The organism is Cupriavidus sp. P-10 (assembly GCF_003402535.2).
In the GTDB taxonomy this organism is placed as follows: domain Bacteria; phylum Pseudomonadota; class Gammaproteobacteria; order Burkholderiales; family Burkholderiaceae; genus Cupriavidus.
In genome coordinates, this window is the sequence record NZ_AP025170.1 from 3,508,323 (window position 1) to 3,563,749 (window position 55,427).

The window sequence follows — 55,427 nt, forward strand, 5'->3', positions numbered from 1 at the left end:
AAATCGCCGTGGCAGGACGCGCACTTCCCGTCCCAGACCTTCTGCCCTTGCGCCACGGTGCCGCTGCCCTTGGGCAGGCCCTTGAAGTCCGGGCGGACGTCGATGTCCCAGGCGGCCACTTCGGCCGGGGTAGCGGTGCGGCCAATTGCCGCACGGGCCTCGGCCGTGCCGGCGGCCCAGGACGGCGCCGCGCAGGCCGCGGCCAGCGCCAGCGTTGACACCAGCAAGGCGGTGCGGCGCTCAGCCCACATGGACATTGGACACCTCGCCGCCTGCCGCCACCTGCCAGCTCTGGATGGCGTTGTTGTGATAGATCGAGCGCGTGCCGCGCACCGCGCGCAACTGCGCCATCTTCGGCTGCACGTAGCCGGTCTCGTCGATGGCGCGGCTCTGCAGGATGACGGGACTGCCATCCCAGACCCAGTCCAGGTTGAAGCGCGTCAGGCACTTCGACAGCACCGGCGATTCCAGCCGCGCGGTGCGCCAGTTACGGCCGCCGTCGGTCGACACATCGACCCGCCGGATGCGCCCGCGCCCCGACCACGCCAGCCCGCTGATGTTGTAGAAGCCCTTGCCCACCAGTTGCTGTCCGCCCGAGGGTGTGGTGATCACCGACTTGCACTCCTGGATCGAGGTGTACTGGCGCAGCTTGCCGTCCGGCATCATGTCCACGTAGTGGATGGTCTCGTCCTTGGCGTTCCACGGCTGGTCGCCCACCTCCAGCCGGCGCAGCCACTTGACCCACGACACGCCCTGCACGCCCGGCACCACCAGCCGCAGCGGGTAGCCGTTCTCGGGTCGCAGCATCTCGCCGTTCATGCCCCAGGCCACGATGATCTCGTCGGCCAGTGCCATTGGGATGGTGCGCGTCATCGACGAGCCCTCGCCGCCCTCGGCGAGCAGGTAGCGGCCGCGGCGCAGGTCGGCGCCGGCGTCGTCCAGCAGCACCCTGAGCGGCACGCCGGTGAATTCGCAGCAGGACAGCATGCCGTGGGTGTACTGGACCGTGGGCACGGCCACGTTGCCCCACTCCATGCCGGTATTGGCCCCGCACTCGATGAAATGCATGCGCGACACCGCCGGCAGGCGCATCAGATCGTCCATGGTGTAGACGCGCGGCGTGCGCACCAGGCCGTTGATCATCAGGCGGTGGCGGGCCGGGTCGATATCGTGCCAGCCCTGGTGATGGCGCTCGAAATGCAGGCCGTTGGGGGTGATGATGCCGAAGAAGCCCTGCAGCGGCGCGAAGGCGACCGACGCCGCGGCCACGCGCGTCAGGCCCGGCGACTCGCGCCGTATCAGGTTCTTTTCATGGACCGAAGGCTGCCCATAGGGCCGCGCCGCGACCGGCTGCCCGAGCGAAGTGGCCCAGGGCTGCGGCTCCAGGATGGCGGGATCGCCGTCCGCCGCCAGCGCGCGCCGGCCGGCGGTGGCGGCGGCGATACCTGCCGCGGCGCCCAGGAAGCTCTTGCGCAGGAAGTCGCGCCGCGGCGCGTCCAGGCCGTGCCGGCCGATGTCCTGCTGCAGCGATGCGCTGACGAAGTGCTCGGGCGCGGGCACGATGCGCCCGGGCCGGTTCCGTTCCTGCAATGCCGTCTCCTCCGGCAGCTTGCGTGCGTGGGGGCCGCGCTGCCTGTTATTCGTGCCGCCGCGCGGTCGCGCAACAGCTATCGATTGGCCGGAAGAGCCGGATCGCGCTCAGCTTGCCGCCCGGCGCCTGCGCGCGGGCGCTGCCTCGGGCTGCGCCATGAAGCGGTCGACCGCGCCGGAGGGCAAGGCGTTGTCCTCCAGCCGGCTGGCCACCTGCACGCATACGGTGCGGCACAGCTCGATCACGCTCTCGTCCGCAATCGCGTAGAAGACGAGGTTGGCCTCCTTGCGGCGCGACAGCACGCCCGAGCGGTACATCGCGTTGAGATGCCGCGACACGTTGGTCTGCGACGAACCCACCGTCTCGACCACCGTGCTGACCGGCTTCTCGCCATCGCACAAGGCGTGCAGGATCTTCAGCCGCGTCGGCTCCGCCAGCAGGCTGAAGTAGCCCGACACCTTCTCGAATACGCGATCCAGCTCTTCCATGCCATCCAATATATTCGTATATGCGTGAATGCGCATATGGTGTTTACCCAATGATGCAGAACAACATGATTGTGCCGGCCATGGCTGCGCGGCACCAATCATGGTTTGCCAGCGGTGGCGCCGGGTGGTGGCCTATCGGCGCTGCATTGCCCTGCCCGCCCACAGGCGCCGGCCGAACACATTGAGCAGCAGCCCCGCCATGACCACCGCCGCGCCCCCCCATTGCGCCGGCGACAGGTCTTCACCCAGCAACACATGCGCCGACACCAGTCCCACCACCGGCACCAGCAGCGTCAGCGGCGCCACCTGGCTGGCGGGATAGCGCGTCAGCAGCCGGCCCCACATGGTGTAGCCGAACACGGTGGCGGCGAATGCCAGGTACGCCACGGCGAACACGCCCATGGCCGACACATGCGTGACGCTCTGCACGATGCGCGCCGGCCCTTCCGCCCACAGAGACAGCAGCGTGAACGGCACGATCGGCACCAGCGCGCCCCAGATCACCAGTCCCAGCAGGTCGACCGGTCCGATTTTCTTGCTGACGATATTGCCGCTGGCCCAGCAGAACGCCGCGCACAGCGTCAGCACGAAGCCGGCCACGCTCATGCCACCGGTGCTGGCGGCGGCACCCGAGCCGATCAGCGCCAGTCCGGCGGCGGCAACCGCCATGCCGGCGATGTTGTGCCAGCGCACAGGTTCGCCCAGCCACAGCGCAGCAATCGCCAGCGTGAAGAACGCCTGCGACTGGAGCACCAGCGAAGCCAGCCCGGCCGGCATGCCCACCGCCATCGCGTAGAACAGGAAGGCGAACTGGCCCAGGCTGATGGTCACGCCGTACGCCAGCAGCAAGCGCCACGGCACGCGCGGCCGCGGCACGAAGAAGATCGCGGGGAAGACCACCAGCAGGAATCGCAATGCGCCGAGCAGCATCGGCGGCATGCCCGCCAGCCCTACCTTGATGATGACGAAGTTGACGCCCCAGACGCAGACGATGGCGAGGGCGAGGAGACGGTCTCTGGCTTGCATGGCGGGGGCGGCCTGGATGGCCGGTCTCTATGGCGATTGGGGGGGCGATCAAACCCCCAAGCCTACCAGCCGCCCCGCGCGCGGCATTGCACGTTCTTGCGGTTTTGTCATGAGGCGCCTGGCGCGCTCCGAACTTCCAGGGCCTTACGCCAGTGCCTAACGCCAGTGCCTAATGCCAGTGCCTATCCCAGCATCTCCGACCAGATGCCCTTGGCCCACGACAGCGCGTACACCCCCTCCAGCGTATTGGGCGCGTCCGACAGCCCGCCCGAGCCCGGCACGGTCAGCATGGTCTTCTGCGCGGCATCGTAGCGGTGCACGCTCGCCACATGCACCGCCTCGCGGTCCGAGGTAAAGCTGTAGCAGGTGTTGTTATAGAGCGGCTGCGGGTCCGGCGCCCGGCCCGAGAGCAGCGCCACGATCGCCGCCGCCGCCACCTTGCCATGCTGGTTGGCCATATGGCCGGACTTGGGCATCAGCTGCGCGATCTGGATGGCGTCGCCGACCACATGGATATTGGGCGCCGCGCGCGACTCGAATGTGACGAAATCGACATCGCACCACTTGGCATTGGCCGTGGCCAGCCCCGTCGCCACCGCGATCGCGCCCGCGCGCTGCGGCGGCAGCACGTTGATCACGTCGGCGCGCACGTCCTCCTGCACCTCGAACTTGAGCGTGCGCGTGGCCGGGTCGACGTCGACCGTGTTGTATTGCGGCCGGTACTCGACCATGCCGGCATACTGCCCCGCCCACACCTTGCGGAACAGGCCGGCCTTGGACGTGATGTCCGGGTTGGCGTCCAGGACCAGCACCTTGCTGCGAGGCTTGTGCTGCTTGAAATAGTGCGCCACCTGGCAAACACGCTCGTATGGGCCGGGCGGGCAGCGGTACGGTGCCGTAGGGATGGTGATGGCGTAGGTGCCACCATCGGGCATCGCTTCCAGCTGGCGGCGCAGCGCCACGGTCTGCGGGCCGGCCTTCCAGGCGTGCAGCACCTGGTCGCCGCCGGGCCGCTTCAGGCCGGGCAGCGCATCGCTCATCAGGTCGATGCCGGGCGACAGCAGCAGGCGATCGTAGGACAGCGTGCTGCCACTGGCCAGCCGCACCGTGCGCTTGCCCGGATCGATGGCGACGGCAGTGTCGCGCACCAGTTTCACGCCGTGGCGGCGCACCAGCTGGTCGTACGACAGCGTGATGTCGCCCATCTGCCGGCTGCCCCCGATCACCAGGTTGGACAGCGGGCAGGAGATAAACACAGGGTTGGGTTCGACCAGCGTGACTTCGATGGCATTGCCGCTCCACTCGCGCAGGTAGCGCGCGGCGGTGGCGCCGCCGTAGCCGCCGCCGATCACCACCACCCTGGCCGGCGCCGCGGCCCTCGCCGCGAGTACGCCCATCGAGCCCATCGAACCCAGCACCGCGGCGCCGGCGGCGCCCAGGAAATGTCGTCGTTGCATGGCGCTCTCCCCCTCAACGCACGTTGGCGAACCACGCCGCGATCACGGCGAGCTGGTCGTCGGTGTAGCCCTTGGCGATCTGGTGCATCACCGTGGCCGGGCGTGCCCCGGAACGGAACGCCTGCATCTGCGCCATCAGTTCGGCCTGCTGGCGTCCGGCCAGCGACGGGATGGTGCTGCCTTCGGGCGCACGGCCGGATGGCCCGTGGCAACTGGTGCAGGCGGCGGCATGGCTGCGTGCGCGCTGGGCGGCGTCGATGGCGGGGACTGCGGCGGGAACCGAGGCAGGGACAGAGGCCGCGGGATCGGCGGACAGCGCGGGCTGGGCGCCGCACAGCGCCGAGGCCAGCATTGCCAGCCGCACGATCACAGCGGGCCGGGGGATGGTTGTCATGGTCTCGCTCCGTGTGGGGATGCCGGGCGCTGGCATCGGCAAGATGCCGGCGGGCGTGGCAACCGTATCACATCGGAAGCGGGCGGTGTGCGGTGAAAACCGCAGAACGAAAAACGGCGCCCGCATGTGCGGACGCCGTTGATCGGCAGCGAGTCAGCCCGCTCAGGGCAGACTCCGGCCCGGCGGCAGCGCAACGGGCGAGGAGACCGGCGAACTTACCGGGCTGGTAGTCACCTGGCTGGGCGTGCTGGCCGGCGCATCGACCGGTCCGCCCACGCCAGGCACCGACTGCACCGGCGCCGGCGTGCCGACGGTGCCATCCATCGACGGGTTCTGCGCGGTCGAGGCCGAATCCAGGCGCGCGCGCTCGGTGTCGTTGACGTAGTCGAATGCCTTGACGACCTTGGTCACGCCGGAGGCGTTGCGCGCCACGTCGGTGGCGCGGTCGCCTTCCTGCTGGGTGACCACGCCGAGCAGGTAGACCACGCTCTTCTCGGTGGTGATCTTGATCGAGTTCGACGGCACGCCATCCGCGGTCATCAGCAGCGTCTTGACCTTGCTGGTCAGGTAAGCGTCCTGGCTCTGCGTCATGAAGCCGGGCGAACTGACCACTTCGAGCTCGTTGATCACCACGCGCGCATTCTGCAGGCCGCGCACGTACTGCTCGACCTGCTGCTTGACGCTGTCGTTGCTGGCCTCGCCGGTGAGCAGAACCTTGCGGTTGAACACGGTCACGTTGACGCGGGCCTGGCCGCTGTAGCGCGAGTTGATGGTGCTCTCGGCTTCCATTTGCAGGCCGCGGTCGACGGTCTGCGTGGCGGCCGGGCGGCGGTCGGTGGCCATGGTCACGCCGGTTCCGACGGCGCCGGCGATCACGGGGAAGCAGCCGGCCAGCTGAGTGGCGGAAACCAGCACCGCCGCCGCGGTCAGCGTGGCGCGAAGGATGCGGCCGGTGCCGGCGGCGCCGGTCCGGGGTTCAGGCGTAGTGGGCAGGTTCGTCATGCGGTCCTTGCTGTGGCTGGATGTTGGAAATTGGGTCGGAAGTGAGGAAGCAGGCGAGCGCGCTCAGGCTTCCCCGAGCAATGCCTCGTCGATGCCGTCGCACAGGCAATGCAGCGTCAGCAGGTGCACTTCCTGGATGCGCGCGGTGCGCTCGCTCGGCACGCACACGTGGATATCGAATTCGTCGAGCAGGCCGCCGATGACGCCGCCACCCTTGCCGGTCAGCGCAATCACGGCCATCTCGCGCTGGCGCGCCGCCTCGACCGCGGCGATCACATTGGCCGAGTTGCCCGAGGTGGAGATCGCCAGCAGGATGTCGCCGGGCACGCCCAGGGCCTCGACCTGCTTGGAAAATACCTTGCTGAAGTCATAGTCGTTGCCGATCGCGGTCAGGATCGAGCTGTCGGTGGTCAGCGCGATCGCCGCCAGGCCCGGGCGCTCGCGCTCGAAGCGCCCCACCAGCTCGGCCGCGAAGTGCTGCGCATCGGCCGCCGAGCCACCGTTGCCGCACGCCAGGATCTTGTTGCCGCTGGTCAGCGCGCCGACCATGCGTTCCACGGCGGCGTCGATATATGGGGCCATTGCCGCCGCGGCCTGTCGCTTGGTCTCGGCGCTGTCTAGGAATTGTTGCTGGATACTCTCGATACTCATGGCTCTGTGGCCTTTCATTGGCAGTTGCGCGCTGCCTCGCGCGCCAGCGCGCATTATGTACCAGCTGCTGCGGCGTCCAGGTCAAACGCGTGCTGCAGCCACTCCAGCCGGCCCGGCTCCAGCGCCACCACGTCGAACCGGCACGGCGGCAACTGCGCCAGCGTGGCCAGGTAGTGTGCCGCAGCCAGCAGCACGCGGCGCTGCTTGGCTGGCGTGACGCTGGCGGCGGCGCCGCCGAAACCGCGTCCGCTGCGCTGGCGCACCTCCACGAACACCAGCGTGCCGTCCGGCGCGCGCATTACCAGGTCGATCTCGCCGCCTTTGCAGCGATAATTGCGGATCACGGGCTGCAGGCCCTGGCGCCGCAAATGCGCCAGCGCCCGGTCCTCCGCCCGCATCCCGCGCGCCTGCGCGCCGGTCAGCTGCGTGGTGGATTTGAATGATGGCATCGACGGAAGTTCTCAATGAGTGACTGGATCTCGCTGGCGGCCGGCCAGTCGTACCCGGGCGGCACGCTGTATGTCGTGGCCACGCCCATCGGCAATGTCGCGGACCTGTCGCTGCGGGCGCTGCATGTGCTCGGCCTGGCCGACGCGGTGGCCTGCGAAGACACCCGCAATACCGCCCAACTGCTGTCGCGCGTGGGCCTGCAGCGGCCGCTGGTGGCCGTGCACGAGCACAACGAGCGCGAGGCGGCCGGCCGCATTGCCGCGCGGCTGGCCGCGGGCGAGCGTATCGCCTACGTCTCGGACGCCGGCACGCCGGGCATTTCGGATCCGGGCGCCAGGCTGGTCGAGGCGGTGCGCGCCGCCGGCCACCCGGTGGTGCCCCTGCCCGGCCCCAGTGCCGCGGTGGCCGCGCTGTCGGTGGCGGGCGAAATGCTCGACGCCGGCGAAGGCCGCTTCACCTTCGTCGGCTTCCTGCCGAGCAAACCGAAGGCGCGCGGCGAGGCCATCGCGCGGCTCGCCGCGCTGGACCATGCCTGGGTCTGCTACGAGGCGCCGCACCGCATTGCCGACACGCTGGCCGCGCTTGCCGCCGGCCTGCCGGCCGAGCGCCGCCTGCTGGTCGGGCGCGAGCTGACCAAGCTGTTCGAGGACATCGCGGTGGTGACCGCAGCGCAGGCGCCGGCGTGGCTGGCGGCCGACCCCAACCGGGCCAAAGGGGAATTCGTGCTGGTGGTGGAAGGCGCCGGTGGTGACGCGGCTGCGGACGGTGCGCCGGATGCCGAGGCGCAGCGCGTGCTGGGACTGTTGCTGGCGGAACTGCCGGCCAAGCGCGCCGCCAAGCTGGCGGCCGCGATTACCGGGGCCAGCACCGACGCGCTCTACCAGCTGGCGCTGGCGCAACGTTCCGGAAACAGCGGGGACTGAAGCCGCCCGGGCGACGGCGCCGGGGCGATGCGGGGAAAGTAACGGAGAGGTGTCAGCGCGCGGTGGCATGCATCGGGCGCTGCCGGCGTCAGTGGCGCTTGCGCTTGACGGTCTTGCCGCTGGCCTTGGCCTTGCGCGCCTTGGCGGGCGCCAGCGAGTTGGCCAGTTCGGGCACGGAGACATCGTCGTCGCCGCTGCCATCGCCGGCCTCGGTGCCGCTGGCATCGATCTGCGGGCCCAGCGCCGCGACTTCGGTGCGCGTCAGCCGGCGGATCTCGACGTTGGTGGCGCCGCGTTCGACGAAGCCAAGCCGGCGGGCGGCGCCCATGGACACGTCCAGCACACGGTTGCCGTGGTAAGGACCGCGGTCGTTGATGCGCAGCACCGCGACCTTGTTGTTGCGCAGGTTGCGCACCAGCACCCAGCTGTCGAGCGGCAGCGACGGATGGGCGGCGGTCATCGCGCGCATGTCGAAGCGCTCGCCATTGGCGGTCTTGCGGCCATGGAAGCCCTTGCCGTACCAGGAAGCGACGCCGCGCTGCTCGAAGGTGCCGATGTCCGCGCGCAGGCCGTCGAGCGAGCTGCCGCTGCGGCCTTCGTCCGGGTCGTAGCCGAACAGGTTCCAGCTGCCGCCTTCGGACGACGCACGGGCGCTCCTGTCCGCGTCGTTGCGGCCAGCCTTGCCGGCGTTCTTCGCGGCGCGCGTGGGCACCGCGTTCGACGTACCGGCAACGTCCGCATTGTCGCCCTCGGGGGGCGTGGCACAAGCGGCCAGCACCAGGGCGCATGCGCTGCATGTCCCGAGCTTGGCCAGCCGTTGCCAGCGCTTGGTGAGGGCGGTGAAATTAAGCATGGGCGCGAGTCTAGCATTGACTATTGCTGACTATCTCTTTCATTTTGTTACGAAATCTGTTCGATCTCGCACGAACGGGATCTATCTCGCCCGCGATCCACGGCGTGACAAGGGATTGCGGGCGATTGGGCGATTTTGTAACTGAGTGGTCATTACGTCTCATTCAGTCATGCGCCGCAACAATTTAGCCCCTGGCGCTACAATGCAAAGCATGAATGCCGGCCAGTTTTTCGACACTGTCGCGGCGCGTGCGGCGCGAGTTGTACATGCCGCATGGATCACAAAAAATCACCGATGAAAGTCCTCCTTATTCCGGTCACCCCCTTCCAGCAAAACTGTTCGCTGCTGATCGACGAAAGCACCGGCACCGCAGCCGTCTGCGACCCCGGCGGCGACCTCGAGCGCATCCGCGAAGCGCTCCGGGAGCAAGGGGTCACGCTGCAGAAAATCTTCCTGACGCACGGTCATGTCGACCACTGCGCCGGTGCCGCGGCGCTGGCGCGCGAATTCGGCATCCCCATCGAAGGGCCGCAGCAGGACGAGCGTTTCTGGATCGAGCAGCTGCCCGACCAGACGCGGCGCTTCGGTTTCGGCCATGCGGAAAGCTTCGAACCCGACCGCTGGCTGGAAAACGGCGACACCGTGCAGTTCGGCAATGAAACGCTAGAGGTCTACCACTGCCCTGGCCACACGCCCGGCCACGTGGTGTTCTTCTCGCGCGCCAACAAGCTGGCGGTGGTGGGCGACGTGCTGTTCGCCGGCTCGATCGGCCGCACCGATTTCCCGCGCGGGAACCACGCCGACCTGATCCGCTCGATCCGCACGCGGCTATGGCCGCTGGGCGAGGACGTGACCTTCATTCCCGGCCACGGCCCGGTTTCAACCTTCGGCGAGGAGCGCCGCAACAACCCCTACGTGGCCGACCACCTGATCGACGTGGGCTGACGCCATGGCCAAGCGACAGCTGCCCGACGCCCGGCCGGAAATCTACGTCAGCACCGACGTCGAGGCCGACGGCCCCATTCCGGGCCCGCACTCGATGCTGTCGTTCGCTTCGGCGGCCATGCTGGCGGACAAGACGGTGATCGGCACGTTTTCGGCGAACCTGGAGACGCTGCCCGGCGCGGCGGGGCATCCGGTGCAGATGCAGTGGTGGCAGACCCAGCCCGAGGCCTGGAGCGCCTGCCGGCGCGACCTGCAGCGCCCGGAGGACGTGATGGTGCGCTACGTGGAGTGGGTCGAGAGCCTGCCCGGCAAGCCGGTCTTCGTGGCCTTCCCGGCCGGCTTCGATTTCACCTGGATGTTCTGGTACATGATGCGCTTCGCCGGGCGCTCGCCCTTCGGCTGGGCCGCGCTGGACATCAAGACGCTGGGCTTTGCGCTGACAGGCCGGCCTTACCGCAAGACCGTGAAAGCGGCATTCCCGAAGGAATGGCTGGATCCGCTGCCCCACACCCATGTGGCGCTGGACGATGCGCTGGAACAGGGTGCGCTGTTCTGCAACATGCTGGCAACGCTGCGCGCGCAGGAAGCGTCGCTGGCGAGCCTGGCGCCGGCCGTGGCCGATGGCGCGAGCGAGTCCTCACAGCCTGATCCAAAGCCCTGACGCGTTGCCGCAGCGCGGCATGTGCTGCGGCACGCCCCTTGCAGGCCGCGCTCTCGCATCTGCCGCCAACCCGCCTATAGTAGAAGTGGATGTGGCGCACCGGGCGAAACGAGCCAACCGACTATTCGGCGCAATTGCGCAACCCGCCATCATCCGCCTGACCGATGTTGCCCGGAGCCGCGCGGCGCCTGCCGAGGAGGTGTCGATCATGCGTTTTCCTACCGACCTGCACTTGAGAGACCTGGCCGGCCGGATTCACTGGCCGCATGGGTCGCACCCGAAGGGCGCCACGCCCATCACCCATCACCACACCTCGGATGAAGACGCCGAAGTCGCCAAGGCCACGCTGTACGTCAGTACGGTGACACTGGTGGTACTGCTGGTCGTGCTCGCGGCCATCGCTTTCGGTCAGGAGGCCATGCACTGGCTGGGTGTTCATTAGACGACCCGCCTGAAGCTGTTTGTCTCGCAGACCGGCCGGCCCCCACAGCTCGTGGGGGCCGGTTTTATTCCGGCGGCCGGTTCAGGCCAGCAGCGGCACTACGTTTTCGGGCGGGCGGCCGATGGCGGCGCGGCGGTTGCGCACGACCACCGGGCGCTGCAGCAGGATCGGGTTATCGGCCACGGCGGCCAGCAGCTCGGCATCGGTCAGGCCGGGATCGGCCAGGCCGAGTTCGGCGTAAGGCGCCTCGTTGTCGCGGATCATCTCGCGCACCGGCACGCCCAGCATGGTGTTGAGCTGTCGCAGCGCCGGCACGGACGGCGGGTTCTTCAGGTACTCCACGATTTCCACCGGCTCACCCAGGCGCCCGGCGGCTTCTTCGACCATGGCAAGCGTTTCGCGCGACTTGGAGCAGCGGGGGTTGTGGTAGATCGTGATCATGGCAGGTGTCCTTTCTTGTTGATGGGCGCCCCACGCTTGGGCGGTGGCACTAATGCGGTGCAAATCCAACGGCACTATATACAACACAACGGGCTGCGCGCAGGTACAAAGCCACAAGTGTCGGGCACGCATCCTGCGTTGCCCCAAGTCCATGCATCCGGCCACAGGCCTTGCTTCCGCAATGACAACCGCTACCGCCACCAAACGTCCTGTCCCCGCCCGCAAGCCGTTCACGCTGCGCGACGCCACCGCCGCCGACGTGCCGGCCATCCACGCCATCTACGCGCACCATGTCCTGCACGGCCGCGCTTCATTCGAGGAAGTGCCGCCGACCGTCGACGACATGCGCCTGCGCTTCGCCGAGGTGCACCGCAAGAACCTGCCCTACCTGGTCGCGGAGCGCGATGGCGAGGTGCTGGGCTACGCCTATGCGTCGGCCTACCGCACCCGCAGCGCCTACCGCTTCGCTATCGAGGATTCGATCTATATCGACCACCGCTGCGTGGGCGAGGGATTGGGACAGGCGCTGCTGTCAGCGCTGATCGCGCGCTGCGAGACCGGGCCGTGGCGCCAGATGGTCGCGGTGGTCGCCTGCACCGCCAGTGGCGAAGGTGCTGGCTCGGTGGCGGTGCATGAGCGGCTGGGGTTTCAAACCGTGGGCCGGCTGGAAGCGGTCGGCTATAAGCATGGGCAGTGGATCGATACGGTGTTGATGCAGCGGATGCTGGGGACGGGGGCGAAGACGCTGCCGGAGTAGGCGGAAGCGGCACACATCGCGACAACTGGCCGCCATCCTCTGGTAGCTCTCGCTGAAGAAACAAAAAAACGCCACGGCAATGCCCGTGGCGTTTTCATGCTGCAAGCGAGCAATGCCGATGACAGTCGTCCGGAACGACTCGCTTACTTCATCAGGTCCGACAACGCCAGCGCCACCACCTTGGTCGCACGGTTCAGGTCGTTCAGGCGCAGGTTCTCGTCCGAGTTGTGGCCACGTGCTTCCATCAGCGTGCGCGGGCCGGCACCGTACAGCACCGTCGGAATGCCGCGCTTGGTGTAGTGGCGGGCATCGGTGTAGAGCGGCACGCCCTGCACCGGGATTTCCACGCCGAACACCGACTCGGCACGGCTCTTCAGGGCACCAATCAGCTTCTCGACGCCCGGCAGTTCCGACAGCGGCTCGGCCAGGATGATGCGCTCGACCTTCACTTCGATGCCCGGGCGGTCCTTGGCGGCCTTCTCGACCACGGCGCGGATTTCGCCTTCGGCGTCGAAGCCGATTTCCTCGGGGATCATGCGGCGGTCAACGCGGAAGGTCACCAGGTCAGGCACCACGTTGGTGTTGATGCCGCCCTTGATCAGGCCGACGTTCAGCGTGGCGGTGTCGATGCCAGGCACCTTCGACTTGCGCGTGGCCAGCTCGGCACGCAGGCCGTAGATGGCTTGCAGGATATGGGTGGCGGCTTCAATCGCGTCGACGCCGGTGTGCGGCATGGCGGCGTGGCCTTGCTTGCCCTTGACCGTCACTTCGACGTGCAGGCAGCCGTTGTGCGACGAGGTGATGCCGTACGAGAAGCCGGCCGAGATGGCGTAGTCGGCCTTGCTCAGGTTGTTGTCGAGCAGGAACTTGGGACCGATGTCGCCGCCGGTTTCCTCGTCATAGGTGAACTGCAGTTCGACCGCGCCGTTGATCGTGGCGCCCTGCTTTTCGGCTTCCATCAGCGCCAGCACGGCGTAGGTGTAGGTGGCGAAGTCCGACTTGGACACCGCCACGCCGCGGCCGTACATGACCGGGCCGTGCTCGCTGTCGGCAATCTCGCCGCCGTACGGATCCTTGGTCCAGCCCAGGCCCGGGGGCACCACGTCGCCGTGGGCGTTCATGGCGATGGTCGGGCCGCCCGTGCCGAACTGCTTGCGCACGATCAGGTTGGTGGCGCTGATCATGCCGGCTGCCTTCACCTGCGCGTCGGGGACCTTGTGCGCCTCCACGGCAAAGCCCAGACCCTCCAGCAGTTCCCTGGCGCGCTTGCCGTGGGCATCGCAATCGCCTGCCGGGTTGTCCGAGGGCACCTTGACCAGCTCGGCCAGGAAGGCTTCCTGCTGCGGGCGGTGCTGGTCGATGAACTGCGTCAGCGTGGTTTCGGTGGGGTTCATATTGTCTCGTGCGGTCATGACTTGTTCTCGTAACTTCTCAGGAGGGTTCGGGTGGGCTTGCGGGCGCTGGCTTACTGCTGCAGCCGGAAGTGCTCGACGAAATCGCTGAACACGCGCGCGGACAGTGCTGCGTCCTCGGCGGTCATGGTTTCGGTGGGATGGTGGCTGATGCCGCCGTTGCCGCAGCGCACGAACAGCATGGCGACATCGGCGATGGCGGCAATGGCCATGGAGTCATGGCCGGCACCGGACGGCAGATGGCGCACGGGCACGCCCTGGCGGGCGATGGCGGCGGCCCATTGCTCTTGCAGCCACGGGGCGCAAGGCACGCTGTTCGCCTCGTGGGTCTTGCGCACTTGCACGCGCACGTTGCGGCGCGCGCACACGCGTTCGATCTCGGCCAGCACGTCGTTGACGGCGGCCTCGCGCTCGGCGTCGATGCCCGAGCGAATGTCGATGGAAAACACCGCGTGGCCCGGCACCACGTTGGTGGCGCCATTCGGCACGTTGAACTGGCCGACGGTGCCGACCAGGCCCGGCTTGCCGCCGCAGCGCTTTTCAATGTACAGGCCGATTTCGGCACCGGCCATGGCGGCATCGCGGCGCATGTCCATCGGCACCGTGCCGGCGTGGCCAGCCAGGCCTTCCAGTTCGACGATAAAGCGCGTGGCGCCAGAGATCGCGGTGACCACGCCGACCGGCAGGCCCTCGTTCAGCAGCACCGGACCCTGCTCGATATGCACCTCGATGAAAGCGGCAACCTTGCTGCGGTCATGCTTGGCGGCAGGCAGGTCGGCGGCGTCGAAGCCAGCCTCGCGCATCACTTCGCGCATGGTCTTGCCGCTGTCGTCGACATTGTCCAGCACCTTGTTGTCGAAGGTACCGGCAATGGCGCGGCTGCCCAGCAGCGTTGCCTTGAAGCGCACGCCCTCTTCCTCGGCAAAGCCGACTACTTCGAGCGCGAACGGGAAGCGCTTGCCCTGGCGGTTCCACTCGGCCACACAGGCAATCGGCAGGATCACGCCCAGGTTGCCGTCATAGCGGCCGCCGTCGCGCACGGTGTCGAAGTGCGAGCCGGTCAGCAGCGCCGGCGCGTCCGGCGTGGTGCCCTCATAGCGGCCGATCACGTTGCCGGCGGCATCGCGCCGCACCGTCATGCCGGCTTGCTGCATCCATTCGGTCAGCTGCGCGGCGGCGCCGTGGTGGGCCTCGGTCAGGTAGGTGCGGGTGAGCATGCCGGGCTGCTCGGTGTGGACGGCCAGGGTATCGGCCCAGGCCATGATGCGCGTGCCTACCTCTGCGGCTGCCGGCGCGGTTGTCGGCATGCTGGCCGACGACGGATTTGCTGCCATGCGTGTCTCCTGCTGGATGTACTTGAAAGCCGCGGCGGCGTGGCTGGCGGGGTGCCAGTGCGGGCGGGACGCCCAGGCCGAAGCTCTATTCTGTGCGATTCATGGTAGCACAGTGAATTCAAAAATTGCATACAAAAATGATATGCACTATATTCGGTTCCACGTTCAGACAATCCGCTGCGGACAATCCGGTCCGGACAACGGATTGCGTGGATTCCGCCCCAACAGGGGGGCTGTCCGCGCGGTGGCGCGCTCCCGACCCGGAGCCCCGCCCGAGACGTAAGGCCGGCAGCCCACCCAGCCGTCAGAGCAGTACGGGGCCGCCGGTGATTCCTGGATCGAAATGGGCCAGCCAGCGCACATGCACAGGACCGGCCCGGCACGGAGACAACCATGCAGCACGCAGTTCCCTCGCAGAACCGCCCGGGCACACCACGCCTGCACACCCGCTTTACCCGTTCGCTGTTCGGCCAGGTGCTGATCGCCCTGGTGATCGGCACCGCACTCGGCCTTGCCTTCCCCGAATTCGCAGCCAAGCTCAAGCCGCTCGGCGACGCCTTTATCAAGCTGATCAAGATGCTGATCGGCCCGATCGTGTTCTGCGTGGTGGTGGCCGGCATCTGCGGCGCCGGCGAGCTGAAGAAGGTCGGCCGCGTCGGCATCAAGGCGGTGGTGTACTTCGAGATCGTCACCACCATCGCGCTGGCGCTGGGCATTCTCCTGGCTTATGTGTTCCAGCCCGGCGTCGGCATGAACGTGGATCCGCGCTCGCTCGACGCGTCGGCCATTGCCGGTTTTATCGACAACGCCACCAAGGTGAAAGACCAGGGCACGGTCGACTTCCTGCTCAAGCTGATCCCCAATACCGTGTTCGGCGCCTTTGCCAACGGCGACGTGCTGCAGGTGCTGCTGGTGTCGATCCTGTTCGGCTGCGCGCTGTCGCTGGTGGGCGAGCCGGGCAGGCCGCTGGTCAGGCTGATCGACACGTTCTCGCACACGCTGTTCAAGATGATGGGCTTCATCATCAAGCTGGCGCCGCTGGGCGTGCTGGGCGCGGTGGCCTTCACCGTCGGCAAGTACGGCATCGGCTCGCTCAAGCAACTGGGCTTCCTGGTGTTCCTGTTCTACGGCGCGGTGATCGTGTTCGTGCTGGTGGTGCTGGGCACCATCATGCGCGTGTGCGGCTTCTCGGTGATCAAGCTGATCCGCTACCTGCGCGCCGAGCTGCTGGTGGTGCTGGGCACGGCCTCGTCCGACAGCGTGCTGCCGCAGGTGATGAAGAAGCTGGAGTTCATGGGTATCAAGAAGTCCGTGGTGGGCCTGGTGATCCCGACCGGCTATTCGTTCAACCTGGACGCGTTCTCGATCTACCTGACGCTGGCCGCGGTGTTCATCGCGCAGGCAACCAACACGCCGCTGGCGATGGGCGACCTGCTCGGCATCCTGGCGGTGGCGCTGGTCACCTCCAAGGGCGCGCACGGCATTCCGGGCTCGGCCATCGTGATCCTGGCGGCGACGCTGTCGGCGCATCCGGCAATCCCGGCGATCGGCCTGGTGCTGGTGCTGTCGGTGGACTGGTTTATCGGCATCGCGCGCGCGCTCGGCAACCTGATCGGCAACTGCGTGGCGACCGTGGTGGTGGCCGCGTGGGAGAAGGATATCGACCGGGCGCGGGCGCATGGCGTGCTCAATGGCACCATCGAGGCGACCGACCTCGATGCCGGCCTGGCCGCGATGGCAGAGGACGTGGCCGCTGCCGCTTCGCCGGCCGCCGTGCCCGGCACCGTCGCGGGGCGCTAGAATCACGGCATCTCCCCAACGCGCAGCCCCTGCGCAAGTGCGCTGCCATGCCCGAGCATATCGATCCTGACATGACCGCCGAAGCGATCGCCGAAGACATCGTCGCGGCGATCGTCTCGCACCGCCTGCCGCCCGGCACCAAGCTGCGCGAGGAGGCGCTGGCCAGCGTCTACCGCGTCAGCCGCACCAAGGTGCGCGCGGCGCTGCTGATGCTGAGCAAGGACAAGGTCATCCAGATCGTGCCGGACAAAGGGGCGTTCGTCGCCAAGCCCAGCGCGGAAGAGGCGCGCGAGGTCTTCGCCGTGCGCCGCATCCTGGAAGCGGCGCTGGCGCGAGAGTTCGTCGCCAAGGCCACCGCGGCCGACTACAAACGCATCGACAAGCACCTGGCCGCCGAGCGCAAGTCGCTGGGCGGCAACGATGCGCAGGTGCGCACCCGTCTGCTGGGCGATTTCCATATCGTGCTGGCCGAGGTGGTGGGCAACGGCGTGCTGACCGAGATGATGCGCGAGCTGTCGGCGCGCAGCGCGGTCATCACCATGCTGTACCAGTCGCGGCGCGATGCGGCGTGCTCGTCGGACGAGCATCGCGAGTTCATCGAGGCCGCGCGGGCTGGCGATGTCGAGCGCGCCGTCGCGCTGATGGTGGACCACCTCGGCCATGTCGAAGGCGCGCTGCATTTCGAGGAAACCCCGCCGGTGGCGCGGGGCAAGGACCTGGTCGCGGCGCTGCTGGCGTAGGACCAGAGTCGGCCGTTGAGCAGCGCTTGACGTGAGTCAAAGCGGCTTGGGCCGCGCCGGGGCACACTTGTCCTCGCCATGAAGACGCGGGGGCGCACTTCATGAGCACTCCGCCTTCCGCGCATCATTGCCGGAAGGCCGCCCGCACGCTGCAACGGTGTGCGGGCTTTCTTTTTTCTGAGGGCTGGCTTTTGCGGCGCTGAGCGTCGCCGGCCCGCGGGCCCCGGCAAACGATGCCGCCGCGCGGCATTTTCCCTTTCCGGCCAATCACTTGCGCAAACGCGGGCAGCCGGCAGGTCGTGCGGGGTCACGCACATTGCCGCGCCACACAGCTCCAGCGCTGGCGGAAAGCGGCCATAACCGAACGCGTCCTTCAGGTTAGGATCGCGAGGGCCCAATACAGAGGCCTGCGCCGCGGCATCGCCGCGGACGCGCACCAGAACAACCGTCATGGAGACCCATCATGCGTGATCGCACCGCGCCCGCGCGGCCGTCCGGCCTGCGTTCGCACCCTCTCCCGGTTTTCGTTTCCTGAGCGCCCCGCCCCGCTTCTGGCGGGTGCGTCCGCCCCTCGCATTGCCCTGACCATCGATCAAGAGGACTAACCATGCCCAGTGCCTTCCGCGCAGACGCCTTCGCCGGCAAGACCGTATTCATCGCCGGTGCTTCTTCCGGCATCAACCTCGGCATCGCGCACGGCTTCGCCCGCGCCGGCGCCAAGCTGGCGCTGATCAGCCGCACCGAGGACCGCATCCAGGCCGCTGCCGAAGGCATCGCCGCCGCGGGCGGCACCGCGATTGGCATGGCGGCCGACGTTCGCGACTATGCCGCGGTGGAAGCGGCACTGGCGCGCACGCGCCAGGAGCTCGGCCCGATCGACGTGGTGATCTCCGGGGCCGCCGGCAACTTCCTGGCACCAGTGGTCGGCATGTCGGCCAATGCGTTCAAGACCGTGGTCGACATCGACCTGCTCGGCACCTTCAACGTGTTCCGCGCCAGCTTCGACTACCTGAGCAAGCCGGGCGCATCGCTGATCGCGATCACCGCGCCGCAAGGCGTCAACGCCATGATGTTCCAGGCCCACGCCTGCGCGGCCAAGGCCGGCATCAACATGCTGATCAAGTGCCTGGCAATGGAATGGGGCCCGGCCGGCGTGCGCGTGAACGGCATCTCGCCCGGCCCGATCGCCGATACCGAAGGCATGGCGCGGCTGGCGCCGACGCCGGAGGTCGAGGCGCGCTACAAGGCCCGCCTGGCGCTGCGCGACTACGGCACCAAGGACGATATCGCCGACGCGGCGATGTACCTGAGCAGCGACAACGCGCACTACGTGACCGGCACCATCCTCGACTGCGATGGCGGCAGCAAGCTGGGCGACGCATCGGCCGATGCGCTCAAGCCCAACCGCTGATACCCGACCCGACAAATACACAAGAGCAACCACAACGATTCATGGAGATCCAACGATGACAGCATCCGTGCTCTACCAATCCAGCGCAGGCGTGGCGACGCTGACCCTGAACCGCCCGGACGTACTCAACGCGATGAACGCCGACCTGATGCGCGACCTGCGTGAAGGCGTGGATCGTGCCGCCGCCGACGCCGAAGTGCGCGCCGTACTGATCACCGGCGCGGGCCGCGGTTTCTGCGCCGGCGCCGACCTCGCGGCGCGCCAGGCTGGCGGCAACGGCATCCAGGATTCCGGCCAGATGCTGCGCGAGCGCTATCACCCGATCATCCTGGCGCTGCGCCAGATGCCCAAGCCGGTCATCACCGCGGTCAACGGTGTCGCCGCCGGTGCCGGCATGAGCCTGGCGCTGGCCGGCGACGTGGTGCTGGCGGGCCGCTCGGCCAGCTTCCTGCAGGCATTCTCCAAGATCGGCCTGATTCCCGATGCCGGCAGCACCTACTTCCTGCCGCGCTACGCCGGCGAGATGCGCGCCCGTGCGCTGGCCATGCTGGCCGAGAAGATCGACGCCGAGGAGGCGCACCGCATCGGCCTGGTGTGGAAGGTCCATGACGATGGCGCGCTGCAGGATGAAGCCGGCAAGCTCGCGCACCACCTCGCCGCCATGCCGACGCTGGCCTACGGCATGATCAAGGAAGCCCTGAACCAGAGCTTCGGCAACGATCTCGCCGCGCAACTGGAAGTCGAAGCCACGCTGCAATCGCGCGCCAGCCGCAGCGAAGACTGCAAGGAAGGCGTCGCCGCCTTCATCGAGAAGCGCAAGCCGCAGTTCAAGGGCCGCTGAGCAGCGCCCTCGCCGTTTGCAGCACGTTCGCAGCACGTTTGCAGCCCCCCCGGCGACGGCCGTCGCCGGGGCAAGGGAAACAGCACCTGGGAGACATCGTGCTTGGTCTCATGCAAGACCGTCCGTCGCGACTACGTGCTGCCGACCGTCGACACGGCCCGCAGCGCCTGAACCGGCAACACCAAACCCAAGGAGCCCGCGCATGAGCGCCAGCAGCAATGAACGGATCATCGTCACCATCGAAGGCGGCGTCGCCGACGTCCGCCTGAACCGTCCCGACAAGATGAATGCGCTCGACCAGGCGATGTTCGATGCGCTGATCGAAACCGGCGAGCAACTGGCACGCATGCAGGACCTGCGCGCCGTGGTGCTGTCGGGCGAAGGCCGCGCGTTCTGCGCGGGCCTGGACATGGGCCGCATGGCCGGCATGCTGTCCGGCGATGGCGGCAGCAGCGAAAGCGACAGCATCGGCGGCGGCCGGCTCGGCAAGCGCACCAACGGCATTTCCAACCGCCCGCAATATGCCTGCATGGTGTGGCGCGAGCTGCCGGTGCCGGTGTTCGCGGCGGTGCACGGCGTGGCCTTCGGCGGTGGCCTCCAGGTGGCGCTGGGCGCCGACGTGCGCTACGTCGCGCCCGATACGAAGTTGTCGGTAATGGAGATGAAGTGGGGGCTGGTGCCGGACATGGCCGGCATGGTGCTGACGCGCGGGCTGGTTCGCCCTGACGTGCTGCGCGAGCTGGTCTACAGCGCGCGCGTGCTCAGCGGCACCGAAGCATGCGAACTGGGGCTCGCCACCTACGTCGCCGACGACCCGCGCGCCGCGGCGCTGGAGGCGGCGCGCCAGGTGGCGCAGAAGAACCCGGATGCGGTCCGCGCGGCCAAGCGGCTGATGGCCGTGGTCGAGCGCGGCGACAATGCCGCCATCCTGCAGTCCGAATCGGACGAACAGGACCGGCTGGTCGGCTCGCCCAACCAGCGAGAAGCGGTGCTGGCCAACATGGAGAAACGCGCGCCGCGCTTTAACCCGGCGCGTTGAAGCCTGCAGCTCAGTGGCGGCGCCGGCGGCGCCACCACACCGCGTAGACCGCCACGTTGACCACCAGCACCACCAGGCCGAGCCACATTTGCACGGCGGGCGTCAGGCCCGCCGGATAGATCAGCGGCAACAGGTAGCGCTCGACAAAGCCCCCGCTGTAGCCCGCTTCGCCCGCGGCACGACGCAACGCATTCTCCAGCGGCGTCAGCGGGCAGATCCACCCGGACCACTCGATCAGCACGCCCCACGCCGCGGCGGGCAGGTGTACCCACGCCAGTCGCGGCCAACGCAGCACCAGCAGGCCGCCGGCCACCACGAACACGATAAACAGGCCGTGCACGATGACGACGAGGTCGGCCAGCCAGGCTGCCATGGCGTCTCGATTCGTTGCGCCCGGCCGCCCTCAGTCGCCGTTGCCGCCGGCCATCCAGTAGCCGGGGCGCGCGAACTGCGCTTTCAGGTGCTCGATAAAGAAGCGGATCTTGGCCGGCACCGGGCGCTGCTGCGGGTACACCGCGAGGATGTCGTAGTCGGGCAGCGCGTACTCGTCGAGCACGGTAATCAGTTCGCCGCTCTCCAGCTGCGGCAGGATTTCCCAGGTCGAGCGCCAGCCCAGCCCCAGTCCCTCGCCGGTCCAGCGGTGCAGCAGTTCGCCATCGTTGCAGTCGAGGTTGCCATTGACCCGCACCGTCACGGCCTTGCCGTTCTGGCTGAAGTACCAGCCGCGCTGCTGCCCGCCCTGCAGGTTGAATGCCAGGCAGTTATGGTGCTCCAGGTCGTCCAGCGTCTGCGGCACGCCGTACCTGGCGAAGTAAGCCGGCGTGCCGCACACCACGCGCTTGTTCTGCGCCAGCTTGATCGCGACGAAGTTGGGGTCGATCGCGCCGCCAATGCGGATACCCACGTCATAGCCCTCGCGCACCAGGTCGACCACGCGGTCGGTCAGGTTGAACGAGATCTGCACTTCCGGGTTGGCGGCCAGGAAGGCCGGCGCGTGCGGCGCCACGTGCTTGCGGCCGAACGCGGCCGGCGCCGACACGATGAGGTGGCCGGTGGCCTTGTGCTTGCCTTCGGCGATCAGCATCTCGGCGCGGTCCAGGTCGGACAGCGCCTTCTTGCACTGCTCCATGAACACCGCGCCCTGCTCGGTCACGGCGATGCGGCGCGTGGAGCGGTGCAGCAGCTTGACGCCGATGCGCGCTTCCAGTGCGTTGATGCGGCGGCCGATCATCACCGGCGTGACGTTCTGCGTCAGCGCCGCGGCGGCCATGCTGCCGTGCTCCACCACGGCGATAAAGGCTTCGATTTGCTTGAGTTTGTCCATCGGATATCAGTCTCCCGGGCGCCATTGTGCGGCATCGGCGCCGCCGTGGCACCCCGGCGGCGCTTATGAAGCGGATCGGGCCCGGCGCATGGCGGGCGGCGCATCGCGGCGCTCACGGGCACAGTGGCGCACTTCGCGGCTGAATTCGGCGCAAACATGCGTCATCAGGTCGACCGAGCGATAAACCAGGAACACGCGAAAATCCGGCAACTCGTCCTGGATCGGCAGCGGCACCAGCTGGTCGCTGGCCAGTTGCAGCGGGCCGCCAGTGCCGTGGAAGACAAAGTCCGACCACATGCTGATCAGGTCAGTGCGCGTGGCCAGCTGCAGCCCAAGCAGGTTGGACGCGCTCTGCACCACCCGGCGCGGCATTTCCATCCGGTGCAGCCGCATCAGGCTGGCGAGCGGGCTGCCGGCATCGTCGACCGGGTCGAGCACCAGCCAGTCGGCGTCCAGCAGCGGCCGCAGCCGGCGTGTGCGCCGCAGCGGGTGCCCGGCGCGCACCGCCAGCTTCATGCCGACCGAGAACAGCGGCTCCCATTGCAGCGACGCCGAGCCGGGGCCGCTGTTGGTGGAGATCAGTCCCAGGTCGAGCCGCCCCTCGCGCAGCCCTTCCTGGATCTGCTGGGGGCGCAGCTCGAAGCCGCGCAGCGCGACGTTGGGGAAGCGCTGCCGGAATGCCGCGATGGCCGCAGGCAACGGGCCGCTCGACGCCACGGCGGTAAAGCCGATGTTCAGTTCTGCCTCGGCATGGCCGCGGATCGACTCGATGTCTTCCAGCGCGTGCCGCAGCTCCTGCTCGACCACGCTGGCGCGCTTGACCAGCGCCAGGCCGTAGGCGGTCAGGCTGACGCCGCGCACCGAGCGCGACAGCAGCGTCACGCCCAGCTCGCGCTCCAGCTCGGCGATGGCCTTGGACAGCGCAGGCTGCGAGATATGCAGCGCGCGCGCCGCTTCGTGGATGCTGCCGTGCTCGGCCACGGCCAGCAGGACCCGCAGTTGGTGCAGCTTCATCGTTTCCGTTTCCTGTTCCAGGGTGCCGTGCGTTGCCATGCGGAATGCCCCGGCGCGGGGCAACACGCCCCATCGACGAGCGCGGCGCCGACGCGCGCCGCGGGCCGCACTTCCGCCCCTTCGCCGCATCGGTCAAGGCTTTGCAGGCGCCCTTCAGTAGTTTTCCCGATACCGGGCGGACACCGGTTATGACGGTGATTCAATTTGGTTATCAGGATGAAAATATATGATTTTTTGTCCTGGTCCGTTTGCCTGAATACTCAGCGCCACAGGTTGCCAACCTGACTGCCGCGCGAGCCGATCCTGCTCACCGGGCCCCGACAACACCGGTCCGCCGTGCGTGCAGCCCCCCACCAGTTCGTGGAGACCTTGCATGAACGACGCCACCCTCGCGACGCCTGCCAGCGTTGCGGCCGCCCCCGCCACAGCCGCAAGCACGCCCCGCAACCAGAGCCAGTTCCGCCTGATCGCGGCGTGCTCGCTGGGCAATGCGCTGGAGATGTTCGACTTCACCGTCTACAGCTTCTTCTCGCTGCTGATCGGCAAGCTGTTCTTCCCCTCCGACAGCCCCTACGGCTCGCTGCTGCTGGCAGTGGCCACCTTCGGCATCGGCTTCGTGATGCGCCCGCTCGGCGGCGTGGTGATCGGCAGCTACGCCGACCGGCGTGGCCGCAAGGCGGCGATGACGCTGACCATTGGCCTGATGGTGCTGGGTACCCTGTTCATCGCGCTGGCGCCGCCGTATGCGTCGGCCGGCATGGTCGGCTCGCTGATGATCGTGGCGGGCCGCTTGCTGCAGGGCTTTTCGCTCGGCGGCGAGATCGGTGCCTCGACCGCGATGCTGATGGAGGCAGGCGGGGTCAAGGGCCGCGGCTGGCGCGTCAGCTGGCAGCTCGGCAGCCAGGGCATCTCGGCGCTGCTGGGCGCGCTGACCGGCGCCACGCTGTACGCCGTGCTGCCGACCGCGTCGCTGGAAAGCTGGGGCTGGCGCCTGCCCTTCCTGGCCGGCCTGCTGATCGCGCCGGTGGGGCTGTATATCCGCGCGCACCTCGATGAAACCCACCAGGCCGACGCTCACGCGCCGAGCCCGCTCGGCGAGCTGTTCCGCAACCACGGCGCCACCGTGCTCAAGGGCATCCTGGCGACCACGGCCGGCACCGCGACGATGTACCTGGTGGTGTTCTTCATGCCCACCTACATGATCCGCGTGCTGCATATGCCGGCGTCGCTGTCGTTCCTGTCGGGCTGCGTCACCGGGCTGACGCTGACGGTGGTGTCGCTGTTCGCCGGCCGCCTCGCCGACCGCCTTGTCGCGCGCAAGCCGCTGGTGGTGGCATCGCTGGTGCTCAGCATGCTGGCGGTGTACCCGGCGTTCTGGCTGATCAATGCCTACCCGAGCGTGCCTCTGGTGCTGTGCGTGTCGGCGCTGCTGACCGCGCTGGTCAACCTGGGCACCACGCCGATGTTCCTGATGATGCTGGAGATGCTCCCCGCCGGCGTGCGCGCCAGCGGCCTGTCGGTGATCTACAGCGTGGGCGTGACTGTGTTCGGCGGCTCGTCGCAATTCATCGTCACGTGGATGCTGGCCCGCACCGGCAACCCGATGTCGCCGGCCCTCTACATGCTGGCCTGCGGCGTGATCACGCTGCTCGCCGTGCTGCGCATCCGCGAGATCCGCGCCCACTGAGCCGCGCCCACTGAACCCTATACATTTTCGGAGACCGATCCCATGACCCGCGCACCGACGCTCCAGCCGTTCCAGTACCTGCCCCACCTGCTGCCGGCCATCGGCATCGACGCCGAGACCTTCGTCGGCATCCGCCGCCAGATCCACGCGCAGCCCGAGCTGGGCTTTGAGGTCGGCGCGACCAGCAGGCTGGTGGCGACGCTGCTGGCGGAATGGGGCTACGAGGTCCACACCGGCATCGGCAAGAGCGGCGTGGTGGGCCAGCTCAAGCGCGGCAGCGGCGCGCGCCGCCTCGGCATCCGCGCCGACATGGACGCCCTGCCGATCACCGAAGCGACCGGCCTGCCCTACGCCAGCCGCGTGCCCGGCAAGATGCACGCTTGCGGCCACGACGGCCATACCGCGATCCTGCTGGCGGCGGCCAGGGCGATTGCCGACAAGCCTGATTTTGACGGCACGCTCAACCTGATTTTCCAGCCCGACGAAGAGAACCTGTGCGGTGCGCGCGCGATGATGGAGGACGGGCTGTTCGAGCGCTTCCCGTGCGATGCGATCTTCGCGCTGCACAACATGCCGGGCGTGCCGGCGGGTTCCTTCCGCGTGCTGCCGGGACCGGTGAGCCTGTCTTCGGACGTGGCCGACGTGACCGTGCGCGGCGTGGGCGGCCACGGCGCGATGCCGCACCGCGCGCGCGACCCGATCGCGGCGGCCGCGGCCATTGTCACTGCGCTGCAGACCGTGGTGGCGCGCAATGTCGCGCCGGACGATACCGCGGTGGTGTCGGTGGGATTTATCCGCGGCGGCGCCACGCACAACGTGATTCCGGAAGCCGTGACGCTAGGGCTCAACGTGCGCGCCGCGCGGCCAGAGACGCGCGCGCTGGTCGAGCAGCGCATCCGCGAGGTCGTTTCACTGACCGCGCAGGCGCATGGCGTGGAAGCGGAGATCGACTACCGCCAGCTGACGCCGCCGATGGTCAACGCGGAAGCCGAAACGCTGCTGGCGCAGCGCGTCTGCACCGAGCTGGTCGGCGCGGACAACGTGGTCACGCAGGCGCCGAAGGGCCTCAACGGCAGCGAAGACTTTGCCTGGATGCTGAACGCGGTGCCCGGCTGCTACCTGATCCTTGGCAATGGCGAAGGCGAGTTCGGCGGCTGCATGGTGCACAACCCCGGCTACGACTTCAACGACGCGGTGCTGCCGCTGGGCGCGGCGGCGTGGGTACGGCTGGTGCAGGCCTATCTCGCCGCGGCCTGATTACGTCTTCCTGATCACGCCGCTTGATCACGCCTCCTGCCGGGCGGCGGCGCGTTGCGCGCGCCGCGCGTCCAGTTCGGCATTCATTCGCGCCGCCTCGCCCAGCACGTACGCCAGCCGCCGCAGCGGCCGGCTGCACTGCATATGCAGGTACAGGTAGGTGGCGCCGCCAGCGACCAGCATCACGCCATAGCCCCACAGCAGCGTCGGCACCGTCTGCTCCGGACGCGGCAATGCGCGCCACGCGCTCGCCAGCACCACCGCGGCGGGCGCCAGCGCCAGCAGTAGCCCTACCGTGCGTGCCGCCCCTTCCCATAACCGCAGCTGCAAGGCCACGCGACGCTGCCGCGCCTCCAGCTGCGCCGGCGGGACGCGCGCCAGCTGCCGCAGCAGCGCATCCTCGGCGGTGCGCTGGCGGTCCATTTCGGCGGCTTGCCAGCGCAGCGGGTTGCGCAGCCTGGCCAGCACCGAGCGCGAGCGCGCCACACCTGCGCCGACATAGCAGGCGGCCGCCGTGGCCAGGGATGCCTCGAACGCGCGCAGCGACCACGGTGGCACCGGGTGCTTCAGCCACAGCCGCCATACCGCAAGCGCCCCGCTGCCAAGCAGGGTCGCCACCAGCGCGACGATAAAGCCGATCCACAGCAAGCGGGCCAGCCCGCCGGCCGGCGCACTTTCCTTTGGCGGCGCGGGCGCGCTGCTGGCTTCAAGCGCTTCAAGCAATTCGTAGGTCGGCGGCAGCCTGGAATACATGGTCGGCATGGGCAACGGGATGGCGCCATTTTCGCCGCTCGGGGCACGTGCCGGATAGTCACCACGACTAGCAGTGCCGGCACGTACCTATTGCTGCGCAACGTGGCCGCTTCATCACACCATATATCCAATTGCATACGCTGGCGTGCCATCGGCGACCGTCTCATCAGGCTTCCAAGCCCATATTCCATACCCGAAGTATCGAATCAACTGATCGTCCTTCTGTTTATCCCAGCCGGGTTGGGGGAATAGGATCGACTCCAATGCGAATCCCACCACCATTGGAGACAAGATCATGGCAAAGATGAGAGCAATCGACGCGGCCATCGCGGTTCTGGAAAAGGAAGGCGTGACCACGGCGTTCGGCGTTCCGGGCGCGGCGATCAACCCGTTTTACTCGGCGATGCGCAAGTCGGGCAACATCAGCCACGTGCTGGCCCGCCACGTCGAAGGCGCCTCGCATATGGCCGAGGGCTACACCCGTGCCGAGCCGGGCAATATCGGCGTCTGCGTCGGCACCTCGGGCCCCGCGGGCACCGACATGATCACCGGCCTGTACTCGGCCTGGGCGGATTCGATCCCCATCCTCTGCATCACCGGCCAGGCCCCGCGCGCCCGCCTGTACAAGGAAGACTTCCAGGCCGTCGATATCGAGTCGATCGCCAAGCCCGTGACCAAGTGGGCCGTCACCGTGCGCGAGCCGGCGCTGGTGCCGCAGGTGTTCCAGCAAGCCTTCCACATCATGCGCTCGGGCCGTCCGGGCCCCGTGCTGATCGACCTGCCGTTCGATGTGCAGGTTGCCGAGATCGAATTCGATGTCGACACCTACCAGCCGCTGCAGCCGTACAAGCCGGCCGCCTCGCGCGCCCAGATCGAGAAGGCCATCTCCATGCTCAACGCGGCCGAGCGCCCGCTGATCGTCTGCGGCGGCGGCGTGATCAACGCTGACGCTTCGGAGCTGCTGGTCGAGTTCGCCGAGCTGGTCAACGTGCCGGTGGTCCCGACGCTGATGGGCTGGGGCGTGCTGGCCGACGACCACCCGCTGCAAGCCGGCATGGTCGGCCTGCAGACCTCGCACCGCTACGGCAACGCGACGCTGCTGGCTTCGGACTTCGTGATGGGCATCGGCAACCGCTGGGCCAACCGCCACACCGGCAGCGTCGATGTCTACACCAAGGGCCGCAAGTTCGTGCACGTCGATATCGAGCCCACCCAGATCGGCCGCGTATTCGGCCCGGACCTGGGCATCGTCTCCGACGCCAAGGCCGCGCTGGAACTGTTCGTTGAAGTCGCCCGCGAAATGAAAATGGCCGGCCGCCTGCCGTGCCGCAAGTCGTGGGTGGCCGACGTGCAGAAGCGCCGCCGCACCATGCAGCGCAAGAGCGACTTCGACAACGTGCCGGTCAAGCCGCAACGCGTGTACCGCGAGATGAACCAGTACTTCCCGCGCGACGTGCGCTACGTCAGCACCATCGGCCTGTCGCAGATCGCCGCGGCGCAGTTCCTGTCGGTCAACGAGCCGCGCCACTGGATCAACTGCGGCCAGGCCGGCCCGCTGGGCTGGACCATCCCGGCCGCGATCGGCGTGAAGACCGCTTCGCCGAACTCGGACGTGGTGGCGATCTCGGGCGACTACGACTTCCAGTTCATGATCGAAGAACTGGCCGTGGCCGCGCAGTTCAAGGTGCCGTACATCCACGTGGTGGTGAACAACTCCTACCTCGGCCTGATCCGCCAGGCACAGCGCGGCTTCGAGATGGACTACTGCGTCCAGCTCGCCTTCGACAACGTTAACTCGCCCGAGCTGAACGGCTACGGCGTGGACCACGTCAAGGTGGTGGAAGGCCTGGGCTGCAAGGCGATCCGCGTGTTCAAGCCGGAAGACATCGCCCCCGCCTTCGCCGAGGCGCGCGACCTGATGGCCGAATTCTCGGTGCCGGTGGTGGTCGAGGTGATCCTGGAACGCGTGACCAATATCGCGATGGGCACCGAGATCGACAACATCAACGAGTTCGAGCCGATCGAAGACATCGAGGACGCCCAGGACGTCGAAGGGGCCATCCTGACCGAAGAAGTGGAAACGGCGTAAGACCCTTCCCGCCCCCTGCAGGACCAGAACGCCATCCCCGCGCCAGCGGGGATGGCGCACAAAAACCAAGTCACAGGAGATGACAAATGACCAAACTTGCGGCCAACCTCACCATGCTGTTCAACGAAGTGGGCTTTCTCGACCGCTTCGAAGCCGCCGCGCGCGCGGGCTTCCGCGGCGTGGAGTTCCTCTTCCCGTATGCGTTCCACGCGGACCAGATCGCTGACCGCCTGAACCGCTTCCAGCTGGACCTGGTGCTGCACAACCTGCCCGCCGGCAAGTGGGACGCGGGCGAGCGCGGCATTGCCTGCCACCCGGACCGCGTCGGCGAGTTCCAGGACGGCGTGGGCGAGGCCATCAAGTACGCCAAGGTGCTGGGCGTGCGCCAGCTGAACTGCCTGGTCGGCATCCTGCCGCAGAACGTCAAGCGCGAGCAGGCGCAGGAAACGCTGGTGGAAAACCTGCGCTTCGCCGCCGGCGCGCTGGCCGCCGAGCATATCGACCTGCTCGTCGAGCCGATCAACACCTTCGACATCCCCGGCTTCTTCCTGTCGCGCACGCAGCAGGCGGTCGACCTGATCAACCAGGTCAACGCGCCCAACCTGTACGTGCAGTACGACATCTATCACATGCAGCGGATGGAAGGCGAGATCGCCAACACCATCAAGGCCAACCTGCCCAAGATCAGGCACGTGCAACTGGCCGACAACCCGGGCCGCAACGAGCCGGGCACGGGCGAGCTGAACTACCAGTACCTGTTCAAGTTCCTGGACGAGATCGGCTACACCGGCTGGATCGGCTGCGAATACAAGCCGAAGACCACCACCGAAGCCGGCCTGGGCTGGCGCGCCGCGCACGGCGTGCAGTAAGCCCCGCGGTAACCCGTTACCACCTACGCGAACCAAGACAGACTTACTCTCAAGCAAGGAGACATCAATATGGCAAACCAACGCAACGTCGGCTTTATCGGCCTGGGCATCATGGGCGCACCGATGGCGGGCCACCTGCGCGCCGCCGGCCACACGCTGTTCGTGCATGACGTCAACCCGGCCCCGCAAGCGCTGGTCGATGCAGGCGTGACCGTCTGCACCAGTGCCGAGGAAGTCGCCAAGCGCGCCGACATCATCGTCATCATGGTGCCGGACACGCCGCACGTTGAGGCCGTGCTGTTTGCCGACAAGGGCGTTGCCGCCGCGCTGAAGGCCGCGGGCAAGGAAGCCAGCTACAGCAAGATCGTGGTGGACATGAGCTCGATCTCGCCGATCGCCACCAAGGACTTCGCCGCGCGCATCAACAAGCTGGGTGCTTCGTACCTGGACGCGCCGGTGTCGGGCGGCGAAGTGGGTGCCAAGGCCGCGTCGCTGACGATCATGGTCGGCGGCCCGCAAGAGGCGTTCGACCAGGTCAAGCCGTTGTTCGATCTGATGGGCAAGAACGTCACGCTGGTGGGCGGCAACGGCGACGGCCAGACCACCAAGGTTGCTAACCAGATCATCGTCGCGCTGAATATCCAGGCTGTGTCCGAAGCGCTGCTGTTCGCCTCCAAGGCCGGCGCCGATCCGGCCAAGGTGCGCGAGGCGCTGATGGGCGGCTTCGCCGCTTCGCGCATCCTGGAGGTGCACGGCGACCGCATGGTCAAGCGCACCTTCGACCCGGGCTTCCGCATCGAGCTGCACCAGAAGGACCTGAACCTGGCGCTGCAGGGTGCCAAGGCGCTGGGCGTGGCGCTGCCCAATACCGCCACCGCGCAGGAGCTGTTCAACACCTGCTCCGCCAACGGCCTGGGCAAGCAAGACCACTCGGCCCTGTGCCGCGCGATCGAGATCATGTCTAACCACCAGATCGCCAAGTAAGCAGTGCCCCAGTCGTCCCCGCCCCGCGGGGACGACTAGCTTTTCCCGTCAGCACCAGGATTCTTCATGCTCGCCACCGAACCCCAAGCCGCCCTGCTGTCGCCCCAGCGCACGGCAGACCTTCCCGGACAGATCAATCCCCGCGCGCTGCTGCGCGACCTGTTCGATACCGCGGTCGCTTCCGTCAGCGCCAGCCACTGCCTGCCGCCGCACCTGCCCGCGCCGCCCAAGGGCCGCACCGTGGTGATCGGCGCCGGCAAGGCCGCCGCCGCGATGGCGCAAGCAGTGGAAGCGAACTGGCAAGGCGAGCTGTCGGGCCTGGTGGTGACGCGCTATGGCCATGGTGCCGATTGCCAGCGGATTGAAGTGGTCGAAGCCGCCCACCCCGTTCCCGATGAAGCCGGCGCGCGCGCCGCGCAGCGCATGGTGGAACTGGTGCAGGACCTGAGCGCCGATGATCTGGTGCTGTGCCTGATTTCCGGCGGCGGTTCCGCGCTGCTGGCGGCGCCCGCGCCGGGCCTGACGCTGGCCGACAAGCAGTCCGTGAACAAGGCGCTGCTCAAGAGCGGCGCGAGCATCGGCGAGATGAATTGCGTGCGCAAGCACCTGTCCGCGCTCAAGGGCGGACGCCTGGCGCTGCACTGCGCGCCGGCGCGCGTGGAAACGCTGCTGATTTCCGATATCCCCGGCGATGACCCGACCCTCATCGCCAGCGGCCCGACGCTGCCCGATGCGACCACCTGCGCCGATGCGCTGGCCGTGATCGCCAAGTACGGCATCGACGTGCCCGCCAACGTGCGCGCGCACCTGGAGAGCGGTGCCGGCGAAACGCCCAAGCCGGGCGACGCGCGCTTCGAAGGCCATCGCCATGTGACGCTGGCCACCGCGCAGCAATCGCTGGAGGCGGCCGCGGCGCGCGCGCGCGAACTGGGCTTCGAGGCCCACATCCTGTCCGACTGCATCGAAGGCGAAGCACGCGAAGTGGCCGAAGTCCACGCCGCCATCGCGCGCCAGGTGGCGCAGCGCGGCCAGCCCTTCAGCAAGCCGTGCGTGATCCTTTCCGGCGGCGAAACCACCGTGACCGTGCGCGGCAAGGGCCGCGGCGGGCGCAATGCCGAGTTCCTGCTGTCGCTGGCGGTGGCGCTCGACGGCCTGGCCGGCGTGCATGCGATCGCCGGCGATACCGATGGCATCGACGGCTCCGAAGACAACGCCGGCGCGCTGCTGTCCCCCGATACGCTGACCCGCGCCGCCGCGCGCGGGCTGAACGCCCGAGCGCGTCTGGAAAACAACGACGGCTACGGCTTCTTTGCCGGCGTGGACGACCTGATCGTCACCGGGCCGACCCGTACCAACGTGAATGACTTCCGCGCGATCCTGATCGTCTGACGATCGCCGCCAACGTAGTACCGACTGACTCGCGGCGCCAACGCGCCGCTACCGAGAATGGAAGAGGAGACATCATGAGACGCCAGCGCAAAGCGAAGATCTTGGCCACGCTCGGCCCCGCCAGCACCGACATCGCGGTGATCCGCGCGCTGTTCGAGGCCGGCGCGGACGTGTTCCGCCTGAACTTCAGCCACGGCACGCACGACGATCACCGTGCGCGCTACGACGCGGTGCGCCAGATCGAGGCCGAGACCGGCCGCCCGATCGCCGTGCTGGCTGACCTGCAGGGTCCCAAGCTGCGCATCGGCACCTTCGCCGCGGGCAAGGTCGCGGTACGCACGGGTGACGTGTTCGTGCTCGACAGCGATCCCACGCCGGGCGACGGCAGCCGCGTCTACCTGCCGCACCCCGAGCTGTTCGAAGCCGCGCAGCCGGGCCAGTCGCTGCTGATCGATGACGGCAAGGTGCGCCTGGCGATCGAGTCGGTGACCACCGGCACCATCACCACGCGCGTGGCCAACAACGGCACGCTGTCCGACCGCAAGGGCGTGAACGTGCCCGACGCGGTGATCCCCATCCCCGCGCTGACGGCAAAGGACCGCAAGGACCTGGACTTCGCGCTGTCGCTGGGCGCTGACTGGATCGGGCTGTCGTTCGTGCAGCGTCCGTCCGATATCGTTGAAGCGCGCGAGATCGTCGGCACCCGTGCCGGCATCCTGTCGAAGATCGAGAAGCCGGCCGCGCTGCAGCAGCTGGAAGAGATCGTGCGCGTGTCCGATTCGGTGATGGTGGCGCGCGGCGACCTGGGCGTGGAACTGCCGCCCGAGCGCGTTCCCGGCGTGCAGAAGCGCATCCTGCGCGTGTGCCGCCAACTGGGCAAGCCGGTGGTGATCGCCACGCAGATGCTGGAATCGATGATCGACTCGCCGGTGCCGACGCGTGCCGAAGCGTCGGACGTGGCCAGCGCGATCTATGAAGGCGCCGATGCGGTGATGCTGTCGGCGGAGTCGGCCAACGGCCGCTACCCGGTGCAGGCGGTGTCGATGATGAACCGCATCGTCACCGAGGTGGAGCGCGACCCGCTGTACCGCAACCTGCTCGATGCGCAGCACGAGACCCCGCTGAACACGCGCCAGGATGCGATTTGCGCCGCGCTGCGCGAAGTCACGCAGATCATCGGCGCGGCGGCGACGGTGACCTATACGTCGTCGGGCGCCACCGCGCTGCGCGCCGCGCGCGAACGGCCGTGCGCGCCGATCGTCAGCATCACGCCCAACCTGGACATCGCGCGCCGGCTGGCGATCGCCTGGGGCATCCACTCCACCGTGAGCCCCGACGTGCAGAGCGTCGACGAGATGGTCGAAGCCGCGACGCGCGCGGCGCTGGTGGAAGGCTACGCCGCGCCGGGCGACCAGATCACCATCGCTGCCGGCATGCCGTTCGGCCAGGGTGGAACCACCAACCTGCTGCGCGTGGCGGAAGTCGGCGCCAGCGCGGTGGCCACGGCCTCGTCCACGCGGGAAGCCGCATTGGCCTAACCCCCGCACCAGCGTTCCGTCCCGGGACGCTCAGGCAGTGACCGGACCGGGCGCATGCCCGGTTTCTTATGTTTGCCGCACACCGCCCGCGTTGCCCGGCTCCAGGGTGATCGGGCGGTGTTTTTTTTGGGGGTGCAGAAAGGGGAGCGGTTTTGGGCGCACGCAAGCAGGCCGAGCCGGTTGCTATACTGATTTCCACCCCGGTCAGTCCCCGACCCCCCATCACATTGCCCCAGGAGCCCGCAGCATGCGCCTCGATGACGAAGCCGAAAGCCAGCACGTAGAAGACCGCCGTGGCGGATTCGGCGGGCTGGGCGGCAAGTCGATCGGCATCGGCACGGTCATCATCGCATTGGCCGCGTCATACTTCTTTGGCATCGACCCGACGCTGATCATGCAGGGCGCATCCGTGCTGCAAGGCTCGGGCCAGCAACAACAGCAACAGCAGGCCAACCGCCCGCCCGCCACGGACCAGATGACGGTCTTCACGCGCAAGGTGCTGGGCAATACCGAGCGCACCTGGCAACACATCTTCGAAACCGAGCTGAACCGCCGCTATGCGCCGCCGACGCTGGTGCTGTTCTCCGGCGCCACACCGACCGCGTGCGGCACCGGCCAGTCTGCGATGGGCCCCTTCTACTGCCCGGGCGACCAGAAGGTCTATATCGACCTGGCGTTCTATGACGAACTGCGCAAGCGCTTCGGCGCCAGCGGCGACTTTGCCCAGGCGTATGTGATCGCGCACGAGATCGGGCACCACGTGCAGAACCTGCTGGGCGTGGCCGAGAAGGTTGACACCGCGCGCCGCCGCATGGGCGAAGCGCAGGCCAACCAGCTGTCGGTGCGCATGGAACTGCAGGCCGATTGCCTGGCCGGCGTCTGGGCCGCCACCGCGCAGCGTGCCAACCAGCAACTGCTGGAACCAGGCGATATCGAAGAAGGCCTGAAGGCCGCCGCCGCGATCGGAGACGACCGGCTGCAACGCCAGTCGCAAGGCTATGTCGTGCCCGACGCCTTTACCCACGGTTCCAGCGAGCAACGCGTGCGCTGGCTGCGCCGCGGCATCGAGTCGGGCGACATCCGCAAATGCGACACCTTCGCCGCGCGCCAGCCCTGAAGCCTTAGCTCCCCTGCGCACCCCCAACGCCTGAGGGGTGCGGCAATGTGACGCTTGCGTTGTCCCGCGCCCGCTTCCGTGTCTATAATCGCCGCCAAGGCCGCATCACGACGGCCAGTCGCCGGCTCCGGTCTCTGAAGCTTCATTGACCCCCTGCGCCGCTGCGCCGGGCCCTCTCCTCCGGGCCCCTGTGCGCCGCGGCCCGCGCCGGATCCAGTCAACGGGCCACGCGTCCCCTGACTGAACCGGCACAACACCTTCCGGCACGACCAGCATGTCCAGTGCCGCTGCCCCTTGCCGCCCCTGTTGTCGATGGCGGGGTCTCCACCCGAAAGCCGTTCCGTTCCAACCGCACCGGAGCCACGGCCGATCTGTTGCTGCCGTGCGGCCGTGCCAGCCCTGACTTGACCTGACCATCGTGGTGCCGGTGTCGCTGCTGGGCACGGTGGCTTGCCTGTATGCGCTGGGCCTGTCGCTGAACGTGATCACGCTGTTCGGCGTGGTGCTGGCAATCGGCATCCTGGTCGACGACGCCATCGTCGTGGTCGAGAACGTCGAGCGCATCATGCGCACCGACGGTGTCAACGCCATGCAGGCCGCCGCGCGTTCGATGCGCGAAGTCTCCGGCGCGCTGGTGGCAGTGACGCTGGTGCTGTGCGCGGTGTTCGTGCCGATGGCGTTTTGTTCGATGCCCGCTTTGCCGCCTTCACCGAACGCTACGCCGGCTGGGTCGGCGCGCTGCAGCGCTGCCGCATGCGCTGGCTGGCGGTGTATCTGGCGCTGACGCTGGCGTGCGGCTATGCCTTGTGGAAAATGCCGAGCGGCTTCCTGCCCGAGGAAGATACCGGCGAGATCGTGGTCGACGTCGAACTGCCGGCCGGCAGCACGCAGGCCGATACGCGCCGGCTGGTGGCATCGCTGGAGCAATGGATGCAGCAGGAGCGCTTCCCGGTGCATTCCACGTTTGCGGTGCTGGGCTGGTCCAGCGGCGGCAGCGGGGAGCAGCGCGCCAGCCTCTTCATCAGCCTGACCGACTGGAAGGCGCGCGGACGCAAAGACAATGCGCACGCGGTGCTGGCGCGCCTTTCGGCCGGGCTGGAAGAGTGGCCGGGCCGGGGCGCGGCGCAACTGTTTGCCTACAACAGCTCGGCGCTGCCGGAACTGGGCAGCATCGGCGGCCTCGACATGCGTTTGGTGGCGCGCCAGCCGGTCGGCCGCGAGGCGCTGTTCGCCGCGCGCGACAAGCTGATCGAGCGCGCCAGGGCCGACCCGGTGCTGGGCGAAGTGCGCGCCACCACCGGCCAGCCGGTGCCCGCGCTCGACCTGAAGATCGACTACCGCAAGGCGGAGAGCTTCGGTGTCGAGGCCGAGGCGATCCACCATACGCTGTCGGCCACGCTGGGCTCGCGCTATATCGACGAGGTCGCGCGCGAGGGCCGCGTGCGCCGCGTGATCCTGCAGGCGGATGCGCCGTTCCGCATGCATCCGGAGCAGCTGGCGCGCGTGCATGTGCGCAATGCCCAGGGCGCGATGGTGTCGCTGGCGGCATTTGCCTCGCTGGAATGGGGGCATGGCGAAGTCACGCTGGAGCGCTTCGACGGCTTCAGCTCGGTGCGCATCAATGCCGAGGTGGCGCCGGGCCACACCACCGGCGCGGCGATGGCAAGGCTGACCGAACTGGTCCGCGGGCTGGGGCCGGAGTATGACGTGCGCTTGACCGGCCGCGCCTTCGAGCAGCAGCAGACCGGCACGCAGGCGCCGTGGCTGTTCGCGCTGTCGCTGCTGTTTATCTTCCTGTGCCTGGTGGCGCTGTACGAGAGCTGGACGCTGCCGCTCGCGGTGATCGCGATCGTGCCGACCGGCCTGATGGGTGCCGCCGCGGCGATCTGGCTGCGCGGCATGCCCAACGACGTCTACTTCAAGGTGGGTGTGGTGGTGATCATGGGGCTGGCCGCCAAGAACGCGATCCTGATCGTCGAATACGCCGAGCAATTGCGGCGCGAGCGCGGAACCGGCGTGACCAGCGTGGTGGAGGCTGCCGGGCGCGCGGCACGCCAGCGCCTGCGGCCGGTGGTGATGACCTCGCTGGCATTCGTGCTGGGCGTGGTGCCGCTGGCCATCAGCACCGGTCCGGGCGCCGGCGCGCAGCAGGCGGTCGGCACCGGCGTGCTGGGCGGCATGCTGGGCGCGACGGTACTGGGTACGCTGGTGGTGCCGCTGCTGTACGCGGCGATTGCGCGCAGGTTGCCGGATGCACAGGCAGACCGGCACGACGCCGCAGCCAGGCAGCCGCCAGCGGAATAGGACGCGCCCAGGCTATTGCAGCCGTGTCGGGCAACAGGAATGGGGAAAAAAGAGGGGAGAAAAGCGCCTGCCCGGCGAAGAGAGAAGGAGGAGGAGGTCAGCCGGGCAGGCGGGAGAGAAAACATGCGGCCACCGCAGTGGCCGCTTCAGGTCGGGTGAAGACCGGAAAGAACAGGCGTTCGGCAGCGCCGTTCAGACGCGATAGCCGTACAGCGAGCCGTCACCGGTGCGCGAGTTGTCCAGCGCGCGGTCAGCGATATCGCCGCTGAAGGTGTGCGTGCCTTCGCTGAAGGTATCGAACTTGCCTTGCTTGGAGATCTCGCCGCTGAAGGTATGCGTACCTTCACTAAAGGTGTCGAACCTGCCACCCTGGCGCGAGCCTTCCGAGTACACATCGAAGCGGCCGGTGCGGGCGCCATCGGTGTATGTATCGAACTTGCCTTGCTTGGCACCGTCCGTGTACACGTCGTACTTGCCGGCGCGCAGCGCATCGGCATACACATCAAACTTGCCGACCTTGCTGGTGGCGGGGGCAGCCAACGCCGCAGCGGACGCGGCAACTGCCGCGAACACAAGCGCGCCGCCAAGGATACGTCTGGCGATCATTTCGGGACTCCTTCAACTGATTTCGTCTGTCTTATTGTTTGACCGGGATGAAGCTCCGGCCGCCCGGCAATCCTATGTTGCGATGCGAGCACGGACTGAAGATTAGTCACAGTGCGCGCAAGCAGAAATGCCGCTGCGACGAATGGTGCGTTGCGAGTCGTGAAACGACTCGCTTGCCGATGAATGGTGTCCACGGATCGCCATTGGCGCGCACGCGGCGCGGCAGGCGTGTGGCCCGCCCAGCACGCGCTGGCGCGGGCCCGGCGGCCGCTCAGAGCGTGTACTGGCCGCTGGCTTCCGGCTGGAAAGCGATCTCGCTGATCGTCACCTGCTGCTCGCGGCCGTCCGGAAGGCGGTAGCCGACGGTCTGTCCGGCGCGTGCGCCCAGCACCGCCTGGCCCACCGGCGACAGCACCGACAGCCGGCCGGCATCGAAGTCGGCCGCATCGGGGTAGACCAGGGTCCAGTTGCGCGGCGCCGGGTCGCCGGGCAGCGTGCACACCAGGCGCGAGTTCATGGTGACGACGTCGGTCGGGATCTCCTCCGGGGCGACGATGGTGGCGCGCGCGAGCAGGCTGTCGAGCATGTCCTCCAGCTGCGCCGAGCCGGCACGGCTGGCGATGCGCTCCAGGCGTGTGACGTCGAGCTCGGTCAGGTAGAGCGACGGGGTTGCGGCTTGTGCAGATTGGGCGGATTGTTTCTTCGTGGCCTTCATGGCGGATCCTCCGGCAGTCATGGGTTGGCGCGGCCCGGCCTCCATGAATGGAGACAAGCGGCAGCGGGATCAGGTCTTGGCTTTGCGCAGCAGCGCGAACATCAATGGTGCTGGCGACGGCATGGCGGTCGCCGGCAACCATGGAGAGGCTGGCTCGGGCCCGGTTCGGCCCGGGCCCCGTGGTGGGGAGAGTCAGGCTGGGAACCGGGCGGAAGCAGGCGGTGCGCTGATCCGGCGGGGAGACATGGCGAACGCGGACGCGCGCGGGCGGCCGGTCCGCTGCAGGCGGACAGGCGCGTCGGTCATCGGCGTCAGACGATCGTTCACGGTCATGTGGATAAGTTTGGGTTGCGGCGGCCTTTCAGCCGTAGCAGCCGTAGGCCCGCAGCGTAAGTCATTGCTTACTGTGCAAGGCGCCGCCCGAAGTCATGCACCGCAGTGGTGCGGTCACGGTGACAGCCATCGTAGCACAGCGGCGTGTTCGCGTACCTCACCCGTTGGCAGCATGTCCGGCATCGTGCGTGGCATGGCATTCACAGGCTGCCCCGACGGCGGCCTGCTGCAGGTTCTGCAGGATGCCGCATTCGCTGGCGGGCTGGTGGTGGTGATGGTGGCAGGTTTCCCGTAGTGCGCGCAGCTGCCCTTCCAGCGCCTCCAGCGCCACCCGCTGTGCATGGATCTGCGCGATCTGGCGGTCCAGCAGCGTGTTGATGTCGTCACAGTCCTGCGACGGGTTGCGCTCGAACTCGCGCAGCCGGCGCACGTCCGACAGGCTCATGCCGAGCGAGCGGCAATGGCGTACGAAATTCAGCTGCACCAGGTGGCCGTCGTCGTAGCGCCGATAGCCATTGGCCTCGCGCCGCGGGGCGTCAAGCAGCCCCTCGCGTTCGTAATAGCGGATGGTCTCGACATCGCAGCCGCTGGTACGGGAAAGTTCACCGATACGCATCGTATGAGTCCTGTCTTGCGTGCATCAAATCCCTGTAATGACTACAGGGTTTAAGCTAGTGTAGGGCAGTCTGCGCAACCTTGCAGCGGCGTGCCGCAACCGGCGCCGGCGTCATGGCGCATCCTGTAGAATCGCTCAACACCTACCGATAAGTTCGTCCTCCAAGTGCGTTCGCTCCGGCTTCTCCTGCTGGTCATGATGCTGGCCTTCCTGCCCCTGCCGGGCTGGGCAGGCGCGCTCGCGCACGCCGTGGACACGATCGGCGACGGACTGGTGGCGTCCGCCACCGCGCCTGCCGCAAGCGCGGCGGACGAGATGGCCGGCGATGCCATGCAAGCCGACCTGGCCGCCGCACCCGATTCAGCGCCTGCGCCCGAATCCGCCGAGCCGCAACCGCAGCCCGGCGCCGACCTGGCCGAGCAGCTGCTGCCCGCAACTCCCCTGCGCCTCGCGCCGTGGGCCGGCCGCGTCGGACCGCCGCGCTACGCCGGCGCCCCGCTGCCCGAGCCGGACCTGCCGCTGCTGCCCCGCCCGCCGCGCGCCTGAGCGTGCGCGGCCGCGGTTGTCCGCGTCCGCCGTTTCCTGCGCCGTGCCGCGGGTACGGTGCGCTGCTTGCGGCTTGCCCGCATCCTTCCCGTAGTTGCTCCACTCCGATTGCACTCGACTGCATTCCATACACACATGAAACGCGTATTGCTTTTCCTGGCGACCAACATCGCCGTCATGATCGTCCTCAGCATCACCGCCAGCGTGCTCGGCGTGAACCGGTTCCTGACCGCCAACGGCCTGAACCTGGGCATGTTGCTGGCCTTTGCCGCGCTGATGGGCTTTGGCGGTTCGTTTATCTCCCTGCTGATGTCCAAGACCATCGCCAAGTGGTCCACCGGCGCGCAGGTCATCACCCACCCGAGCACCAGCACCGAGCTGTGGCTGATGCAGACGGTGGAAAAGCTGGCGCAACGCGCCGGCCTGCCCATGCCCGAGGTGGCGATCTACGAGGGCGAACCCAACGCCTTCGCCACCGGCGCGACCAAGAACAGCTCGCTGGTGGCGGTGTCCACCGGCCTGCTGCAATCGATGTCGCACGACGAAGTGGAGGCGGTGCTGGCGCATGAGGTTGCGCACGTGGCCAACGGCGACATGGTTACGCTCACGCTGATCCAGGGCGTGGTCAATACCTTCGTCATCTTCATGGCGCGCGTGGTCGGCTACTTCGTCGATTCGATGCTGCGCAAGAACGACGAGGAGTCGAGCGGTCCCGGCATCGGCTACATGGTGACGGTGGTCGTCTGCGAGATCGTGTTCGGCATCCTGGCCAGCATCATCGTGGCGTGGTTCTCGCGCCAGCGCGAATTCCGCGCCGATGCCGGCGCCGCGGGCCTGATGGGGTCGCCCACGCCGATGGTCTCGGCGCTGCGCCGCCTGGGTGGCCTCGATCCGGACGGGCTGCCGCAGAACATGCAGGCGATGGGCATTGCCGGCGGCAAGTCGTGGATGGCGCTGTTCTCCAGCCATCCGCCGATCGAGCAACGCATTGCCGCGCTGCAGTCCGCGCGCTGACGCGAACCGGCCCCCGTTCGCGGGGGCTAGTCGAAGACCTTGCCGCGCAGCGCCTTGACCTGGCTGCGCTGGTTCTTGCCTTCCAGCCTGCGCCGTCGCGATGCCAGCGTTGGACGCGTGGCGCGCCGCACACGCGGCGGCGTGGCCACGCTGCGGACCAGCTCATGCAGGCGCCGCACCGCTTCGTCGCGGTTCTGTTCGAGGCTGCGGAATTGCTGCGCCTTGATCACCACCACGCCGTCGCGCGTGATGCGGTGATCGTGCAAGGCCAGAAGACGTTCCTTATGGTCGGGCGGCAGCGAAGAGTCCCGCACGTCGTAACGCAGGTGCACGGCGTTGGATACCTTGTTGATATTCTGGCCGCCAGCGCCTTGCGCGCGGATCGCGGTGATCAGGTATTCGTGGTGGGGAATGACTAGCTCGTCGACCATGGCCGCATCATAGCAAGCCGGCCCCGCGCCGCCCCGTGCTAGCGCCACGAATAAGCCAGGCCGATGCCATAGGTGATCTGGTTGCGCGTGCCGCGCTGCGTGACGATGGGACTGTCGGCGGCATCGCCGGCCAGCCGCTGTGCATAGACCATCGCACCGCCATACCAGTGCTTGTCGAACTGGTAGATCATCGCCAGCCAGCCCGTGAATTGCTCCAGCCCGCCGCCGGGGCTGTAGACGGGCAGGCCACTGGCAGCCGAGTCTGCCGGCGTCACGCCGAAGTAGGTACGGTTGAAGCTGCCGCTGACCCAGGTCGCGCCGAGGCCAGCCCCCACGTAGATCCGCCGGTGCAGCGGCATCCAGAAGGTGCCGGTGGCGGTGACACGGCTGCCGCCGTAGACGATGCCGGCATTGGTCATCACGTTGATGCCGCCGCGCAGCCGCCACGGGACGCTGCCCGGGTTTAGATATTCATAGCCAATATACCCGCCCGCCTCCACCGTGGTGTCGATCTCATGCACTTGCGCCACCACCGGATCGTCGACGTTATTGCGGCCCAGTCGCAACCCAACCGCCGGTCCCCACTGGAAGCCCGTCAGCCCGCCGAAGTTGAACTGCGCATACGGTCCGTACCACTCCAGCAGCCGTCCACCCGGGGTCACGTAGCGGACGCCGGGCACAATGCCGAGCATGCGGTCCTCCCCACCAGCGAACTCGGTGGTGGAGCCGACCCCGAGGCCGACCATGTTGGGTAGCGATCCTGGCAGGCTCAGCGGTGCGGCCTCGCCGGAGTGCGCGGTCGCCGCCAGTGCGATGCCGGCCAAGGTGCCGCGTAGCCGGCGCAGGAGTCTTGTCGAGATAACCATGGCATCGCGCCCGGATAGGGGTGGTCGGGTGAATCTATCAGGACGGCTGTGGCGCAAGATTGTGTGGCCGTCCTGAAACTTTTCGTGTGGGGAATTAAGTGCGCGTCGATTTCTGTTTTCACAGTAACGATATCGCCACCTGCGAGCCCCCATCATTCCTGCTTTGGCAATGAGGTGTAGACACCCTTTGTCTTTTATTCCGGACAGCGCATCATGAGTTCGGATTTCACTGAACTCCGCACCACACGAACCCGATCGCGAATGCAGTAGGCTGCGTGCACGGATTCAGGAACCCCCTGGAGTCACTCATGCGCCCCCGCCTTTCCGCACTGCTCGACCGGCTATGGGAGCAGGCAGTGCGCACGCCGCAACGCTTCGTGGTGCTGTCCTTTGCTGCCGCTTCCGTGCTGCTGCTGGTCATTTCCGCGCACGGCCTGGTGGTGCTGCGCGACCACGAAGTGCAGACCCTGCAGCAAACACAACAGCTGCAGGTGGCCGGCATCAGCTCGGTGCTGAACGTCGAGACCGAACGGCTGCGCAGCGTGCGCAATTTCGCCCAGCACCTGATCCGCCTGCAGATGGGCCCGCACGCGGTCGAAGCCGATCCGCCGCTGCAAGCCGCCTACGCGCACCGCAACGATGACCTGTGGCAACTGCCCGCGCCGGAAGGCGATGCGGTGTTGCTCGGCGCCGGCCCCCGGATGCTGGAAGGCATGGACGGCTTTTACCGCCGCGATGAAGACCTGCTGCCCGGCCTGTATGTGGCACGCGGCCTCAGCCACCTGCTGAGCGCCGAGCCGGTCAACCCGCTGGTCACGCGCAAGCTCATGTACGTGTCCACCAACGGGTTCTTTGTCACCTATCCGCCGGTGCCGCCTGCGCGCACGGCCGCCGTATTGCGTCGCGTCGACGATGCCGGCTTCATGCGCGAGCACCTGCCGCATAACAACCCCGATCGCACCCTGCGCTGGCAGATGGTGCCGGCTGCCGATGGCAGCGGCGACATGTACCTGACAGTCAGCCTGCCGGTGTACCTGCACGCCCAGTTCCGCGGCGTGGCGATTTCGGGCATTTCGCAGCGCAGCCTGGACGCTTACCTGACCAGCACCACGCGCAAGGGGGTGCGCAGCTTCCTGATCGATATCGACGGCCACCTGATCGGCGCCAGCACGCGCGACGTCAAGGGCGGCGAGAAAATAGATGCGGTCGTGCCGCCCGCCTGGCGCGAAGCCACGCCCCAGGAGATGTTCAGTCGCGGCTCCGGCACGCTGCACCTTGGCGACGGCAGCCGCCTGATGTTCCAGCGCATCGGCAGCACCAACCTGATGCTGGTGGACTACTTCTCCGCGACGGACCTGCTGCTGCGTACCGCTTCGCACCTGAGCGCGGTGCTGGCGGCCAGCGCGCTGTCACTGGCGGTGCTGCTGTGGGTCACGCTGCAGGGCTTCCGCAAGCTGTTCTCGCACTACCTGGCCCGCGGCGAAGCGCTGCGCGAACTGGCCGAGACCGACGCGCTGACCGGGCTGGCCAACCGCCGCGTGTTCGAGGCGCGTTTTGCCATCGAGCACAACCACAGCCTGCGCGAAAACACGCCGATGTCGATGCTGATGATCGATATCGACCGCTTCAAGCGCATCAACGACCAGTGGGGCCACGCCAGCGGCGACCGCGTGCTGAAGACGCTGGCCGACGTAGTGCGCGCGACAGTGCGCGCCATCGACGTGCCGGCGCGCATCGGCGGCGAGGAGTTCGCCGTGCTGCTGCCGCGCACCAGCATCGAGGAAGCGACCCAGGCCGCGGAGCGGCTGCGCAAGATCCTGGGGCAGACGGCATGCGGTCCGGCCGCCGATGCGACCGGCAAGGGTGATATCCGGTTCACGGTCTCCATCGGCGTGTCGGATCTGGGCGCCGACGGCACCGACAACCTTGACACCATGCTGATGGTGGCGGACCGCCGCCTCTACGCCGCCAAGAACGCCGGCCGCAACCGGGTGGTCAGCGACGACCGTATGCCGGAACCGGCAGGCGAAAGCATGCCCGCCCCTGCGCCGACGGCATGAGCGTCGCGCGAAAGCGGCTGTTCGCGGCGGGGGGAAGAAAGCGGGAAAGCGGAGGAATCCGGATGGGATTGGCGCGCCCGGCTGGGATCGAACCAGCAACCCCTGCCTTCGGAGGGCAGTACTCTATCCATTGAGCTACGGGCGCACAGAAGCGGTTTTTCAACCGGTATTGCAGGTACAGCGGTTGCGGCGCGCGAATGCCGCCGCAGGAAAGTCGCATAGCATACCGCGTTTGCACCGCGCCGTCCATGCGGGCTCTCCGGAGGGTCCGCCATACGTCTCGCAACCGCCGCTTTTGGCACTGGCGAAGGGTGGAATGGGGCTATAATCGCCAGCTATTTGCGTCAAATCGTGCCCCTCGCGCAGTCGACCAGGCTCAAGGCTTTGCCACTTGATTTCGGCGACAATCCGGGGCCCGGTCCGGGAGACAGTCCGAATTGCGCAAATAGCGACAGACCCAAGTCAGGCAATGGCCGCAGGCAGCATGGGCGGACTTCTGTCGGGCCCCTTGCGGGCCAGGTAGTGGTCAGACAAGGGCCAGATAAAGCAAGCCGAGGGTGAGCGGCCAGAAGGTTTCCTGCAAAACTGAGAGTTCTGTATGAGCGACGTCCACAACGAACACCACGAACACGAGTCTCCCATCAAAACGCCCAAGCAGCTGATCGCTGTGGTGATCGCGGCTTTCCTGGTGCCGATCATCGTGATCGCCCTGCTGGTCAACTTTGTCGGACACGGCTCTACGGAAAGTGCCGGCGCGGTCACCACCGCGGAAGCCGTCAACGACCGCATCAAGCCGGTCGCGTCGCTCGAAATCAAGGATCCCAACGCACCGCGCGTGTTCAAGACCGGCGAGCAGGTCTACAAGGAAATCTGCGCGGCCTGCCACGCCACCGGCGCGGCGGGTGCGCCCAAGTACGGTACTGCCGGCGACTGGACCGCGCGCATCGGCCAGGGCTTCAACGGCCTGATGAAGTCGGTAATGGCCGGCAAGGGCGCAATGCCGCCGCGCGCCGGCAGCACCCCTGACGACTACACCGATTACGAACTGGCCCGCGCCGTGGTCTACATGGCGGACGCCGGTGGCGCCAAGTTCCCCGAACCGCCGGCACCGGCTGCCGCTGCCCCGACGACCGCTGCGGCGCCGGACGCCGCTGCCGCCCCGGCTGCTGCCGCTGCACCTGCCCCGGCCGCACCCGCTGCTGCGGCTCCGGCAGCCGCTGCCGCGGCGCCAGCTGCGGCGCCCGCCGCTGCGTCGGCAGACGTCGGCAAGAAGGTCTATGACCAGGTCTGCGCCGCCTGCCACGCCGCCGGCGTGGCCGGTGCGCCCAAGTTTGGCGACAAGGCCGCCTGGGCACCGCGCCTGAAGGAAGGCATGGACGCAGTCCACAACTACGCACTGAAGGGCAAGGGCGTGATGCCGCCCAAGGGTGGTTACGCCGGCCCGGACGCCGACGTGATCGCCGCGTCGGACTACATGGCCAACGCCGCCAAGTAAGAGACAGCTGCGCTGCAAACAAAAACGCCCGCGAATTTCGCGGGCGTTTTTTTATGCCTGGCGGCGCTTACACGACGCGCGAGTAGCGGGCCCGCGGCACGAAGCGGATCGGTTGCGCGCCGTCGTTGGCGGCCTGGGGGATATCGTGGCCCTCGGGCCCGGCGAGCGCGGCGCGGGCGGCATCGTCGCGCAGGTAGCGGTCGAACACCATCGCCACGCGCCGGACCAGCAGCCGGCCAAGCGGCGTGACCGTGATGCGGGCGGGCTCGATCTGCACCAGGCCGTCGACTGCCAGGGTGGCAAGTTCGGCCAGTTCCGGCGCGAAGTCGGCGCCGAAATCGATGCCGTGGTGCCGCTCCAGCGCCGGGATTTCCAGCACGCCGTTGCACATCAGCGCGCCGATCAGTTCGCGCCGCAGATGATCGTCGGCCGTCATGGCAACGCCGCGCACCAGCGGCAGGCGGCCCTGGTCGAGCGCGCCATAGTACTCGTCCAGCGTTCGGGCGTTCTGCACGTAGCGCCCCGCGACCGCGCCGATCGCGGAGATGCCGAGGCCGAGCTGGTCGTAGCCGGCGTGCGTGGAATAGCCCTGGAAGTTGCGCTGCAGCCGGCCTTCGCGCTGCGCCACGGCGAGGTCGTCGTCGGGCAGCGCGAAGTGGTCCATGCCGATGTAGACGTAGCCCTCGGCGGTCAGGCGTTCGATGGTGGAAACCAGGATGTCGAGTTTCTCGCCCGCCGGCGGCAGCACGCTTTCGTCGATGCGCCGCTGCGGCTTGAACACATGCGGCAGGTGCGCGTAGCTGTAAACCGATAGGCGGTCGGGCCGCAGCGCCAGCACCTGGTCGATGGTGCGGCCAAAGCGCGCGGCGGTCTGGTGCGGCAGGCCGTAGATCAGGTCGAGGCTGACCGAGCGGAAGCCGAGCCGGCGCGCGGCGTCGACCACGGCACGGGTCTCTTCGTAGGACTGGATCCGGTGGATGGCCTGCTGCACCTCGGGATCGAAATCCTGCACGCCCAGACTGACGCGGTTGAAGCCCAGCTCGGCCAGCAGCGCCATGCGCGCGTCATCGACCCGGCGCGGATCGATCTCGATCGAATGCTCGCCGTCGGGCGGCAGTTCGAAATGCTGGTGCAGCAGCGCCATCACGCGGCGCATTTCGTCGGGATCCAGGAAGGTTGGCGTGCCGCCGCCCCAGTGCGACTGGAGCACGCGCCGGCGCGTACCGAGCCGCGCGGCGAGCAGCGCCATCTCGCGGCCCAGGTAGGTGACGTAGCGCGCGCTGCGGCCGTGGTCGCGCGTGATGATCTTGTTGCAGCCGCAGTAGTAGCAGATGTTCTCGCAGAACGGGATATGCAGGTACAGCGACAGCGGCGCGGGCGCATCGGCGCGGCACGCGGCCAGTGCGTCGTGGTACAGCGACAGATCCGGGGTGTTGTGGAAGCGGTCTGCGGTAGGGTAGGAGGTGTAGCGCGGGCCGTTGCCGTCGATGCGGCCGGCGAGTGCACGAAAGTCCGACAGCGCGCGGCGGTCGGGCGCAGGGGTAGTCATGGCAAGCGGATTCATGGGGGCGCGGGGGAACGGTATTTGACAGCCCATGCTAGGACTGCACGCGGCGCGTTGCGTTGACCGTGGTCAAGCGCAACGCTGGCCGGTGCGCGCAGCGTGGGCGCCGCACGTCACACGGCGGTCATACGTGGCGGATACGCTGCGCGCCGGCGCCACTTGCGCCCGCTTCCCTTCTGCGCCATGCCGATCCCGGATTCCCTGCCCAACCTTATGCCGTACCTACCGCTGCGCCGACGCCTGCTGGCGGCCGGTGCTGCCGCCCTGGCGCTGCCCGCTGCACCGCTGCTGGCCCAGTCCACGGCGCGCCGCACCGTGGTGGTCGGCCACCTGATCGACCGCGGCGGCGCGCAGGCCGACCTGGCGCGCGACTACCTGGCCGGCGCCAAGGTGCTGTTCGACGCGGCCAACGCCGCCAATGGCCAGGTACGCATCGTCCACGTGGTGCGTGACGCCGATCCCGATCCGCGCCGCGCGCTGGCGCAGGCCTTGGCGCTGGCCGACAGCGAACGCGCGGAACTGCTGTTCGGCGCCGGCGACCGCATCCTGCCGGCGCTGGCGTCATCGGCCGAGCTGGCCCGGCGCGGCGTGCAGATCGTCGCGCCGCTGTCGGGCCTGGCGCTGGCGGGGGACAACGTCTGGTTTACCCGCGCCGACTACCAGGCCGAACTTGATGCAGCGGTGCGCCAGCTGCGCAGCTATGGCCTGAGCGCGATCGCGCTGGCGGTGGCGCACGACTTCGCCACGCAGTCGCTGGCCCGGCTGGAGGCGCAGACCGGCACCCGCGCGGTGCCGCTCGATCCCAGAGCCGATCCCGGCGGCGACGCCGCGGCACGGCGCATTGCCGCTGCCCGCCCCGGCGCCGTGATCGTTGCGGGCGATACGCTGGCTTATGCCGGACTGGGCCGCGCGCTGGCGGCACAGGGCTGGTATGGCTTCCTGGTCGGGCTGTCGTCGGTCAGCGCCACGGCTGCGCGCGAGATACTGGGCTCCGGCTACGCCGGCGGCATGGTGCTGACCCAGGTCGCGCCTGGTCCGCAGCAGGCCACGCTGCGCGTGGTCAGGGAACACGTGGCGCGCATGAAGCAATACCTGGACGAGCCGCCGTCGCCGGCGACGCTGGCCGGCTATATCGGTGCCGCATGGCTGGCGCGGGCGCTGGCGGGCATGCGCACCAGCGGCGCCCCGGAGCTGCGCCGCGCACTGCAGGGCCGTGTCGACGTGGGGGACTTTACGCTCGACTTCAGCCACGGGCAGCGCGGCTCGCAGTACGTCACGCTGGCGGTGTCAGGCGCGCGGTAGCGACAGGCGCGCGCGCAGGCCGCCTTCCGGGCGGTTGGACAGGATCAGTTCGCCGCCATGCCGTGCGGCGATGTCGGCGGCGATCGACAGGCCCATGCCGACCCCGCCGGTGGCGCGGCTGCGCGACGATTCGAGCCGGTAGAACGGCTCCATCACGCGTGCCAGCTGGTCTTCCGGGATGCCGGGGCCGTCGTCGCAGATATCGATCAGCACCCGTGCCGGGCTGTCGGTCAGCACGATGCTGGCCGCGCCGCCATAGCGCCGCGCATTCTCGACCAGGTTGACGACCGCGCGCCGCAGCTCGGATGGCCACGCCAGCAGTGGCTGCGCCTGGCCGCTGAGCGCGACCTCGTGGCCGGTATCGGCGGCGTCGTCCACCACCGCCTGCAGCAGCGCCAGCACGTCCACGCGCTGGCGCGGGCCGCTGGCTTCGTCGCGGTCACGCAGGTAATAGAGGGTGGCATCGATCAGGCCGTTCATTTCGGCGAGATCCTGGCGCAGGCGGTAGCGCACCTCGCCCGCGTCGATGCGTTCGATACGCAGGCTCATGCGCGTCAGCGGCGTGCGCAGGTCGTGCGAGACCGCGGCGAGGAAGCGCGATTGCTGGGCGAGTTGGGTGCGGATGCGCTGCTGCATGAGGTTCAGCGCCTGTGCGGCCGCCCGGGCTTCGGCGGGGCCGCCGGTCTCGTCCAGCGGCGGCGCGTGTACGTCCTGCGCCAGCCGCCCCGCGCCGCTGGCCAGCTGCTGCACCGGCCGCGCCAGCAGCCGTGCGCCGACCCATGCCGCCGCCACCATTGCCGCCACCTGGATCACCATGCCGAGGTGCGGCGGCCACGGCCAGCGCGGCGGCGGGCGATGCTGCGGAGCGCCCTGCCCTGCGGGTCGGCCTGGCGCGCCCTCGGGCGGTGGCCCCCGGTGCCAGGCTTCAGGCGGCGGCGGACCATCCGGCCCCCTCGGACCGTCACGCAGCGCGCGTTCCATGCCGGGCCGCGGAAACAGGTTTTCGATGACCGTCATGCCAAGCAGGTGGACGGCCAGCATGATCGTGGCCATCACCACGAACAGCCGCAGGAACATCGAGTCGTAGCGCGCCAGGCGCCCGTTGCCGGGCATCGGGCTCATCCTTCCAGCGTGGCGGTGAAGACGTAGCCTTCGCCGCGCACGGTGCGGATCAACGCGGGGTCGCGCGGGTCGTCGCGCAGTTTCTGGCGCAGCCGCGAGACCAGCAGGTCGATGCTGCGGTCGAACACGTCGAGCCCGCGCCCGCGCGCCTGGTTGATCAGCAGCTCGCGGTCAAGCACGCGGTTGGGCTGCTCGACAAAGGCCAGCAGCAGGCGGAATTCCGCATTGGACAGCGGCACCACCACCTCGTCGCGGTCGACCAGCTGACGCAGCGTGGTGTTCAGGCGCCAGTCGCCGAAGCGCAACTCATGGCCCGAAGGCGGCGCCGCGCGGCGGCCATTGGCGCCCGGGCCGCCCGGGCCGGCATGGGCGCGGCTGCGGCGCAGCACGGTGTGGATGCGCGCCACCAGCTCGCGCATCTCGAACGGCTTGGTGACGTAGTCGTCGGCGCCGACCTCCAGCCCGACCACGCGGTCTGCCAGCTCGGCGCGCGCGGTCAGCATGATCACGGCGACGTTGGTCTGCGCGCGCAGTTCGCGGCACAGCGCCAGGCCATTCTCGCCGGGCAGCGACAGGTCGAGGATGACGAGGTCATAGGCCGTGGCCGCCATCGCCTGGCGCATCGCGGTGCCGTCCTCGACCCCGTCCGCATGCATGCCGAAGGTGGACAGGTACTCGGCCAGCATGGCGCGGATCTGGGGATCGTCGTCGACGATCAGCAGGCGGATGGGAAGCGGCGGGGTGAATTCCATAAGCGAAGATAACGGCATCTGACGGGCGGTCGGACGATCGGACGATCGGGGCGACGTCGTGGCCGATGCCGGGGGCGTGCGGTGCCCCACTGTACCAGCGGAGGGTGGCGTCACTATGCCGGCTTTGTATCAGGCCTGATACGCAGCGTTGCCGGCAGGCCTGCCATGTACGCCATTGCAATACGGCGCAGACCAAGTGCTCAAGCATTGTGGCGCGGCCTTCCCTAGCATGGACCGGCATCGATATCACTACAGGAGAATTCCATGCACGTCCTCACCTCCCCGCTGCGCACCAGCCTGTCCGTCCTGGCGCTGTGCGGCGCCGCCCTGGTGGCCACGCCGGCCAGCGCCCTGCAAGCCGGCCCGGGGCGGCATGGCGCCATGCCGCCGCCCGCCCCTGTCCCGGCAACGCCCGAGCCGCTTGGCCTGAACCCGGCGCAGGCACGGCTATGGCAAGCCGCGCGGAGCGCAGCGGTGGAGGCGGAAGCGCATGCGCTGGAGCTGCGCGCCCGCTTCCTGCGCGAGACCGCCGACGCCGCGCCGGACGGCCCGCTGCGGCCGCGCGCCGAAGCCATGGACCGCCTGCACCACGCGCTCGAACAGGACCGCCGCGCAGTGCGCGAACGCTGGCTGGCGCTCGACGACAGCCTCGATTCCGGCCAGCGCCAGCGCCTGCGCGGCGCGCCCGATGCCGCGCGCTGGCTCGGCCTGCCGCCGGGACCGATGATGGCGCCGCCGCCGGGCGCACCGCAGGCGCCGGGGCACTGAGCGCCGCGCCAAAAAAATTGCCCCCGCACGCTTGCGCGGCAGGGGCCAATTACAGGGAAAAACCAGACGTGATGTCTGGAGCGGCAAGACCCGGGCAGGCCCTGCCGCCGCACAGCCGCACTACCGTACAGAGTGCAGGCGGCACAACCGTCATGCTAGGGACCGCGGCGCGCGCGGTCTTGTCGGCCTGGTAGGGTTTTGTATCGGGACTGTACGCGTACGATCGCCCGGCTCAGTCCGCGGCCGTCTTGCCGGGGCCGCCGAGCAGCGCCTTGAGCGCGCCGAGCCGGTCCTTGGGACTCATCGCCGGGGTTTCGTCCTTGGGTGCCGGCGCTTCCTCCAGCTTCATCTCGCCGATAAAGCGCGACGGCTGGCAGGAGTAGGTATCGCGCGCACGCTTGCGCTTCTTGCACCAGGTGATCTGCAGGCTGCGCTGCGCGCGCGTGATGCCAACATACATCAGCCGCCGCTCTTCCTCGATCTTCTCGTCGGTCATGTCGTCGTCTTCGCGGCAGTGGGGCAGGATGCCCTCTTCCACGCCGACCAGGAACACGTGCGGATATTCCAGCCCCTTGGAGGCGTGCAGCGTCGACAGCCGCACCGCATCGGGATCTTCCTCGCGACCTTCGAGCATGCTCATCAGCGCCACGGTCTGTGTCAGTTCGAGCAGGTTCTTGCCTTCGCTGCCGAAGCCATCGGCGTTGTCGAAGCCCGTCGCTTCCTCGCCGTCGGCCGCTTCGGGCTTGGTGCCCTTGCGCTTGAGCCACTCCAGGAATTCAAGGGTATTGGTCCAGCGCGACTGTGCCTGCCGTTCGTCGAAGCTGTCGTACAGGTAGGCCTCGTAGTGGATGCCGGCCATCATGTCGTCGAGCACTTCGGTGGCCGGGTCCTTGGCCGCGCGGTCGGCCAGCCGCACCATCGATTCGCAGAACACCCGCAGCGGCTCCAGCTGGCGCGGCTGCAGCTTGCCTTCGATGCCGCCCATCATCGCCGCTTCGAACAGCGAGACCTTGGCCTGCCCGGCGAACGTGCCCAGCACTTCCAGCGTGGTGTTGCCAACGCCGCGGCGCGGCGTGGTGATCGCGCGGATGAAGGCGGGATCGTCGTCGGGGTTGGCGATCAGGCGCAGGTAGGCGCAGATGTCCTTGATCTCGGCCTTGTCGAAGAAGCTCTGGCCGCCCGACAGCACATAGGGGATGCGCTCGCGGCGCAGGATCTGCTCGAACAACCTCGCCTGGTGGTTGCCGCGGTACAGGATGGCGTAGTCGCGGAACTGCGCGCGGCGCTCGAACTTGTGCGCGGACAGGCGGAACACCACCGACTCGGCCTCGTGCTCCTCGTCGTTCATCGGGTGGATGGCAATGGGGTCGCCCATGCCGTGCTCGCTCCACAGCTTCTTGTCGAACAGCTTGGGATTGTTGGCGATGACCGCGTTTGCCGCCTCGAGGATGCGCACCGTGGAGCGATAGTTCTGCTCCAGCTTGATGACCTTGAGGTTGGGGAAATCTGTCTGCAGCCCGCGCAGGTTATCCAGCGTGGCGCCGCGCCAGCCGTAGATGGCCTGGTCGTCGTCGCCCACCGCGGTAAAGGCCGGCGCGCGCAGGTGCGAGCCGCCCGCCAGCAGCTTGAGCAACTGGTACTGGCAGGCGTTGGTGTCCTGGTATTCGTCGACCAGGAAGTAGCGCAGCCGGTTCTGCCACTTGAGCTGTACCGCTTCATTGCGCGCGAACAGTTCCGCGGGCAGGCGGATCAGGTCGTCGAAGTCGACCGCCTGGTAGGCATGCAGCGTGGCGACGTAGTTGCGGTAGACCAGCGCGGCCTGGTGCTCGTCGGCATTGGCGGCCTGCGCGATGGCGGCCTCCGGATCGATCATGCCGTTTTTCCACAGCGATATCGTGCTCTGCACGCCGCGAATCAGCTTCTTGTCGGTGGTGCCGAGCTGCTCCTGGATCAGGCCGAAGCAGTCGTCCGAATCCATGATCGAGAACTGCGGCTTCAGGCCGACGTGCTCCGCCTCCATGCGCAGGATCTGCACGCCCAGCGAGTGGAAGGTACAGACCGTCAGCTGCTTGAGCGGGATGCGCTTGCCTTCGCGCGTGGTCTTGCCTTCCATCAGCTTGCCGATGCGCTCCTGCATCTCCTTGGCGGCCTTGTTGGTGAAGGTGACGGCGGCGATATGGCGCGGCTCGAAGCCTTTGTCCTCGATCAGGTGCGCGATCTTCTGCGTGATGACGCGGGTCTTGCCGGAGCCCGCCCCGGCCAGCACCAGGCAGGGGCCGTCCAGGTAGCGGACGGCTTCGGATTGGGCGGAATTCAGGCCGTGGCTCATGTGAAAGGCGCTCGGGAAATGAAGCGGAATGGGGCGAATGAATGGGGCGAAGGAATGGGGCGTACGAGGCGCGCGCCATGGGCAGCACACGTGCCCGGCGGCAAAGCTCTCGATGCTAACACGCTGGGCCTGGCCGGTCAGTCAGCGCCTGCCGCATCGTCGGCCCTCGTTGTGTCACTGGCGTAACACTTCGTAAAGGCCGGAGCCAATGAACGTGCACCAGGCTCTAACTGTTATGTCCAGGCGTGTCCCGGACATGCAATATCCATCACTCGGAGCCAACAATGAAAACCCTGCAGACATTGACCAAAGTGACCCTGATCGGCGCGATGGTCGCGGCATTCGCCGGTTGCGCGGACATGACCCCGAAGCAACGCAACACCGCCATCGGCGCGGGTGCGGGCGCCGTGGGCGGCGCCGTCCTGACCGAGGGCAGCGCACTGGGTACGCTGGGCGGCGCGGCCGTGGGCGGCGTGATCGGTAATGTCGTGACCGACGACAAGAAAAAGTAAGCCTCTCGCCAGACCCGGCTTCACGCCCCTGGCGGCGGGGCGCAGGAACGGGTACAGCCGCCGGGCGGCCGTCCGGCTTGGTTTGACAAAGGCCGGGGCCTCCCGTACATTGCGCGCATCCGACCGGGAGAGCGCGCAGAACTGCGCCGCCGAAGGGGTATCACCCGAAAACTCTCAGGCACCACGGACCGTTCGGATCGGCATGCAACATGCACACGATGCATGCCGCACTCTGGAGAGCGGCACCCGCCATTCGTGGCGAGCGTGCCCACCGAAGGGGCGCGCGAGGATGGGGTTCAACGAATCCGCCTCGTAATCTCTCAGGTATCGAGGACAGAGGGGTCATCCGCCGCAGCGGATTGCTTGCCTATTGGCATGGCGATCGTTGCGGCGGATGACCCTTTTTTGTTTTCGCAACCCGACATTGCCCCCGAGGATTCCATGACGCTCCAGGCCACGCCCCTCAACGCCATCCACCGCGCCCTCGGCGCCCGCATGGTCGACTTCGGCGGCTGGGACATGCCGGTCAACTACGGCTCCCAGATCGAAGAGCACAACGCCGTGCGCACCGACGCCGGCATGTTCGACGTGTCGCATATGTGCGTGGTCGATCTCAACGGCCCCAATACCCGCACCTTCCTGCGCGGCCTGCTGGCCAACAACGTCGACAAGCTGCAGACGCCCGGCAAGGCGCTGTACTCGTGCATGCTGGACGAGAAAGGCGGTGTCATCGATGACCTGATCGTCTATTTCTTTGCCGAGGACCGTTTCCGCCTGGTGGTCAACGCCGGCACCGCGGTCGGCGATATCGACTGGATCCGCGCGCGCAATGACGCCACCGGCAGCGGCGTGACCATCACCCCGCGTCGTGAAGACGTCGCGCCCGCGGGCGTGCAGCCGCTGGCGATCGTCGCAGTCCAGGGCCCTGACGCCCGCGCCAAGGTGTGGAGCACGTTCCCGTCGACCCAACCTTCCGATGCGCTCAAGCCCTTCAACGCTGTCGTGGTCCAGGATCCCGCCCTGGGCGAGGTCATGGTCGCGCGCACCGGCTACACCGGCGAAGACGGTTTCGAGCTGGTGGTGCCGGCCGCAAGCGTCGCCGGCCTGTGGGAAAAGCTGAATGCCGCGGGCGTGCGCCCGGCCGGCCTGGGCGCGCGCGACACGCTACGCCTGGAAGCCGGCATGAACCTGTACGGCCAGGACATGGACATCAGCACCTCGCCGCTGGACGCCGGCCTGGCCTGGACTGTGGACCTGCAGAGCGAACGCGACTTCACCGGCAAGGGGGCGCTGGCCGCCGCCGGTTCTCGCCAGCAGTTCCTTGGCCTCATCCTGCGTGATAAAGGCGGCGTGCTGCGCGCCCACCAGAAGGTCATCACCCCCGCCGGTGACGGCGAAATCACCAGCGGCACC

General features: G+C 68.0%; 51 protein-coding genes, 1 tRNA gene, 2 pseudogenes and 2 riboswitches (2 of these 56 cut by a window edge). Of the genes and pseudogenes, 27 read left to right on the forward strand and 27 right to left on the reverse strand.

The annotated features are described in order from the left end of the window. The 9 genes from CTP10_RS16225 to CTP10_RS16265 all read right to left on the reverse strand — a co-directional run. Positions 1 to 257: the start of a c-type cytochrome gene (locus CTP10_RS16225; RefSeq protein ID WP_116319953.1), read on the reverse strand. It extends 793 nt beyond the left edge of the window; the window shows 257 of its 1,050 coding nt (coding positions 1–257); it begins with the start codon at positions 255 to 257; the stop codon falls past the left edge of the window. Further along, a complete protein-coding gene (gene soxC / locus CTP10_RS16230) occupies positions 241 to 1,590 on the reverse strand; it encodes a sulfite dehydrogenase (protein WP_116319954.1) in 1,350 nt (449 codons plus the stop codon). Before soxC ends, CTP10_RS16225 begins: the two co-directional genes overlap by 17 nt. A 108-nt stretch (positions 1,591 to 1,698) precedes the next feature. Next, positions 1,699 to 2,115 (reverse strand): ArsR/SmtB family transcription factor, encoded by a 417-nt coding sequence (locus CTP10_RS16235; protein WP_116319955.1) that lies wholly within the window; start codon positions 2,113 to 2,115, stop codon positions 1,699 to 1,701. A gap of 96 nt (positions 2,116 to 2,211) precedes the next feature. Then, entirely contained in the window at positions 2,212 to 3,105 is an 894-nt protein-coding gene (locus CTP10_RS16240) for an EamA family transporter (RefSeq protein ID WP_116319956.1), read from the reverse strand. Between the two features lie 182 nt (positions 3,106 to 3,287). After that, positions 3,288 to 4,562: an NAD(P)/FAD-dependent oxidoreductase gene (locus CTP10_RS16245; RefSeq protein ID WP_116319957.1), complete on the reverse strand. Its 1,275-nt coding sequence runs from the start codon at positions 4,560 to 4,562 to the stop codon at positions 3,288 to 3,290. A 13-nt stretch (positions 4,563 to 4,575) separates the two neighbouring features. Further along, a complete protein-coding gene (locus CTP10_RS16250) occupies positions 4,576 to 4,956 on the reverse strand; it encodes a c-type cytochrome (RefSeq protein WP_116319958.1) in 381 nt (126 codons plus the stop codon). A gap of 162 nt (positions 4,957 to 5,118) precedes the next feature. Next, positions 5,119 to 5,958: a BON domain-containing protein gene (locus CTP10_RS16255; RefSeq protein WP_116319959.1), complete on the reverse strand. Its 840-nt coding sequence runs from the start codon at positions 5,956 to 5,958 to the stop codon at positions 5,119 to 5,121. 63 nt (positions 5,959 to 6,021) lie between these two features. Further along, complete coding sequence (locus tag CTP10_RS16260; RefSeq protein WP_116319960.1) at positions 6,022 to 6,609, reverse strand: phosphoheptose isomerase; 588 nt, start codon at positions 6,607 to 6,609, stop codon at positions 6,022 to 6,024. Between the two features lie 53 nt (positions 6,610 to 6,662). Next, positions 6,663 to 7,058 carry a YraN family protein gene (locus CTP10_RS16265; protein ID WP_116319961.1) on the reverse strand — a complete coding sequence of 132 codons (396 nt, stop codon included), beginning with the start codon at positions 7,056 to 7,058 and terminating at the stop codon, positions 6,663 to 6,665. A gap of 15 nt (positions 7,059 to 7,073) precedes the next feature. On the opposite strand from CTP10_RS16265, the gene rsmI reads away from it, so the two are divergent. Next, positions 7,074 to 7,982: a 16S rRNA (cytidine(1402)-2'-O)-methyltransferase gene (rsmI, locus tag CTP10_RS16270; protein ID WP_116319962.1), complete on the forward strand. Its 909-nt coding sequence runs from the start codon at positions 7,074 to 7,076 to the stop codon at positions 7,980 to 7,982. 88 nt (positions 7,983 to 8,070) lie between these two features. Here rsmI and CTP10_RS16275 read toward each other — a convergent pair whose 3' ends face one another. After that, a complete protein-coding gene (locus tag CTP10_RS16275) occupies positions 8,071 to 8,835 on the reverse strand; it encodes a septal ring lytic transglycosylase RlpA family protein (RefSeq protein WP_199414597.1) in 765 nt (254 codons plus the stop codon). 294 nt (positions 8,836 to 9,129) lie between these two features. Between CTP10_RS16275 and CTP10_RS16280 the strand changes: the two genes are divergently transcribed. The 3 genes and pseudogenes from CTP10_RS16280 (at position 9,130) to CTP10_RS16290 (ending at position 10,883) form a co-directional block, all read left to right on the forward strand. Beyond that, positions 9,130 to 9,780 (forward strand): MBL fold metallo-hydrolase, encoded by a 651-nt coding sequence (locus tag CTP10_RS16280; RefSeq protein WP_116319963.1) that lies wholly within the window; start codon positions 9,130 to 9,132, stop codon positions 9,778 to 9,780. Further along, positions 9,666 to 10,441 (forward strand): annotated as a pseudogene (locus CTP10_RS16285) (exonuclease). Before CTP10_RS16280 ends, CTP10_RS16285 begins: the two are co-directional and overlap by 115 nt. 208 nt (positions 10,442 to 10,649) lie before the next feature. Next, positions 10,650 to 10,883: a hypothetical protein gene (locus tag CTP10_RS16290; protein WP_116320130.1), complete on the forward strand. Its 234-nt coding sequence runs from the start codon at positions 10,650 to 10,652 to the stop codon at positions 10,881 to 10,883. Positions 10,884 to 10,964: 81 nt separating this feature from the next. Here the strand turns inward: CTP10_RS16290 and arsC are convergent, their stop codons facing one another. After that, on the reverse strand, positions 10,965 to 11,324 hold the full coding sequence (arsC, locus tag CTP10_RS16295; protein WP_116319965.1) for an arsenate reductase (glutaredoxin): 360 nt from the start codon (positions 11,322 to 11,324) through the stop codon (positions 10,965 to 10,967). 181 nt (positions 11,325 to 11,505) lie between these two features. Here arsC and CTP10_RS16300 point away from each other — a divergent pair, with 181 nt between their 5' ends. Then, positions 11,506 to 12,081, forward strand: a complete 576-nt coding sequence (locus tag CTP10_RS16300) for a GNAT family N-acetyltransferase (protein WP_116319966.1) — start codon at positions 11,506 to 11,508, stop codon at positions 12,079 to 12,081. A gap of 143 nt (positions 12,082 to 12,224) precedes the next feature. Here the strand turns inward: CTP10_RS16300 and CTP10_RS16305 are convergent, their stop codons facing one another. Further along, positions 12,225 to 13,475 carry a M20/M25/M40 family metallo-hydrolase gene (locus CTP10_RS16305; RefSeq protein WP_233528163.1) on the reverse strand — a complete coding sequence of 417 codons (1,251 nt, stop codon included), beginning with the start codon at positions 13,473 to 13,475 and terminating at the stop codon, positions 12,225 to 12,227. A 71-nt stretch (positions 13,476 to 13,546) separates the two neighbouring features. Beyond that, complete coding sequence (locus CTP10_RS16310; RefSeq protein WP_116319968.1) at positions 13,547 to 14,827, reverse strand: allantoate amidohydrolase; 1,281 nt, start codon at positions 14,825 to 14,827, stop codon at positions 13,547 to 13,549. A gap of 393 nt (positions 14,828 to 15,220) precedes the next feature. On the opposite strand from CTP10_RS16310, the gene CTP10_RS16315 reads away from it, so the two are divergent. The 5 genes from CTP10_RS16315 (at position 15,221) to CTP10_RS16335 (ending at position 20,658) form a co-directional block, all read left to right on the forward strand. Beyond that, positions 15,221 to 16,627 (forward strand): C4-dicarboxylate transporter DctA, encoded by a 1,407-nt coding sequence (locus CTP10_RS16315; RefSeq protein ID WP_116319969.1) that lies wholly within the window; start codon positions 15,221 to 15,223, stop codon positions 16,625 to 16,627. A gap of 47 nt (positions 16,628 to 16,674) precedes the next feature. Further along, entirely contained in the window at positions 16,675 to 17,367 is a 693-nt protein-coding gene (locus tag CTP10_RS16320; protein WP_116319970.1) for a GntR family transcriptional regulator, read from the forward strand. A 607-nt stretch (positions 17,368 to 17,974) separates the two neighbouring features. Further along, complete coding sequence (locus CTP10_RS16325) at positions 17,975 to 18,778, forward strand: SDR family oxidoreductase (RefSeq protein WP_116319971.1); 804 nt, start codon at positions 17,975 to 17,977, stop codon at positions 18,776 to 18,778. 55 nt (positions 18,779 to 18,833) lie between these two features. After that, positions 18,834 to 19,619: an enoyl-CoA hydratase-related protein gene (locus tag CTP10_RS16330; protein ID WP_116319972.1), complete on the forward strand. Its 786-nt coding sequence runs from the start codon at positions 18,834 to 18,836 to the stop codon at positions 19,617 to 19,619. A 202-nt stretch (positions 19,620 to 19,821) separates the two neighbouring features. Then, positions 19,822 to 20,658, forward strand: a complete 837-nt coding sequence (locus CTP10_RS16335) for a crotonase/enoyl-CoA hydratase family protein (protein WP_116319973.1) — start codon at positions 19,822 to 19,824, stop codon at positions 20,656 to 20,658. Positions 20,659 to 20,668: 10 nt separating this feature from the next. Here CTP10_RS16335 and CTP10_RS16340 read toward each other — a convergent pair whose 3' ends face one another. The 3 genes from CTP10_RS16340 to CTP10_RS16350 form a co-directional block, all read right to left on the reverse strand. Then, entirely contained in the window at positions 20,669 to 21,031 is a 363-nt protein-coding gene (locus CTP10_RS16340; protein WP_116319974.1) for a DUF2784 domain-containing protein, read from the reverse strand. A 30-nt stretch (positions 21,032 to 21,061) separates the two neighbouring features. Further along, a complete protein-coding gene (locus CTP10_RS16345) occupies positions 21,062 to 21,982 on the reverse strand; it encodes a LysR family transcriptional regulator (RefSeq protein ID WP_116319975.1) in 921 nt (306 codons plus the stop codon). 63 nt (positions 21,983 to 22,045) lie between these two features. Beyond that, on the reverse strand, positions 22,046 to 22,996 hold the full coding sequence (locus CTP10_RS16350) for a LysR family transcriptional regulator (protein WP_116319976.1): 951 nt from the start codon (positions 22,994 to 22,996) through the stop codon (positions 22,046 to 22,048). A gap of 373 nt (positions 22,997 to 23,369) precedes the next feature. Here CTP10_RS16350 and CTP10_RS16355 point away from each other — a divergent pair, with 373 nt between their 5' ends. Beyond that, entirely contained in the window at positions 23,370 to 24,683 is a 1,314-nt protein-coding gene (locus CTP10_RS16355; RefSeq protein WP_116319977.1) for an MFS transporter, read from the forward strand. Positions 24,684 to 24,725: 42 nt separating this feature from the next. Beyond that, on the forward strand, positions 24,726 to 25,940 hold the full coding sequence (locus CTP10_RS16360; protein ID WP_116319978.1) for a M20 aminoacylase family protein: 1,215 nt from the start codon (positions 24,726 to 24,728) through the stop codon (positions 25,938 to 25,940). Positions 25,941 to 25,967: 27 nt separating this feature from the next. Here CTP10_RS16360 and CTP10_RS16365 read toward each other — a convergent pair whose 3' ends face one another. Then, on the reverse strand, positions 25,968 to 26,702 hold the full coding sequence (locus CTP10_RS16365) for a hypothetical protein (protein ID WP_411860300.1): 735 nt from the start codon (positions 26,700 to 26,702) through the stop codon (positions 25,968 to 25,970). Between the two features lie 286 nt (positions 26,703 to 26,988). Between CTP10_RS16365 and gcl the strand changes: the two genes are divergently transcribed. The 7 genes and pseudogenes from gcl to CTP10_RS16405 form a co-directional block, all read left to right on the forward strand. Next, positions 26,989 to 28,782 carry a glyoxylate carboligase gene (gcl, locus tag CTP10_RS16370; RefSeq protein ID WP_116319979.1) on the forward strand — a complete coding sequence of 598 codons (1,794 nt, stop codon included), beginning with the start codon at positions 26,989 to 26,991 and terminating at the stop codon, positions 28,780 to 28,782. A gap of 86 nt (positions 28,783 to 28,868) precedes the next feature. After that, complete coding sequence (gene hyi, locus CTP10_RS16375; RefSeq protein ID WP_116319980.1) at positions 28,869 to 29,651, forward strand: hydroxypyruvate isomerase; 783 nt, start codon at positions 28,869 to 28,871, stop codon at positions 29,649 to 29,651. A 69-nt stretch (positions 29,652 to 29,720) separates the two neighbouring features. Further along, positions 29,721 to 30,635 carry a 2-hydroxy-3-oxopropionate reductase gene (locus tag CTP10_RS16380; RefSeq protein WP_116319981.1) on the forward strand — a complete coding sequence of 305 codons (915 nt, stop codon included), beginning with the start codon at positions 29,721 to 29,723 and terminating at the stop codon, positions 30,633 to 30,635. Between the two features lie 66 nt (positions 30,636 to 30,701). Continuing rightward, complete coding sequence (locus CTP10_RS16385) at positions 30,702 to 32,024, forward strand: glycerate kinase type-2 family protein (protein WP_116319982.1); 1,323 nt, start codon at positions 30,702 to 30,704, stop codon at positions 32,022 to 32,024. 74 nt (positions 32,025 to 32,098) lie between these two features. Then, the gene (gene pyk, locus CTP10_RS16390; RefSeq protein WP_116319983.1) at positions 32,099 to 33,562 is read left to right on the forward strand and encodes a pyruvate kinase; all 1,464 of its coding nucleotides are present in this window, start codon (positions 32,099 to 32,101) and stop codon (positions 33,560 to 33,562) included. A gap of 247 nt (positions 33,563 to 33,809) precedes the next feature. After that, on the forward strand, positions 33,810 to 34,679 hold the full coding sequence (ypfJ, locus tag CTP10_RS16395) for a KPN_02809 family neutral zinc metallopeptidase (RefSeq protein ID WP_116319984.1): 870 nt from the start codon (positions 33,810 to 33,812) through the stop codon (positions 34,677 to 34,679). A gap of 415 nt (positions 34,680 to 35,094) precedes the next feature. Continuing rightward, positions 35,095 to 36,983 (forward strand): annotated as a pseudogene (locus tag CTP10_RS16405) (efflux RND transporter permease subunit); the annotation flags it as partial. A 192-nt stretch (positions 36,984 to 37,175) separates the two neighbouring features. On the opposite strand, the gene CTP10_RS16410 reads toward CTP10_RS16405, so the two are convergent. From CTP10_RS16410 to CTP10_RS16420, 3 genes are all read right to left on the reverse strand, one after another. Next, on the reverse strand, positions 37,176 to 37,589 hold the full coding sequence (locus CTP10_RS16410) for a hypothetical protein (protein ID WP_116319985.1): 414 nt from the start codon (positions 37,587 to 37,589) through the stop codon (positions 37,176 to 37,178). 271 nt (positions 37,590 to 37,860) lie between these two features. Continuing rightward, positions 37,861 to 38,304 (reverse strand): nucleoside diphosphate kinase regulator, encoded by a 444-nt coding sequence (gene rnk, locus CTP10_RS16415; RefSeq protein ID WP_116319986.1) that lies wholly within the window; start codon positions 38,302 to 38,304, stop codon positions 37,861 to 37,863. Positions 38,305 to 38,794: 490 nt separating this feature from the next. Continuing rightward, positions 38,795 to 39,253 (reverse strand): Cd(II)/Pb(II)-responsive transcriptional regulator, encoded by a 459-nt coding sequence (locus CTP10_RS16420; protein ID WP_116319987.1) that lies wholly within the window; start codon positions 39,251 to 39,253, stop codon positions 38,795 to 38,797. A gap of 165 nt (positions 39,254 to 39,418) precedes the next feature. Here CTP10_RS16420 and CTP10_RS16425 point away from each other — a divergent pair, with 165 nt between their 5' ends. Continuing rightward, positions 39,419 to 39,799: a hypothetical protein gene (locus CTP10_RS16425; RefSeq protein WP_233528150.1), complete on the forward strand. Its 381-nt coding sequence runs from the start codon at positions 39,419 to 39,421 to the stop codon at positions 39,797 to 39,799. A gap of 135 nt (positions 39,800 to 39,934) precedes the next feature. Further along, positions 39,935 to 40,813: a protease HtpX gene (htpX, locus tag CTP10_RS16430; RefSeq protein WP_116319989.1), complete on the forward strand. Its 879-nt coding sequence runs from the start codon at positions 39,935 to 39,937 to the stop codon at positions 40,811 to 40,813. 26 nt (positions 40,814 to 40,839) lie between these two features. Here htpX and arfB read toward each other — a convergent pair whose 3' ends face one another. Next, complete coding sequence (arfB, locus tag CTP10_RS16435; protein ID WP_116319990.1) at positions 40,840 to 41,244, reverse strand: alternative ribosome rescue aminoacyl-tRNA hydrolase ArfB; 405 nt, start codon at positions 41,242 to 41,244, stop codon at positions 40,840 to 40,842. 38 nt (positions 41,245 to 41,282) lie between these two features. Then, the gene (locus CTP10_RS16440; protein ID WP_199414598.1) at positions 41,283 to 42,110 is read right to left on the reverse strand and encodes a MipA/OmpV family protein; all 828 of its coding nucleotides are present in this window, start codon (positions 42,108 to 42,110) and stop codon (positions 41,283 to 41,285) included. 308 nt (positions 42,111 to 42,418) lie between these two features. On the opposite strand from CTP10_RS16440, the gene CTP10_RS16445 reads away from it, so the two are divergent. Further along, on the forward strand, positions 42,419 to 44,170 hold the full coding sequence (locus CTP10_RS16445; RefSeq protein ID WP_116319991.1) for a diguanylate cyclase: 1,752 nt from the start codon (positions 42,419 to 42,421) through the stop codon (positions 44,168 to 44,170). Positions 44,171 to 44,239: 69 nt separating this feature from the next. On the opposite strand, the gene CTP10_RS16450 is transcribed toward CTP10_RS16445, so the two are convergent. Further along, positions 44,240 to 44,315 (reverse strand) — tRNA-Arg (locus CTP10_RS16450). 453 nt (positions 44,316 to 44,768) lie between these two features. Between CTP10_RS16450 and CTP10_RS16455 the strand changes: the two genes are divergently transcribed. After that, the gene (locus tag CTP10_RS16455) at positions 44,769 to 45,665 is read left to right on the forward strand and encodes a c-type cytochrome (RefSeq protein WP_116319992.1); all 897 of its coding nucleotides are present in this window, start codon (positions 44,769 to 44,771) and stop codon (positions 45,663 to 45,665) included. 67 nt (positions 45,666 to 45,732) lie between these two features. On the opposite strand, the gene hemN is transcribed toward CTP10_RS16455, so the two are convergent. Further along, on the reverse strand, positions 45,733 to 47,214 hold the full coding sequence (gene hemN, locus CTP10_RS16460; protein ID WP_442875095.1) for an oxygen-independent coproporphyrinogen III oxidase: 1,482 nt from the start codon (positions 47,212 to 47,214) through the stop codon (positions 45,733 to 45,735). A gap of 228 nt (positions 47,215 to 47,442) precedes the next feature. Between hemN and CTP10_RS16465 the strand changes: the two genes are divergently transcribed. After that, on the forward strand, positions 47,443 to 48,531 hold the full coding sequence (locus CTP10_RS16465; RefSeq protein WP_233528151.1) for an ABC transporter substrate-binding protein: 1,089 nt from the start codon (positions 47,443 to 47,445) through the stop codon (positions 48,529 to 48,531). Here the strand turns inward: CTP10_RS16465 and CTP10_RS16470 are convergent. Next, entirely contained in the window at positions 48,517 to 49,644 is a 1,128-nt protein-coding gene (locus tag CTP10_RS16470) for a sensor histidine kinase (protein WP_233528152.1), read from the reverse strand. The genes CTP10_RS16465 and CTP10_RS16470 overlap by 15 nt on opposite strands. A 5-nt stretch (positions 49,645 to 49,649) precedes the next feature. Beyond that, positions 49,650 to 50,405: a response regulator gene (locus CTP10_RS16475; RefSeq protein WP_116319995.1), complete on the reverse strand. Its 756-nt coding sequence runs from the start codon at positions 50,403 to 50,405 to the stop codon at positions 49,650 to 49,652. A 264-nt stretch (positions 50,406 to 50,669) separates the two neighbouring features. On the opposite strand from CTP10_RS16475, the gene CTP10_RS16480 reads away from it, so the two are divergent. Then, entirely contained in the window at positions 50,670 to 51,173 is a 504-nt protein-coding gene (locus CTP10_RS16480; protein WP_116319996.1) for a hypothetical protein, read from the forward strand. Between the two features lie 232 nt (positions 51,174 to 51,405). Here CTP10_RS16480 and CTP10_RS16485 read toward each other — a convergent pair whose 3' ends face one another. Next, on the reverse strand, positions 51,406 to 53,502 hold the full coding sequence (locus CTP10_RS16485) for a UvrD-helicase domain-containing protein (protein ID WP_116319997.1): 2,097 nt from the start codon (positions 53,500 to 53,502) through the stop codon (positions 51,406 to 51,408). Between the two features lie 284 nt (positions 53,503 to 53,786). Here CTP10_RS16485 and CTP10_RS16490 point away from each other — a divergent pair, with 284 nt between their 5' ends. After that, a complete protein-coding gene (locus CTP10_RS16490; RefSeq protein WP_116319998.1) occupies positions 53,787 to 54,014 on the forward strand; it encodes a glycine zipper 2TM domain-containing protein in 228 nt (75 codons plus the stop codon). A gap of 114 nt (positions 54,015 to 54,128) precedes the next feature. Then, a riboswitch (glycine riboswitch) is annotated at positions 54,129 to 54,215 on the forward strand. A 21-nt stretch (positions 54,216 to 54,236) separates the two neighbouring features. Beyond that, positions 54,237 to 54,361, forward strand: a riboswitch (glycine riboswitch). A 94-nt stretch (positions 54,362 to 54,455) separates the two neighbouring features. After that, a protein-coding gene (gcvT, locus tag CTP10_RS16495; RefSeq protein ID WP_116320136.1) for a glycine cleavage system aminomethyltransferase GcvT crosses the window boundary here: on the forward strand, positions 54,456 to 55,427 show its 5' portion. It continues 156 nt past the right edge of the window; the window shows 972 of its 1,128 coding nt (coding positions 1–972); it begins with the start codon at positions 54,456 to 54,458; its stop codon lies off the right edge, out of view.

Excerpts from the sequence above, each read along its gene's own strand:
- CTP10_RS16235 (WP_116319955.1), bottom strand. The coding sequence starts at position 2,115 with ATGCGCATTCACGCATATACGAATATATTGGATGGCATGGAAGAGCTG.
- CTP10_RS16240 (WP_116319956.1), bottom strand. The coding sequence starts at position 3,105 with ATGCAAGCCAGAGACCGTCTCCTCGCCCTCGCCATCGTCTGCGTCTGG.
- CTP10_RS16245 (WP_116319957.1), bottom strand. The coding sequence starts at position 4,562 with ATGCAACGACGACATTTCCTGGGCGCCGCCGGCGCCGCGGTGCTGGGT.
- CTP10_RS16250 (WP_116319958.1), bottom strand. The coding sequence starts at position 4,956 with ATGACAACCATCCCCCGGCCCGCTGTGATCGTGCGGCTGGCAATGCTG.
- CTP10_RS16255 (WP_116319959.1), bottom strand. The coding sequence starts at position 5,958 with ATGACGAACCTGCCCACTACGCCTGAACCCCGGACCGGCGCCGCCGGC.
- CTP10_RS16260 (WP_116319960.1), bottom strand. The coding sequence starts at position 6,609 with ATGAGTATCGAGAGTATCCAGCAACAATTCCTAGACAGCGCCGAGACC.
- CTP10_RS16265 (WP_116319961.1), bottom strand. The coding sequence starts at position 7,058 with ATGCCATCATTCAAATCCACCACGCAGCTGACCGGCGCGCAGGCGCGC.
- rsmI (WP_116319962.1), top strand. The coding sequence starts at position 7,074 with ATGAGTGACTGGATCTCGCTGGCGGCCGGCCAGTCGTACCCGGGCGGC.
- CTP10_RS16275 (WP_199414597.1), bottom strand. The coding sequence starts at position 8,835 with ATGCTTAATTTCACCGCCCTCACCAAGCGCTGGCAACGGCTGGCCAAG.
- CTP10_RS16280 (WP_116319963.1), top strand. The coding sequence starts at position 9,130 with ATGAAAGTCCTCCTTATTCCGGTCACCCCCTTCCAGCAAAACTGTTCG.
- CTP10_RS16290 (WP_116320130.1), top strand. The coding sequence starts at position 10,650 with ATGCGTTTTCCTACCGACCTGCACTTGAGAGACCTGGCCGGCCGGATT.
- arsC (WP_116319965.1), bottom strand. The coding sequence starts at position 11,324 with ATGATCACGATCTACCACAACCCCCGCTGCTCCAAGTCGCGCGAAACG.
- CTP10_RS16300 (WP_116319966.1), top strand. The coding sequence starts at position 11,506 with ATGACAACCGCTACCGCCACCAAACGTCCTGTCCCCGCCCGCAAGCCG.
- CTP10_RS16305 (WP_233528163.1), bottom strand. The coding sequence starts at position 13,475 with ATGAACCCCACCGAAACCACGCTGACGCAGTTCATCGACCAGCACCGC.
- CTP10_RS16310 (WP_116319968.1), bottom strand. The coding sequence starts at position 14,827 with ATGGCAGCAAATCCGTCGTCGGCCAGCATGCCGACAACCGCGCCGGCA.
- CTP10_RS16315 (WP_116319969.1), top strand. The coding sequence starts at position 15,221 with ATGCAGCACGCAGTTCCCTCGCAGAACCGCCCGGGCACACCACGCCTG.
- CTP10_RS16320 (WP_116319970.1), top strand. The coding sequence starts at position 16,675 with ATGCCCGAGCATATCGATCCTGACATGACCGCCGAAGCGATCGCCGAA.
- CTP10_RS16325 (WP_116319971.1), top strand. The coding sequence starts at position 17,975 with ATGCCCAGTGCCTTCCGCGCAGACGCCTTCGCCGGCAAGACCGTATTC.
- CTP10_RS16330 (WP_116319972.1), top strand. The coding sequence starts at position 18,834 with ATGACAGCATCCGTGCTCTACCAATCCAGCGCAGGCGTGGCGACGCTG.
- CTP10_RS16335 (WP_116319973.1), top strand. The coding sequence starts at position 19,822 with ATGAGCGCCAGCAGCAATGAACGGATCATCGTCACCATCGAAGGCGGC.
- CTP10_RS16340 (WP_116319974.1), bottom strand. The coding sequence starts at position 21,031 with ATGGCAGCCTGGCTGGCCGACCTCGTCGTCATCGTGCACGGCCTGTTT.
- CTP10_RS16345 (WP_116319975.1), bottom strand. The coding sequence starts at position 21,982 with ATGGACAAACTCAAGCAAATCGAAGCCTTTATCGCCGTGGTGGAGCAC.
- CTP10_RS16350 (WP_116319976.1), bottom strand. The coding sequence starts at position 22,996 with ATGAAGCTGCACCAACTGCGGGTCCTGCTGGCCGTGGCCGAGCACGGC.
- CTP10_RS16355 (WP_116319977.1), top strand. The coding sequence starts at position 23,370 with ATGAACGACGCCACCCTCGCGACGCCTGCCAGCGTTGCGGCCGCCCCC.
- CTP10_RS16360 (WP_116319978.1), top strand. The coding sequence starts at position 24,726 with ATGACCCGCGCACCGACGCTCCAGCCGTTCCAGTACCTGCCCCACCTG.
- CTP10_RS16365 (WP_411860300.1), bottom strand. The coding sequence starts at position 26,702 with ATGCCGACCATGTATTCCAGGCTGCCGCCGACCTACGAATTGCTTGAA.
- gcl (WP_116319979.1), top strand. The coding sequence starts at position 26,989 with ATGGCAAAGATGAGAGCAATCGACGCGGCCATCGCGGTTCTGGAAAAG.
- hyi (WP_116319980.1), top strand. The coding sequence starts at position 28,869 with ATGACCAAACTTGCGGCCAACCTCACCATGCTGTTCAACGAAGTGGGC.
- CTP10_RS16380 (WP_116319981.1), top strand. The coding sequence starts at position 29,721 with ATGGCAAACCAACGCAACGTCGGCTTTATCGGCCTGGGCATCATGGGC.
- CTP10_RS16385 (WP_116319982.1), top strand. The coding sequence starts at position 30,702 with ATGCTCGCCACCGAACCCCAAGCCGCCCTGCTGTCGCCCCAGCGCACG.
- pyk (WP_116319983.1), top strand. The coding sequence starts at position 32,099 with ATGAGACGCCAGCGCAAAGCGAAGATCTTGGCCACGCTCGGCCCCGCC.
- ypfJ (WP_116319984.1), top strand. The coding sequence starts at position 33,810 with ATGCGCCTCGATGACGAAGCCGAAAGCCAGCACGTAGAAGACCGCCGT.
- CTP10_RS16410 (WP_116319985.1), bottom strand. The coding sequence starts at position 37,589 with ATGATCGCCAGACGTATCCTTGGCGGCGCGCTTGTGTTCGCGGCAGTT.
- rnk (WP_116319986.1), bottom strand. The coding sequence starts at position 38,304 with ATGAAGGCCACGAAGAAACAATCCGCCCAATCTGCACAAGCCGCAACC.
- CTP10_RS16420 (WP_116319987.1), bottom strand. The coding sequence starts at position 39,253 with ATGCGTATCGGTGAACTTTCCCGTACCAGCGGCTGCGATGTCGAGACC.
- htpX (WP_116319989.1), top strand. The coding sequence starts at position 39,935 with ATGAAACGCGTATTGCTTTTCCTGGCGACCAACATCGCCGTCATGATC.
- arfB (WP_116319990.1), bottom strand. The coding sequence starts at position 41,244 with ATGGTCGACGAGCTAGTCATTCCCCACCACGAATACCTGATCACCGCG.
- CTP10_RS16440 (WP_199414598.1), bottom strand. The coding sequence starts at position 42,110 with ATGGTTATCTCGACAAGACTCCTGCGCCGGCTACGCGGCACCTTGGCC.
- CTP10_RS16445 (WP_116319991.1), top strand. The coding sequence starts at position 42,419 with ATGCGCCCCCGCCTTTCCGCACTGCTCGACCGGCTATGGGAGCAGGCA.
- CTP10_RS16455 (WP_116319992.1), top strand. The coding sequence starts at position 44,769 with ATGAGCGACGTCCACAACGAACACCACGAACACGAGTCTCCCATCAAA.
- hemN (WP_442875095.1), bottom strand. The coding sequence starts at position 47,214 with ATGACTACCCCTGCGCCCGACCGCCGCGCGCTGTCGGACTTTCGTGCA.
- CTP10_RS16465 (WP_233528151.1), top strand. The coding sequence starts at position 47,443 with ATGCCGTACCTACCGCTGCGCCGACGCCTGCTGGCGGCCGGTGCTGCC.
- CTP10_RS16470 (WP_233528152.1), bottom strand. The coding sequence starts at position 49,644 with ATGCCCGGCAACGGGCGCCTGGCGCGCTACGACTCGATGTTCCTGCGG.
- CTP10_RS16475 (WP_116319995.1), bottom strand. The coding sequence starts at position 50,405 with ATGGAATTCACCCCGCCGCTTCCCATCCGCCTGCTGATCGTCGACGAC.
- CTP10_RS16480 (WP_116319996.1), top strand. The coding sequence starts at position 50,670 with ATGCACGTCCTCACCTCCCCGCTGCGCACCAGCCTGTCCGTCCTGGCG.
- CTP10_RS16485 (WP_116319997.1), bottom strand. The coding sequence starts at position 53,502 with ATGAGCCACGGCCTGAATTCCGCCCAATCCGAAGCCGTCCGCTACCTG.
- CTP10_RS16490 (WP_116319998.1), top strand. The coding sequence starts at position 53,787 with ATGAAAACCCTGCAGACATTGACCAAAGTGACCCTGATCGGCGCGATG.